This window comes from Fibrobacter sp., from assembly GCF_045131395.1.
GTDB lineage: Bacteria > Fibrobacterota > Fibrobacteria > Fibrobacterales > Fibrobacteraceae > Fibrobacter.
Genome location: NZ_JBGUQY010000040.1, coordinates 1 through 57,671 on the forward strand (window position 1 = coordinate 1; position 57,671 = coordinate 57,671).

44 protein-coding genes (1 of these 44 running past the window's edge) are annotated in these 57,671 nt (G+C 49.4%); 20 read left to right on the forward strand and 24 right to left on the reverse strand.

The features are described 5' to 3' along the window. Window positions 1-331: 331 nt before the first annotated feature. Window positions 332-1,225, reverse strand: a complete 894-nt coding sequence (gene miaA, locus ACJMNB_RS10245; protein WP_405342106.1) for a tRNA (adenosine(37)-N6)-dimethylallyltransferase MiaA — start codon at window positions 1,223-1,225, stop codon at window positions 332-334. Between the two features lie 30 nt (window positions 1,226-1,255). Here miaA and ACJMNB_RS10250 point away from each other — a divergent pair, with 30 nt between their 5' ends. Together ACJMNB_RS10250 and ACJMNB_RS10255 are read left to right on the forward strand one after the other, a co-directional pair. Further along, the gene (locus ACJMNB_RS10250) at window positions 1,256-2,368 is read left to right on the forward strand and encodes a divergent polysaccharide deacetylase family protein (protein WP_405342108.1); all 1,113 of its coding nucleotides are present in this window, start codon (window positions 1,256-1,258) and stop codon (window positions 2,366-2,368) included. Between the two features lie 13 nt (window positions 2,369-2,381). After that, complete coding sequence (locus tag ACJMNB_RS10255) at window positions 2,382-3,110, forward strand: pyridoxine 5'-phosphate synthase (RefSeq protein WP_405342110.1); 729 nt, start codon at window positions 2,382-2,384, stop codon at window positions 3,108-3,110. Here ACJMNB_RS10255 and truA read toward each other — a convergent pair. The 3 genes from truA to ACJMNB_RS10270 form a co-directional block, all read right to left on the reverse strand. Next, window positions 3,107-3,859, reverse strand: a complete 753-nt coding sequence (truA, locus tag ACJMNB_RS10260; RefSeq protein WP_405342112.1) for a tRNA pseudouridine(38-40) synthase TruA — start codon at window positions 3,857-3,859, stop codon at window positions 3,107-3,109. The two genes, ACJMNB_RS10255 and truA, sit on opposite strands and share 4 nt — an antisense overlap. Further along, window positions 3,859-4,821 carry a hypothetical protein gene (locus ACJMNB_RS10265; RefSeq protein ID WP_405342114.1) on the reverse strand — a complete coding sequence of 321 codons (963 nt, stop codon included), beginning with the start codon at window positions 4,819-4,821 and terminating at the stop codon, window positions 3,859-3,861. Before ACJMNB_RS10265 ends, truA begins: the two co-directional genes overlap by 1 nt. Window positions 4,822-5,093: 272 nt before the next feature. Beyond that, window positions 5,094-6,455 (reverse strand): GGDEF domain-containing protein, encoded by a 1,362-nt coding sequence (locus tag ACJMNB_RS10270; RefSeq protein ID WP_405342116.1) that lies wholly within the window; start codon window positions 6,453-6,455, stop codon window positions 5,094-5,096. Window positions 6,456-6,815: 360 nt separating this feature from the next. Between ACJMNB_RS10270 and ACJMNB_RS10275 the strand changes: the two genes are divergently transcribed. Then, a complete protein-coding gene (locus ACJMNB_RS10275) occupies window positions 6,816-9,389 on the forward strand; it encodes a TIGR03960 family B12-binding radical SAM protein (protein ID WP_405342118.1) in 2,574 nt (857 codons plus the stop codon). Between the two features lie 2 nt (window positions 9,390-9,391). Here ACJMNB_RS10275 and ACJMNB_RS10280 read toward each other — a convergent pair whose 3' ends face one another. Then, window positions 9,392-9,604, reverse strand: a complete 213-nt coding sequence (locus ACJMNB_RS10280; protein ID WP_163436563.1) for a hypothetical protein — start codon at window positions 9,602-9,604, stop codon at window positions 9,392-9,394. A gap of 103 nt (window positions 9,605-9,707) precedes the next feature. Here ACJMNB_RS10280 and ACJMNB_RS10285 point away from each other — a divergent pair, with 103 nt between their 5' ends. From ACJMNB_RS10285 to ACJMNB_RS10295, 3 genes are all read left to right on the forward strand, one after another. Continuing rightward, the gene (locus ACJMNB_RS10285) at window positions 9,708-10,502 is read left to right on the forward strand and encodes a TIGR00730 family Rossman fold protein (RefSeq protein WP_405342120.1); all 795 of its coding nucleotides are present in this window, start codon (window positions 9,708-9,710) and stop codon (window positions 10,500-10,502) included. 76 nt (window positions 10,503-10,578) lie between these two features. Further along, window positions 10,579-11,679, forward strand: a complete 1,101-nt coding sequence (locus ACJMNB_RS10290) for a protein kinase domain-containing protein (protein ID WP_405342122.1) — start codon at window positions 10,579-10,581, stop codon at window positions 11,677-11,679. A gap of 47 nt (window positions 11,680-11,726) precedes the next feature. Further along, window positions 11,727-13,196 carry a tetratricopeptide repeat protein gene (locus tag ACJMNB_RS10295; protein WP_405342124.1) on the forward strand — a complete coding sequence of 490 codons (1,470 nt, stop codon included), beginning with the start codon at window positions 11,727-11,729 and terminating at the stop codon, window positions 13,194-13,196. Window positions 13,197-13,213: 17 nt separating this feature from the next. Here ACJMNB_RS10295 and ACJMNB_RS10300 read toward each other — a convergent pair whose 3' ends face one another. Beyond that, window positions 13,214-14,887 carry a hypothetical protein gene (locus ACJMNB_RS10300; RefSeq protein WP_405342126.1) on the reverse strand — a complete coding sequence of 558 codons (1,674 nt, stop codon included), beginning with the start codon at window positions 14,885-14,887 and terminating at the stop codon, window positions 13,214-13,216. Between the two features lie 36 nt (window positions 14,888-14,923). Continuing rightward, window positions 14,924-17,239, reverse strand: a complete 2,316-nt coding sequence (locus ACJMNB_RS10305; protein ID WP_405342128.1) for an Ig-like domain-containing protein — start codon at window positions 17,237-17,239, stop codon at window positions 14,924-14,926. Between the two features lie 172 nt (window positions 17,240-17,411). Here ACJMNB_RS10305 and ACJMNB_RS10310 point away from each other — a divergent pair, with 172 nt between their 5' ends. After that, a complete protein-coding gene (locus ACJMNB_RS10310) occupies window positions 17,412-18,260 on the forward strand; it encodes a TIGR02147 family protein (RefSeq protein ID WP_405342130.1) in 849 nt (282 codons plus the stop codon). Between the two features lie 77 nt (window positions 18,261-18,337). Here ACJMNB_RS10310 and ACJMNB_RS10315 read toward each other — a convergent pair whose 3' ends face one another. The 5 genes from ACJMNB_RS10315 to ACJMNB_RS10335 form a co-directional block, all read right to left on the reverse strand. After that, window positions 18,338-20,275, reverse strand: coding sequence for a hypothetical protein (locus ACJMNB_RS10315; protein WP_405342132.1), 1,938 nt, complete (start codon window positions 20,273-20,275; stop codon window positions 18,338-18,340). Between the two features lie 54 nt (window positions 20,276-20,329). Continuing rightward, window positions 20,330-22,036 carry an Ig-like domain-containing protein gene (locus ACJMNB_RS10320; protein WP_405342134.1) on the reverse strand — a complete coding sequence of 569 codons (1,707 nt, stop codon included), beginning with the start codon at window positions 22,034-22,036 and terminating at the stop codon, window positions 20,330-20,332. Between the two features lie 117 nt (window positions 22,037-22,153). Further along, window positions 22,154-23,152, reverse strand: coding sequence for a histidine phosphatase family protein (locus ACJMNB_RS10325; RefSeq protein WP_405342136.1), 999 nt, complete (start codon window positions 23,150-23,152; stop codon window positions 22,154-22,156). A gap of 5 nt (window positions 23,153-23,157) precedes the next feature. Beyond that, window positions 23,158-25,071: a formylglycine-generating enzyme family protein gene (locus tag ACJMNB_RS10330; protein WP_405342138.1), complete on the reverse strand. Its 1,914-nt coding sequence runs from the start codon at window positions 25,069-25,071 to the stop codon at window positions 23,158-23,160. Between the two features lie 104 nt (window positions 25,072-25,175). Further along, entirely contained in the window at window positions 25,176-26,489 is a 1,314-nt protein-coding gene (locus ACJMNB_RS10335) for an SGNH/GDSL hydrolase family protein (protein WP_405342140.1), read from the reverse strand. Window positions 26,490-26,764: 275 nt separating this feature from the next. On the opposite strand from ACJMNB_RS10335, the gene ACJMNB_RS10340 reads away from it, so the two are divergent. Continuing rightward, window positions 26,765-27,385 (forward strand): GNAT family N-acetyltransferase, encoded by a 621-nt coding sequence (locus ACJMNB_RS10340; protein WP_405342142.1) that lies wholly within the window; start codon window positions 26,765-26,767, stop codon window positions 27,383-27,385. Between the two features lie 154 nt (window positions 27,386-27,539). On the opposite strand, the gene ACJMNB_RS10345 is transcribed toward ACJMNB_RS10340, so the two are convergent. The 6 genes from ACJMNB_RS10345 to ACJMNB_RS10370 are packed head-to-tail and all read right to left on the reverse strand — an operon-like array spanning window position 27,540 to window position 32,516. Beyond that, window positions 27,540-28,982, reverse strand: a complete 1,443-nt coding sequence (locus tag ACJMNB_RS10345; RefSeq protein WP_405342144.1) for a hypothetical protein — start codon at window positions 28,980-28,982, stop codon at window positions 27,540-27,542. Beyond that, window positions 28,979-29,989, reverse strand: coding sequence for a hypothetical protein (locus ACJMNB_RS10350; RefSeq protein ID WP_405342146.1), 1,011 nt, complete (start codon window positions 29,987-29,989; stop codon window positions 28,979-28,981). Before ACJMNB_RS10350 ends, ACJMNB_RS10345 begins: the two co-directional genes overlap by 4 nt. A gap of 41 nt (window positions 29,990-30,030) precedes the next feature. After that, complete coding sequence (locus ACJMNB_RS10355; protein WP_405342148.1) at window positions 30,031-30,777, reverse strand: hypothetical protein; 747 nt, start codon at window positions 30,775-30,777, stop codon at window positions 30,031-30,033. Continuing rightward, complete coding sequence (locus ACJMNB_RS10360) at window positions 30,764-31,696, reverse strand: DNA-methyltransferase (RefSeq protein WP_405342150.1); 933 nt, start codon at window positions 31,694-31,696, stop codon at window positions 30,764-30,766. Before ACJMNB_RS10360 ends, ACJMNB_RS10355 begins: the two co-directional genes overlap by 14 nt. A 50-nt stretch (window positions 31,697-31,746) precedes the next feature. Then, a complete protein-coding gene (locus tag ACJMNB_RS10365; protein ID WP_405342152.1) occupies window positions 31,747-32,358 on the reverse strand; it encodes a hypothetical protein in 612 nt (203 codons plus the stop codon). Between the two features lie 2 nt (window positions 32,359-32,360). Then, window positions 32,361-32,516: a hypothetical protein gene (locus ACJMNB_RS10370; protein ID WP_405342154.1), complete on the reverse strand. Its 156-nt coding sequence runs from the start codon at window positions 32,514-32,516 to the stop codon at window positions 32,361-32,363. Window positions 32,517-32,784: 268 nt separating this feature from the next. Here ACJMNB_RS10370 and ACJMNB_RS10375 point away from each other — a divergent pair, with 268 nt between their 5' ends. The 5 genes from ACJMNB_RS10375 to ACJMNB_RS10395 all read left to right on the forward strand — a co-directional run bounded on the left by ACJMNB_RS10375 (window position 32,785) and on the right by ACJMNB_RS10395 (window position 37,070). Then, window positions 32,785-33,165, forward strand: a complete 381-nt coding sequence (locus tag ACJMNB_RS10375) for a hypothetical protein (protein ID WP_405342156.1) — start codon at window positions 32,785-32,787, stop codon at window positions 33,163-33,165. Window positions 33,166-33,169: 4 nt separating this feature from the next. Further along, on the forward strand, window positions 33,170-33,442 hold the full coding sequence (locus ACJMNB_RS10380; protein ID WP_405342158.1) for a type II toxin-antitoxin system RelB/DinJ family antitoxin: 273 nt from the start codon (window positions 33,170-33,172) through the stop codon (window positions 33,440-33,442). Then, window positions 33,442-33,720, forward strand: coding sequence for a type II toxin-antitoxin system YafQ family toxin (locus ACJMNB_RS10385; protein ID WP_405342225.1), 279 nt, complete (start codon window positions 33,442-33,444; stop codon window positions 33,718-33,720). Before ACJMNB_RS10380 ends, ACJMNB_RS10385 begins: the two co-directional genes overlap by 1 nt. Window positions 33,721-33,784: 64 nt before the next feature. Beyond that, window positions 33,785-35,065, forward strand: coding sequence for a polysaccharide deacetylase family protein (locus ACJMNB_RS10390; RefSeq protein ID WP_405342160.1), 1,281 nt, complete (start codon window positions 33,785-33,787; stop codon window positions 35,063-35,065). Window positions 35,066-35,243: 178 nt separating this feature from the next. Beyond that, on the forward strand, window positions 35,244-37,070 hold the full coding sequence (locus ACJMNB_RS10395; protein ID WP_405342162.1) for a carbohydrate-binding domain-containing protein: 1,827 nt from the start codon (window positions 35,244-35,246) through the stop codon (window positions 37,068-37,070). 79 nt (window positions 37,071-37,149) lie between these two features. On the opposite strand, the gene ACJMNB_RS10400 is transcribed toward ACJMNB_RS10395, so the two are convergent. From ACJMNB_RS10400 to ACJMNB_RS10410, 3 genes are read right to left on the reverse strand one after another with little or no spacing between them, the layout of a single operon-like run. Next, entirely contained in the window at window positions 37,150-39,018 is a 1,869-nt protein-coding gene (locus ACJMNB_RS10400; RefSeq protein WP_405342164.1) for a glycoside hydrolase family 5 protein, read from the reverse strand. 44 nt (window positions 39,019-39,062) lie between these two features. Then, window positions 39,063-40,247: a carboxypeptidase regulatory-like domain-containing protein gene (locus ACJMNB_RS10405; RefSeq protein WP_405342166.1), complete on the reverse strand. Its 1,185-nt coding sequence runs from the start codon at window positions 40,245-40,247 to the stop codon at window positions 39,063-39,065. After that, a complete protein-coding gene (locus ACJMNB_RS10410) occupies window positions 40,247-41,098 on the reverse strand; it encodes a TIGR02147 family protein (protein ID WP_405342168.1) in 852 nt (283 codons plus the stop codon). The genes ACJMNB_RS10405 and ACJMNB_RS10410 overlap by 1 nt, the downstream gene beginning before the upstream one ends. A gap of 221 nt (window positions 41,099-41,319) precedes the next feature. Here ACJMNB_RS10410 and ACJMNB_RS10415 point away from each other — a divergent pair, with 221 nt between their 5' ends. The 3 genes from ACJMNB_RS10415 (at window position 41,320) to ACJMNB_RS10425 (ending at window position 45,011) form a co-directional block, all read left to right on the forward strand. Beyond that, a complete protein-coding gene (locus ACJMNB_RS10415) occupies window positions 41,320-42,165 on the forward strand; it encodes a TIGR02147 family protein (RefSeq protein ID WP_405342170.1) in 846 nt (281 codons plus the stop codon). A gap of 2 nt (window positions 42,166-42,167) precedes the next feature. Further along, entirely contained in the window at window positions 42,168-43,310 is a 1,143-nt protein-coding gene (locus ACJMNB_RS10420) for a hypothetical protein (RefSeq protein WP_405342172.1), read from the forward strand. Window positions 43,311-43,493: 183 nt separating this feature from the next. Next, complete coding sequence (locus ACJMNB_RS10425) at window positions 43,494-45,011, forward strand: hypothetical protein (RefSeq protein ID WP_405342174.1); 1,518 nt, start codon at window positions 43,494-43,496, stop codon at window positions 45,009-45,011. Between the two features lie 34 nt (window positions 45,012-45,045). On the opposite strand, the gene ACJMNB_RS10430 is transcribed toward ACJMNB_RS10425, so the two are convergent. Then, entirely contained in the window at window positions 45,046-46,527 is a 1,482-nt protein-coding gene (locus ACJMNB_RS10430; protein ID WP_405342176.1) for a glycoside hydrolase family 5 protein, read from the reverse strand. 200 nt (window positions 46,528-46,727) lie between these two features. Here ACJMNB_RS10430 and ACJMNB_RS10435 point away from each other — a divergent pair, with 200 nt between their 5' ends. Next, the gene (locus ACJMNB_RS10435) at window positions 46,728-48,305 is read left to right on the forward strand and encodes a sialate O-acetylesterase (RefSeq protein ID WP_405342178.1); all 1,578 of its coding nucleotides are present in this window, start codon (window positions 46,728-46,730) and stop codon (window positions 48,303-48,305) included. Between the two features lie 113 nt (window positions 48,306-48,418). On the opposite strand, the gene ACJMNB_RS10440 is transcribed toward ACJMNB_RS10435, so the two are convergent. After that, the gene (locus ACJMNB_RS10440; RefSeq protein ID WP_405342181.1) at window positions 48,419-50,419 is read right to left on the reverse strand and encodes an immune inhibitor A domain-containing protein; all 2,001 of its coding nucleotides are present in this window, start codon (window positions 50,417-50,419) and stop codon (window positions 48,419-48,421) included. Window positions 50,420-50,653: 234 nt separating this feature from the next. On the opposite strand from ACJMNB_RS10440, the gene ACJMNB_RS10445 reads away from it, so the two are divergent. Both ACJMNB_RS10445 and ACJMNB_RS10450 read left to right on the forward strand, forming a co-directional pair. After that, window positions 50,654-51,478, forward strand: coding sequence for a TIGR02147 family protein (locus ACJMNB_RS10445; RefSeq protein ID WP_405342183.1), 825 nt, complete (start codon window positions 50,654-50,656; stop codon window positions 51,476-51,478). A 22-nt stretch (window positions 51,479-51,500) separates the two neighbouring features. Beyond that, entirely contained in the window at window positions 51,501-53,075 is a 1,575-nt protein-coding gene (locus tag ACJMNB_RS10450) for a LamG-like jellyroll fold domain-containing protein (RefSeq protein ID WP_405342185.1), read from the forward strand. 58 nt (window positions 53,076-53,133) lie between these two features. Here the strand turns inward: ACJMNB_RS10450 and ACJMNB_RS10455 are convergent, their stop codons facing one another. Further along, window positions 53,134-54,027, reverse strand: a complete 894-nt coding sequence (locus ACJMNB_RS10455; protein ID WP_405342187.1) for a prepilin peptidase — start codon at window positions 54,025-54,027, stop codon at window positions 53,134-53,136. Window positions 54,028-54,127: 100 nt separating this feature from the next. Between ACJMNB_RS10455 and ACJMNB_RS10460 the strand changes: the two genes are divergently transcribed. Continuing rightward, on the forward strand, window positions 54,128-57,671 hold the 5' portion of the coding sequence (locus ACJMNB_RS10460) for a hypothetical protein (protein WP_405342189.1). It continues 1,745 nt past the right edge of the window; 3,544 of the gene's 5,289 nt are visible here — the first part of the coding sequence; it begins with the start codon at window positions 54,128-54,130; the stop codon falls past the right edge of the window.

Below are 57,671 nucleotides of genomic sequence, written 5' to 3' on the forward strand. Positions count from 1 at the left end.
TTAATCACGTTCGTATAATTGACTTTCCAAGAAATCTCTTGGACCCGTCACTAAGCACATCTCCGATTCCTTCAATCTACTCAACAACCTCTCGGGTTGCTGTCCCTTGATCGCGGCTTACTTGGTTCTTCGCTTTCAGCGTTTCGTTTTCGGCCGTCCCTCTCAGGAACGACGCCAATTATAGAATTTTCAGGAACATTTGCAAGGGTAATTTCGCAGAAAAATTCGCATTTTTTTCTTATTTTCGCAAAAAACGGGAATGCCACGGCTCTTTCGCAGGGAGTTACCCGAGAATTCACAAACTATTCACAACTTTTTTGAAGCAGCCCGATTAATTTTTCTCAAAAAAGCCCAAAATCGCCTTCAAAGGGGCATTTTCCATGTCGATAGAAGTGCAATTCATCTGGCCACGGAACCATGTTAGCTGCCTTTTAGCATAGTTACGAGTCTTTTTCTTGACTTCCTCGACTACTTTTGCCATTTCAGAGGCATTTTGCGCCAGCAAAAGCTCCCGATAGCCCAAACTCTGCCAAGCCGGAGCCGAGAGCGGAACCGTCTTAGAAAGTTCCCGGGCTTCTTCAAGCCAGCCGTCTTTCATCATCTGGTCGACGCGCTCATTGATTCTTTTGTACAAAGTATCGCGATCACGCTGTAGCCAGAATACGGGCAACTCGCCCATCCCGCCTTCACGTTCTTTCTGGTATTCCGAAAGCTTGCGGCCCGTCGCCTTGAAGACTTCTACCACACGAATCAAGCGCTGTACATTATTCGGCTCAACATTCTGTACAAGTTCAGGATCTATCTCCAGCGCTATTTTGTACAAACTATCTGCACCTTGAGATACCGCGAATTCTTCCAGTTCGCGACGAACTGCTTCGGGCACTGCGGGAATCTTAGGGAGTCCAAGCATCAGGCTTTGCAAATAAAGCCCCGTACCACCGACCAGAATGTAGTTCTTCTGCGGATTCAATTCCAACAATCCTTTAACCGCCGAGCAAAAGGCTCCGGCCGAATAGGACTGCATCGGATCCAGAAAATCAACTAGGTGATGCTTGACCCTTGCAAGGCTAGCCGAGTCTGGCTGTGCCGTACCGATACAAAAGCCCCGGTATACCTGACGAGAATCAACACCGATAATTTCGGCATCGTAATGTTCCGCAAGCGCAAGCGACAAGTTCGATTTACCGATTCCCGTCGCACCGACCAAGGCAAATAAGATAGGCATAGCGCCAATTTAGTTATATTAGCACCTACCATGGGAAAAATGAAACACGTTGTCGCCATAATAATCGTTCTGGCAGTCTTAATCGGAGGCTTCGTCTATCTGCTACCCAAGCTTTCCGAACTGCAGTTACTCAACGGCATCAAAGGCTTCAAACAAACGGCAGCAGACACGACTGCCATCGACGCCTCGACACAAGACACGTTGACCTTCGAAGAAAGAATGCAACGGGCCCTGGACCCACTGGAAGTCAGCTACTCCAAGCGCAAAAAACGCCACATATGGACAATGGGCGGAGGAGAGACCGTCATCACCTATCTCCTGCAGATGCAGCGATTTGTAAAAAAGGCCGGCGGTAAAATCCTCTATATGGAAGAACTCTACAACAACAACGAGGTTTTCCAAGCCGCCAGAGTGGACCTCCTCAAAGACAACGGCGATTCATTAAACATTGAAATACAGGTTTCCCGCAACGAATTCAAACTGGGAGCCTCGTTACTGGCAGTCGCCTTCCAGGTTACCCAATTGACCCCCGAATTGGTGGCCGCTCTCAAGAAACTGGAATACGCCTACGATTTATTGATTCCGCCCTTCGGCTTAAGCGACGAAGAATACCGCAATTTGGATAAAATATACAACAGGAACATCACCCTTTGGCTAACCCTTGAATCCACTAAACTGAACAAGGCCCACAACAAATTGAGGCCCCTGCGCATTCACCATACCGAAGAGCAAATCGAGGCCGTCATTGGTGATGCCAGCTCCAAGTTCCCCGAAGCCCGGGGTATCGTATCGCGCTATGGCGAACAGGCCGTGGAACACCGCCAGCTTTTACAAGCCATTTTAAAGCCCGCCAAAGACCGAGCCCTTTGGTTTATGGATATTTCCGCCAACAAGCGTTCCATTGTACCTCAAATCTGTAAAGAACTGAGCATGACCTGCAAAGAGGCTGTCGCCTACAACCCGGAAAACAGCTCCCTCGACGACTATACCAAAGCCAAAATCAGGGAAGCAAAACGCAACGGGCTTGCCGTCATGATTCTCCCCTTGACAGTAAGTACAGTCGAAAAATTGAGCGATCTACCAACAAAAGTCAAGAGCCAAGGTACCACGCTTATAAATTTATCTACCTTTATGAAGAAATGATAAGGAGTCCCGTATGACCGTAAAACTTGGATTTAACGTTGATCATATCGCCACCATCCGTGAAGCCCGCAAAATTTGCGAACCGGATCCCATTGCAGCTGCAGTAATTGCAGAACTTGCAGGCGCCGCAGGCATTACCATGCACTTGCGCGAAGACAAGCAACATATCCAAGACCGCGACGTACAGCTTTTGCGTAGGACTGTTACCACCAAGATGAACTTGGAAATCAGCCCCTCCCAGGAAATGGTGCAAGTTGCCATCAACAACCAGCCCGACACCGTGACTCTTGTTCCCGAAACCCATACGGAACTTTCTACCGAAGACGGCCTGAACGTAGCCGCCAAGGCCAACGACCTCATCAAGCCGGTGATGACCCTCAAGAACAACGATATTTCGGTAGGCGTTTTCATTGACGCCGAAACCGAACAGGTCAAGGCCGCCAAAAAGATTGGCGCAGACTTCGTGGAATTCAACACGGGCAAGTACGCCACCAGCTGCACCCTTGGCAGCGCCGAAGAAGTGGAACGCGAAATTTCCGCCCTCGAAGACATGACCGTTCTTGCAAGAAAGTATGGACTCAAGGTGAAGGCCGGACGCGGACTGAACTACCGCAACGTAGCAGCCATCGCCGCCATCGAAGGCATTGACGAAATCATCGTCGGCCACAGCATTGTAAGCAAGGCCGTAATGATCGGTATCGACCGTGCCGTACGCGACATGATCGATACGATTAAGGGTTAATAATCCTTATATTCCACGTTTTCTAGGACTAATCCCTGGGGCGGCGCCCATGTGCGTTCGCCCTTAAATTTTTTGTCGAAAATAGTTTGTACGGTTCCAAGAGGAAGCTTGCCACGGCCCACGTCGAACAAGGTTCCGACCATGGCCCGCACCTGGCGGTGCAAGAAGCGGTTTCCCTTGATATGGAACATGCAGCTCCAGTCGTTTAGCCGTTCCAGACGGAATTCCGTCAGAATGCAATCCGTCGGCTTGCCGTCATTACGGGGAATGCAGAAATCGATAAAATCGTGATGACCCAAGAAGGACTGCGCCTCCTTTGCCATAGCGTCCAAATCAAGATTCAAGGAACCGCATTCCCAGCCGAAGTCCCGCAGCAAGGCTACCGGACGCGTATAAATGGTATACTGGTAATACCTGCACAGGGCGTCGTAGCGGGAATGGAAATCGGCGGCACAGGGTTCCAAGTCGCGAATGCGGATAAGCCTTTGGGTTAGGCCATTGATAGAACGGACCAGCTTTCCGCAATCAATTTCACCATCATAATCAAAATGCACGCACTGTCCGCGGGCATGTACACCCGTATCGGTACGACCGGAACCGGTAATACGCACCGGCACACGCAGTGCTATCGCAAAAGCATCTTCAAGAGCGGACTGGACTGTGACGAACTTGGTCTTTCCGCCCTCGTTCTGGGCCTGCCAGCCGTAAAAAGCCGACCCCAGGTATTCGCAGCGGAATCGATAACGCATTAGCCCATGGCTTCCTTGATGACCGCTTCCACCTTTTCCTGGGAAATCTTCAGGCTAGAGGCGATAGCCGAGGCCGGGAAGCCGCGACGGGACATCTGGAGGATCTTCATCTTTTCGTTGGACTCGCGATCGAATCGAGTAACTTCAAGAGGGCTCTGCTTGAGGCTAGGATCACCTGTAAGGTTACGGCTCTGGGCACGCAGCTTCATGGTGCGTTCACGGGAAAGACCGCGGGGAGCACGCAACACATCAGAAAGATTCTGCATGGCAGAAGTAATACGTTCCTTGGCCGTGGGCCTGAGGGTAGGCTTGCTGTCGGAAGCGCTGGTCAAGATCTTGTTTTCGGGAATTCCATTTTCATCTTCGAATTCCACCTTCGGGGCTTCTTCGGGCTTTGATTCCCTTGCAGCCGCTTCTTGAGCCATGGTTTCACGCTTTTGCGCCGCATATTCTTCGGCGTCAGCAATAATGGAACGCTTTTCGCGGCGGGGACGCGGCGGAATCGTCGCATCGTCCAGAACGGCCTTCGGTTCCTTGAAACGTTCGGCCTTGATGGCTTCCATACGGCGGGTAATAATTTCCTGACGCTTCCTGAGAACCAGAATCAGAATAACAACACAGACGCCTACGGCCAACACGCCGCCCACAATCCACTTGACGATGTCTGCGGAGTGTGAACCGGAATCAACGGGGGCCCCTTCCGAAGGTTCCACCGCAGGAGCTGCACGCATCGAAGACAATTCTTCCCAAGCAGAATCCAGCTGCAGACGAATACTCACCTGAAGGTCAGGGTTCGCCTTTGCATTCCAAAGCGCATGTTCCAGAGAATCAATTTTAGAGCGAGCCGTCAGGTAAGCTTCTGCATTAAAGGATCCCCGGGAACCGGAGAAATCCATCAATAAATAAACAGCCAAAGCGGAAGCCAGGACGAGCAACACAATGGGAGCTAAAAATTTTTTCATAGCCTAAAAATAGTAAAAAAATGAAAATGCGCCCAATATGACTCGTTGAGAATGTTGAAAATTTCTCAACGCTTTTCAAGAAAGATTGGCAGACAGACCCTTTTTCACGCACTCTTTTTCTATCTTTGAACTCAAGAACTCTTTGTTCTCCTCCTAACCCCCAAAAAGCTCAGCTAACGCAAGTTAGCTGAGTTTTTTTCTTCCATAAAAAATCTGCAAGGCCCAAAGAACCTTGCAGACAAATTAATAAAATTTGATTAAACAGTTGGGCTTTAGCGCTTTTTCCCAAGTGCCTCGGCAAGAATCACGCGGTTAGCTCCGGACTGGATAGCCATCTGCATGGATTCGCCGGCAGCCTGCAGAAGTCCACGGGCATCGCCTGCATGGGCGGGCATCACTGCAACGCCCATACTGAGGGTCGTTTCAAGCACGGTTTCGCCATAAGCAATCTTGAGCTGGGAGATTTCGTGGCGAATGCGTTCGGCACGGTCACGGGTAATCTTAAGGTCAGCCCCCGGCAAAATCACGCAGAAGACCTCGCCTTCGTAACGGCACGGAATGTCTTCGTTACGAACGTAGCCCGGCAAACGCTGGCCAAGTTCCCACAACAGCTGTTCCACCGCATGGCGACCGCGCTGTTCCTGGATCTGGGCTACCGCGTCCGGATAAATCATGATCAGGCCGATCGGCGAGCGGTGACGGGTTGCAGCAGAGACCTCGCGAACCAGGGATTCTTCCATATAGCGGCGATTGAAGAGACCCGTGAGGCTATCACGGATGCTATGCTGCCTATAACGGGCACCCAGGTTCTGGTTTGCAATATAGAGGCCAAAGGTCGTCGCAACAGCGCTCACCTTGGCATGCCAGTCATCCATGGATTCATTGTCAGGCAAGACATCGGTCTGCAACGAGAAAATACCGAAATGTTCTTCGATACCTTCAATAGGGGCGCAGAACGAAATACCATGCGGATGGTGATGCAAATGGGTACAACCAGCATTGACGCTCGGGTTCGAATAGTCCGTAATAACGATGTCACCGGCATCGAAGCTGGCACATTCCACAGGGCGAATCACATCGTCGCTAAAGACCGTTTCGCCAAAGCCAAGCACCTTGCGCAGGTCCGTTTGAGTACCTGCATACATATACAAGATTCCAGAGGCATTGGGGAAAAGCTGCGGGAGCAATTGTTCCAAGGCCTTGATCACCTCGGGAACGGGGCGATCTTTTAAAAGACAGCGAGCATACTTTTTCCAGGCATCCAGCGGGAACTTGACACAGATTTCGTCGACTTTTTTGGCAAGAGCATCTTTTGAAGAAATGGCACCGGTCGGAAGAGCCATGTCTTCGGGTTCAGGCGGAGCGGCAAGGGGATCCGGTTCCGTCAAGGTAAGACCCGAAGTCATAGACAGCTTCGAATCCTTGATTGAATAAAGAGCCTCGTTAAAGTCTTCTTCGGCAATATCAAGCTTTCGCTTGCAAACATTGTAGAGGACCAGGCCAAGGACTGCACCCCACGCCCCTACAAAGATGAACTTTCCGCCAATAGGAACCGTCGTTTCGGGCACAAAGTACGAAATGACTACTCCTGCGACAAACGCTATCAGCCAAACGAAATAAGTAAACATGCTCATACAATTAAATGTAGTTAAAAGGTCGCCTTTGGCGCAATTATTACTTAATAGTTACCAGTATTTTTTACTACAAGAAGCTTTTTATTTCATCTTTTCTAGTAACTGAAGGCTCAATACCGGAAAATCAACCTATTTAGGGCTCTATTTTCTACATTTTTAACTATGACCATCCTCGAAAAGATTGCCCTTGCCCTCCCTGCCGTCGAATCCCCCGCCCGCTCACATGACCGCGCAGTTTTTTCCTTCTACTATTAATTTCAACTTATAAACTGCGCTCTCGCAACCGCCCTCGGTTAACTCCCGAGGGCTTTGTTGCTCACAGCGGTAACGGGCGGGCTTTATTTAGCTAAATTTCACATTATGACCATTCTCGATAAAATTGCGTTAGCTCTCCCTGCCGTCGAATCGCCCGCCCGTTACATGGGTGGCGAAGCCAACAGTGTCGTAAAGGACCACAGCCAGATGCTTTGCCGCATGGCGTTCGTGTTTCCCGACAAGTACGAAATCGGCATGAGCAATAACGGAATCCGTATTCTGTACCATGTGATTAACCGCGAACCGGACTTGCTGTGCGAAGTATCCTTTGCACCGTGGGAAGACATGGCCAAGGAAATGGAAAAGTACGACATTCCGCTGTACAGCTACGCCAGCTACACGCCGGTACGCGATTTCGAGGTGGTGGGCATGACGCTCCAGACGGAGCTGAACTTTACTAACGTGCCCTACGTACTTGACATCGCCCGCATTCCCGTGTGGCAGAAAGACCGCCGTGAAGAAGACCCGATTCTTGTAGCCGGCGGCCCCGCCATGGCAAACCCCGAGCCGGTCGTAGACTTCTTTGACGCCTTCATGATCGGTGACGGCGAAGATATGATTACCAAGTTCCTGCGATGCGTAGGCGAAGGAAGAAAGGCCAAGCTCCCCCGCGCCCAGATTCTAGAGAATTTGTCTAAAATCGACGGCGTGTACGTTCCGACTCTGCGCCCCACTGTCACCAACGAATTCGGCGACATCGTTCCCGCGGAACCCGCCAAGGGCAGCTACCAGAATACAAACGGTGTACGCCGCCAGTTCATTCCGGTCATGGACCCGAAGAACTACCCCATCAAGAACCTGATTGCCAACATGCAGCTGGTGCATAACCGATTCAGCGTGGAAGTCATGCGCGGTTGCGCCCAGGGCTGCCGTTTCTGTCAGGCAGGCATTTGGTACAGACCTTGCCGCGAGCTGGACCCGGATGACGTGTTGGACATTGCCAAGGCCGGCATCCAAGCTACCGGTGAACGCGAACTGGGCCTACTATCCCTTTCTACCGCCGACTACAAGCCGGTGGAAGGTCTCACCGATTCCATTATCGACGACCCGTTCTTCGATACCGTGGACGTGAGCCTCCCGAGTATCCGCGTAAACGCCTTCGGTGAAACCCTGGCCCAGAAGATTTCAGCCCTGAAGGGCGGCCGCAGCGCCACCTTCGCCCCCGAAACGGGCTCCGAACGCATTCGCAAGATGATCAACAAGACCATCAGCGACCAGGACATGTACAACGCCGCCGAACACGCCTTCTCTAGCGGATTCAACAAGATTAAGTTGTACACAATGATTGGTTTCCCGACTGAAAATGAGCAGGACATGGAAGCGTTCTGCAACCTGATCGAGAACCTGGTGAAGATTGGTCGCAAGTACCTGCGCAGCTGCCAGATTGCCGTGAGCATGGGCATCCTGATTCCGAAGTCCTTCACGGGCCTGCAGTGGGCCCCCTTCATGGACAAAGAAACCGCCCTCAAGCATATCCGCTACGTGCGCGAAAGATTCTTTAGGCATCCGAACGTGAAGGTGAACTGGGCCGCTTGGGAAACAAGCTTCTTGGAAGCCGTCTATAGTCGCGGCGACCGCAGGCTGGGTCCCGTGATTTACGCCGCCTACAAGAAGGGCATCACCTTCGAAAGCGATTCCTACCGTTTCGATTTCGACAAGTGGTTACAGGTCTGGGACGAATGCGGCTACGACACCAGCTGGGTGTACCGCACCCGCGAAAAAGACGAAGTGTTCCCCTGGGACTTTATTCACGCAGGCACGAGCAAGCAGTACCTTCGCGGCGAATGGGAAAAAGCCTTCAAGGAAGACTCCGCCCCCGTGCCCAACTGCAAATGGGGCGACTGCCAGAAGTGCGGCATCCCGGGCTTTGGTGCAGAAATCAAACTCGCCAACGACCCGGTGCGCCACAAGGCCCCGAGCCGCACGCCCGAAGAAATCAAGAAGCTTGTGGCGGAACGCCGCCCCACGCAAAAGAGCTGCCACAGCTACAAGATTACTTTCAAAAAGACTGGTCTCAGTCGATTCTTGCCGCACCAGAACATGCTCAGCTTCTTCGAACGCACCTTCCTTTGCGCAGGCATCCCCATCAAGTTCAGCGAAGGCTTCAGTCCGAAGCCCCGTATTTCGAACATGGGCGCACTGCCCCTGGGTCTTGAAACCTACTGCGAAGTCATCAGTGTGGACTTGTTGCAGCCCCTTGATATTTCTAAAGAGAACTTGCCGAAACTCATGGCGGAACTTTCGAGACCGTTCCCCCGCGGCATGGAAATCGTGAACATCGAACCGCTGAAGGAAAAGCTCAGCAAGCACATGCCGACAGCAATGATCTATTCCTTCACGCCCGAGGCTATCCCCGAAGGCATCATGGAAAAGTTCGAGAACAAGACGCTCCCCGTGGTATTAAACCACCGCGGCCAGGAAATCAACCTGAACGAACACCTGCTCGGAATCCAGATCGCTGGCGACGCCATCATCACCAAGGTAAAATGCAACAACATGGGCACGACCGTGAGCCCGTTCAATATTTACGCAGCCTTGATGGGTGTAGAATTTGACCCGAAAAAACTCGACGAAAGTTCTCGCCGCTATCTGATCAAGAAAATCGCAATGGAATGGTAACTTTATTCAGCCGGCAGAATAATCTCGATGTGGCGAGTGCTCACATTGAGGAAGTGCGTACGGAACAAGTCCTTTTCGCTCTTGTCGCTTACACGCACCTGCGTAACGGCAATGAAATCCTTGTTTTCACGGATATAATCGGTGAGACGCTCGTCGCGGAGCGTGTCGATTTCGCCGGTGATGATAAAGCTGTCTGTCCAAATCTTTACTAGCATACCCTAAATATAAAGATTTTTTTGTTTGCAAGCAGAAAAAAAGCGTTTTTTTGTTGCTTTTTTCAAATTCTGAAGGTATTTTGGTGAAAAAAAGGAGCTTATCATGGCCTCGAAAAAAGTTATTAAAGCGACCCCCGGTAAGATGATTTACCACAATTTGGAATTTATCGACAGCGATGTCGGTCGCCCGATCAGAATCATTGCCGAATTCATGGGCCCTTCCCAGATTTTCGCCCAGGAAGGCGTCAAGAACACCATCGTGTTCTTCGGTTCTGCCCGTACGCTCCCCATGAGCGAAATCGTGAAGCGCCGTAAAAAGTGCAAAAGCGCCAAGGAACTGGAAAGACTGAAAAGGCTCGAATCCGTCGCAGAATACTACGACGCCGCACACCAGCTCGGTGCAAAGCTTGGCCGTTGGGCCAACAAGCAGCACAAGGGTTTCGCCATCATGACCGGTGGCGGTCCGGGCATTATGGAAGCGGGCAACCGTGGTGCCAACGACGTAGGAACTTCTTCGATCGGTCTCAACATCAAGTTGCCCTTCGAACAGCACCCGAACCCCTACATCGACGACGAACTGAACCTGCAGTTCCGCTACTTCTTTATCCGTAAGTACTGGTTCATGAAGATGGCGAGAGCCCTCGTGGTATTCCCGGGCGGTTTCGGCACCCTCGACGAAATGTTCGAACTCTTGACGTTGATCCAGACCAAGAAATACGGAGACCGTATGCCCGTAGTCGTCTACGGATCCAAGTACTGGAACAAGGTCATCAACTGGAAGCACCTGGCCGATACGGGAATGATCGACAAGGACGACCTCAAGTTGTTCCATTTCTGCGATACCGTAGATGATGCTTACAATGTCATTACAACGGCATTGGAAAAAACAATGGAATAAATAAACTCACAATTTATAAGCAAGGTGTCGCTCGGCGGCACCTTGTTTTGTTTTGGGGATTAGCTAAATTTGGGTCATGCTCAGAAACATCTTGGCAGAGACTCTTGACCGCGTGTCCAGGAACATGGCCCTGCGACCGAACTACACCATGGAAGAATACCAGAGGTGGTTTGACCAGAATCCGGAATACCTGCACAACGGAGCCGTTCAACGCATTCAGTTAGTGGAGCCTTTGACTCTCGAAGGCACGAACAACCTGTATCGTGCCCAGTTTTGGCTAGAACACCCGACGGATCCAAGCCGCTACACGGAAACCGAAATCGTCGTCAAGATTTGCAAGTTCTGGGCATCCCCCGGCAAGAACAGGCTGCACCGTCTGAACATGCTGTTGAGCGCCTTCCAAGATGAAATCCGCATCAACAACTTGATTCACGCCACCAATATCGAGGGCGTGGTACAGAGCATGGGTGGCGGTATTGCCGGCAGGCACCCCTACCTGAAAATGGAATTTATCAAGGGATGTTCCCTGGACAGGCTTTTCAAGAAAGACCTGACCGACGACGAGGTGATGCATCGCGTGGCCCAGCTCGCCTACCTTGCAAACACCATTAGCCAGTTGCACTACTACCAGGTGGTTCACAAGGATCTTAAGCCCAAGAACCTTCTGCTGTGCCAAAACCCGCAGCACAAGAACAACCACAAGATTCTGATCTGCGACTTCGGCTACGCCCAGGCAAAACTCCGTGAAACCATCACCGAATACGGTGGACAGATGACGCCCTGCTACAGCGCCCCCGAACAGGCGATTATGGGCGAAAACCTTTCTGCATCGGTAGACTACTTCAGCTTCGGCATTATCGTGCACGAATACCTGACCGGCGAGAAGTTGTTCCCCCATGCCATGGATATTTTTATCGAAGACGGTTACCGCATAACCGACCGTTACCTGGAATACTTGAAGACCGGTCGAGAAAACCGCTTTAGCGACCCGCGATTCCCCGAACTGACGCAATGGATTGACAATCTTACGATTTTCGACAGTTTCGAGCGCATGCAAAACTGCCCGAACCTGTTTGATATAGCTCACAAATTGCGTGAACGGGTGAACGCCCAAGGGTACCGCGACGTGAATACGGATTTCTTGTGGAACCAATTGCGCGAATACAACCGTTTTTAAGAAAAATAAAATTTTCACTTTAACATTCGCGAGTATATATTCAGGATATGAACAAGTCCTCTATCTCGAATATTACTGCCCTTTTGAAGAAAATTAAGCCAATCCATTATTTGGTGGTTTTGGCGATTATAGGTATCGGCATTTTTAACGGCGTCACCGGAATCATGCCGCAAGTCAAGCAAAGCCGTTACGAAAAAGGAATCGTCAAGTCCTTCGACAAATGGTGGGAAGAAGAAGGTGCCAATAATTTCAGAAGAGTCGGCCTTGAACCCAATGAACAAATCAGGCAAGAAGAATTCGAACAATTCCGCAGCAGGGCCTTTGCCCTGAAGCCTTCGTACATTGTCGAAGACCGCATCGAAATCATGAAAAAGGATTTCCGCGAATGGTGGGAAATCAATGGCGGCAAGGAAGCCTTTATCGAAAAGAACAACCGCTACCCGGGCGAAGCGGATTTCCAGCATGAATTGGCCGAATGGATAGACAACTATACCGACAAATTCGTGCGCTACAATATGGCCTTTACCCCGAAAAAGGAACAATACGACAGGCTCCTTACCAGCTGGCTGTTATTCCCCAGCGTGTGGAACTACATTCTTTTTGCAGTTCTCTTCGTCTTTACCGTCATAAAGTTGGAACGCCGTTGGCAATGGTTTATCCTGTGGGGATGCATTGTGGGCTGGACCCTTGCCGGAGGCATTCTGGTCAGCCTCCTTACAAGCACCAGCTTCTTTGACCACTACAGTGGCGAACGCTACATGGGCATGAGCCTCACCCTCGCATTCTTGCTGGGCGCGACCGCATTTGCCCCCCGCAAGGACATGGTTTCGCAACCGGTTTCTGCACTATGCTTTACGGGTCTTCTGCTCGACATGGCCGTAAACTGGTTCGTGAATCCCAACATTTTCGGAGCGGTTACGGTGCTTTCGCCCGTCGCCTTTGGCGTGGGAGCCTTTGCCGGATTGAAGATTGAAACCCGCCGCAAGACCCGTTACGAACTGAAGCAGGAAGCCTTGCTAGAAAGAGCCCAGCGCGTAGCCCACCGAAACCCCATGGCCGAAATGAAGACAAAGACCCGCGCCATGATCGAATCGGGAATAGAAAACGCCAAGGGAGGCCGTTCTGACCAGGCTCTGCGCCTGCTCTCTCAAGCCATGATACAGCTCTTGCAGGAACATCCCATCGACAAGGCTGCGGTGCGTTCACTGGCCGACAGCATGAACAAGCTGTACATCGAAATTTCCAGCAACCAGTGGCTTGAATGGGGCGAAATTGCCAAGGCGAAAAACGCCCCCGAAGCAGCAATCATGTTCCTGAAGAAGGGCCTTATGCTAGAGAAAGACAGGAACTTCGCTAGACGCGCCCTTTACATTTTAGGTGAAACCTGCGTCACCAACAAGATTGAGCAAGAAGACGGAATCAAGCGCTTGCAGAAGGTTATCGAGATGAACGGTACGGACATCCTGGCCAAGCAAGCGCAGAGAATTCTGGATTCCCAGAAGAAAGCGAATTCATAAAAACTGCTTGACGAAATTTACTTGATAAACATGGGCCAGGAACCAGTCGGTTTCTGGTTCAAGTATGTCAGGCGCGTCCAGGAATCATCGCGGTAGCAACCACCGAGGTTCAGTTCATCTATCTTGCCGGTAAAGCCACCAACTTTAAAGTCATGCAAATTTTCGCGAATGCCGTCCCAGCCAGCATATTCAACTTCGGGATCGACCTTAACGTCATTGACAAAGAATGTTACACGCTCGTTTTGATGGCGGTTAAACGCGACAAAAATCCATTCGCCCGCAACAATGTCATTCGTTCCCGAATTCCAGAAATTGATGCGAGTTGCCGAATCAGCTGTATTTTCTATATCATTGGACATATAGTAAAGTTCTACGACAAAGCCCTTTTCTGGAACATAACGCAAAGCATACTCTTCTGACTTTTCAAAAATAGTCTGTTCCTTGTCGAGCGACTCCAGCTGTACCCACACAGAAAAGCAGAAATATCCACTAGAGGCTAGCGTCAAGTTCACTTTTCGGGCTGAATCAAGATCACTTGAATTTTTAGCGACAATAAAGTCTTTCGCCCCAAGCGACACTCCATTGCCGACCACGCTAGCAGAAAGTTCCGCACCAGCTGCAGAATCGACATTCCCGGCGAAATATCCTTTTTCAGCAGCATCTTCGACAGAAGAAAGTCCACTATCAAAATGCCATACCAGCGAATAGCTACGGTTTGTCGGGAACACGTCATTTGCATACGCAGACTCAACCGCACTGTTATAGGAAAGCTCCAAGGAGTCCGCCACATTCAGCGAATCAACATTCACCCAAAACACGGCTTCATTTTCATTCAAAGACGGTTTTGCAATCGGGAGTTTTTTGCTGCGGCCACCATCTGGAGAAATGCGCACAACTTCCCAACGACCATCTGCCCTTGACATTAATTTTGCAAGGGAATCAAAGTCGCTGTTGTCAGGCGTAAGGCGAAGCGCAAGCGGGATATCACTGACGAAAGAAGACAAAGTGTCCGTTCCTTTGGGGAGTGCAAGTGGTGCGACAAAGGTTTTTACGATGGAAGGATCCGGTTCTATTATTTTTGCGACAGCCATGGTATCACCCGACACAACAACAACCCCGCCATATTCCAAACTATCATTTTCAAAATAGAGATGCACAGAAAGCGTTTCTGCCGGAAGGCTATCTACAAGCACTTTTCCATCGTGCACAACCACTTCCCTAAGGACAGTCGTTCCGAGAACCGTCGCTACACCAACAGAACCCTCTTTTAAAGAATTGAATAGATAGAATTGGAGCGCTCCAGGTACCGCCAAAGTATCATTCACGGCAACAGAATCATCTTCTGTCACCTTGACATTCTGCACCAAGAGACGCTCGCCAGATTCTTCGTGGTATGCTTCAAGCGAATAGGTTCCTGTCGGGATAGAATCTAAGCTGAATTGTCCATTAGCATTCGTTTCGGTCATATACTTCGCAGGAAGCGTTTCCGAAGTCGCATCGAAGTCCTGCGGCACGCATTGCACGCGAGCAAGAGCGGCAGGCTTACCGCCATCCAAAAACAAAATGCCAGCGAGTTCCGGAGAACCTGTTTCGGCACTGTTGCCTGCAGTGCTGCTATTGGAGGAACACCCCCAAAAGGTCGCCGAGAGGGCGACTATAGCAGGCAATATGTTTTTGCAGAACTTCATCATTACCAATATAATCAAGTTTTTCTAAAAAAGGTAGTCTTATTCCAAGTAACGACGTTTAACCTTGCCCGCGGTGGTGTATTCCACCACCATGACCCGCGTAGCGGGCATCTTCGCAGGCTTTTGGAAGCCTGCGAACAGCGGGCGCCCTTGCAAGTCAAAAATGCGGTAGAATCCGGTTTCAGCTTCCGTCGCGAGGCTTGCTCGAGAGGCAATTGCGGTGGTGCCGCTGCTAGAGATTGCTTCGGCGCTGGAACTGGATTCCGCAACCTCGCTCGACGAGGATTCGCTTACAGAGCTTGAACTCAGCGTGCCTTCCACCGTAAACGTCACGAAGGGAGACATCCAAGTGAGTCCAGAATTATCTGTCACGACGGCGACTGCGGAATGCGTACCGCCTTCAAGATCCTTAACTTCTACCTGATACGGCGAGGAGGTAGCGGTTCCGACCAGCGTATTGCCCACATAGAATGCCACACTCTTCACGGTACCGTCGTTATCCTTGGCGTCAGCCTTCAAAGTGACCGATTTGCCTGCGTCAAATTTTGCACCAGCGGTCGGCGCGGAGAGCGACACACTTGCAGCCTTATTGCTCTGGCCAAAGCCCTGGTTGTATTCAGGCATTTTGCCGTAGCGGCCACCCACACCCGAGAGGGTCGGAATTTCTTTCGGGAGGTTTGCCACCGTGCGCTTTTCAAAGCTGTAACTCGGCGTGAAAGTTTCTGCCTGCGGAATGCCACTGGTAACGGTACCATTGTAGCGGTGCTGTTGCTTGGTCTTGCCGCCCAGCGTTACTCCGCTAAAGTACACATAGCCATAGTCGCCCCATTCGGCGAGGTAACCGTTGCCGTTATCGATGTAGCTGTTTTCGTAGCGCACATAAGCCTTGGCATTTGCACTATGGCCATTTGCGCCCGCCACAAAGAATCGGTTGTAATCCACATACTGGTTATACAAATGCACCTGCGAGCCGTTGTTTTCACCCGTTACCTTGGGCACACGGCCATAAGTATTATGCCAGTAGTTGTTGGCATAAGTCAAGTGGGCATCTTCCACAAGAGCCATGTAGGGGTCCGTACCCCAGCAGTTGTATTCGTTGGCACCGTCAAAATCCAGATAGCTAATGGTAGCATTGTCCAGGAATTCCATGTCCATGCCATCGCTAATCCACTTGTAGCTGATATGGTCAGCCCAGAACTTATTGACATGCTTTGATGCCGTACCGACGGTTTCAAGGCCATCGCCACCTTCGATCAAATGCGGGTTCACGTCGTAAATAGCGAGGTTGCGGTAAACATGGTTGTAGGAGCCTTCATTGCTGCGAATTGCGATTGAAGCTCCGCGCAAATTGGCGCCACGGCCCATACCGACAAGACTCTTGTTCGGCTTAGTCGTGATCCAGTTTTCCCACTGCTGCAAGTTTTCGCTTTCTTGCACAATCTGCACACCGCTTTCGTTCAAGTCGGCGCAACTATTTGCCTTAAAGGTAATGCGGTAGAACGTATTGGTCTTGCCCGTAACCGCATTCTTTTCGTCGCAAGTCTTTTTACACCAAGTGCGGCTCTTGCTCTTGGCTTCAGTCACGGCGTTTCTGAAACGCCTGAAGTCGTAAGTTCCTTCAGGAACTAGAATCGTCACCGCATCGCCACTCTGCAAATGCTTGCGGATGCTGGCGGAATCACTCGCGATTACAATCTGGCCGGCATCGCCACCCGTTGTCGAAGCGCCGAAACCTTCGGCCTTCACGTAGAAGGTATAAAGCAGCACTGCCGTCGGATCCGTCTCTGCAGAAGTCCAAATCCACTTAGCCTGCGTATTCGCGGCAAAGCCCTTCAACTCGCCACCGCTCGGGAGCTTGTCGCTAGAATAGCTGAGAGCCGTAGCGCCACCCCACTGGCTAAGGTCACGACCCTTGTTTTTCCAAGAGGCGTTGCCTACGCTGGGCTTTGATTTCCAGCCACTGCCGGAATAGTAAGATTTATCGAGATCGTCAATTTGCACCATAACGCCGGGGGCACCCTTGCCGTTCACGCCCACTACCGAAATAGCATTTTCGCCCGGGAGGAATGTCATCGGCACAAAGCGCACGCGGCCCGCCTGATTATCTTCGGCGAGCAAGGCTCCATTGTGGTAAAGTCTGTAACCACCGTCGGCCACAATCCAAATACCCGGACCTTCGCCTGCGTTATATGTCGCAGCAATCAGCTGTGAGCCAATTTTATCGCCACCACCATAAGCGGCATCAGAAGGGAGAGTCACCACTTCTGTCGCAGGGACAGCAGCCTGCACTGCAGAAATTCCCAAAAGCGAGACAACGCTCGCCAACGTTAGTTTACCAAACACTTTTACACCCATATTATCCTCTATTCTATATATCCATTACTGTTCTTCCCCTATCTATAATCTAAATTTCGCGCCCCCAAATTCAAAGCAATTTTTACACAGCACCCAATTTAGCGTTGTTCCAAGACAACGAAAACACAACGTTTGTATACCTTTTTTTAATCTTTTTTCTTAGATTTAGGGTATGAGCGAAAAGAAACCGACAAAAAAAGTCTTCGAATACCTGGATTACCGGGAATTTTTGAAAGACTATTACAATCAGAAAAAAGAGGCTAACCCCGCCTTTTCGCTCCGCGTATTTTCTGACAGAATCGGTTTCAAGGCAAAAGATTTCATTAGCCGCGTCATGAACGGCGAAAAGAACCTTTCGAACCAAAGCATTCCCAAGGTAGCATCTGGACTGCGGCTCGGCAAGCACGAAACCGAATTTTTCATCGAGCTCGTCAAATTCAACCAGGCCGCAACCACCGACGAACGCAATTCCGCTTTCGAAGAAATGCAGGCAGCCCTCAAAGTGGCCCGTTTCGCCGAAAAACAGCATATTTTAGGTCACGCGCAGTACATGGTGTATTCGCATTGGCGTCACCTGACAATCCGCAGTTTAATCGGCATGTTCGGCTTTGACGGCGACTACGAAGCACTCGCCAAACAGGTGCACCCCAAAATCACCGCCGACGAAGCAAAGAAATCGGTTCAGCTGCTTGAAGAATGCAAGCTTATCAAAAAAGACGAAAAAGGCAAATATGTGCTGACCGAAAGTGCGATTACCACGGGTGATCGCACATCGAAGCTTGCTCTGCGCGGGTTCCACCAGCATTGCCTAAAGCTTGCCGCCGATTCTATCGACCGCGACCCGCCCGGCAGCCGCCATATTTCGGGCCTCACGCTCGGAATCAGCCAAGAAGGCTATGAGCGCATCGTAGAACGCATTAACGCATTCCGCAAAGAAATTGCGCTCATTGCCGAAGAAGACAAAGAAAGCGACAAGGTTTTCCAGCTACAGTTCGCACTGTTCCCTGTCGGCGGAAAATAACTTCCCCAAAATTTCATACAAAAAGGCGCCCCGACATTCGCCGGAGCACCTGTTTGGTTTGTGTTTGGTCAAGCCTGTTACTTTAGAATCGAAATTGCCTTTGCCTCGCGATAGCTACCGGTCGACACCTTGACAATGTAGGTCCCCCGAGGCATCCCGTGCATATCAAACGCAAACGAGTGAGCACCCATCCCCTGCTCGCCCACGATCTTCTGACCGACAAGCGCCCCGAATCCGGTAAACAGGCTGACTTTCACCTTATCGTTTTGCGGGAGCATGTACTGGACATCCACAAAACCATTCCCGTACACAAGATTCATATGCGTAGCAGGGCCCTTGAGTCCATCTCTAAGAACAATCATTCCCGTAATATTCTCGCTGCTAGAGCTTGTCGGAATCTGGGAGCTAGAAGATTCAGGCTCCGAGGCACCAATTTCGGGCCAGGCATAATCCAGCTTGAAGTCGTTATAGTACTTGGTGTACGCGTCGCCAGCACCGCTGATTCCTTCTTCAAGTTTCAGCTTGTAGTCGAAATGTTTCTTTCGAATATCCGTGTTGCCTGTATATTGATAGTCAGTATTCACGACAACCGCAAAAACCATCTGCGTCCCGCCTGTCGAAGACGGCGCCTTGTCGAGGCGGAGCGTCACCGAACCCTCGCCGGTAATGGGTTCGCTGTACACCGGCGTACCGTCTGTCGCGCGGTAGCAAATCAAGAAATTCATGTTGGTGTTGTTCGAATTGCTGCCGTTCGGGTAGAAACTGACTGTTACCTGCTTGGCACCGCTCTGCACCTTGAGCGGGATGTAGTTCGCGCCCGACCACCCCGGAGTAATATCCTGGTTCGGCACAAGGTATTCGCCGCTCGCCGTCACGGTCTGGTAAGGCGTCATTTTCCAGGTATAGCTGTACTTGCCGTTATCCCAGTAATCCTGTTCCCAGTAGGTATTGCTCCCAAAATTCTGGTTCAGCAGGCTCTTGATTTCGTTCGACCACTTTTTCATATCGAGCAGGGCAAGCCTTGCGCGGAATTCCGTAATCAGGCGACGCACGCCCGCTACGCCAAGGCCCTTGTCGAGAGCATAGGTTTCAAGCAGGTACTTTGTCTTGCCATACGCATTCCCGTAAATCCAGCGCACAGAGCCCGTACCGAGCCATGTTCCCAGGAATGTGGGGAAAATGTTGCTGTACTGCGCACCGCCCAGAAGCGAGCGCTGGTTCTTGCCTGTAACACCTCCATTGTCCGCGCCGCCGCCCGGACCACCGAACGTGCCGTCAATCAGCCATCCCGAATAAGTTTCAATCGGCATGAAGGGTGCGATGAGCGTTGCCGCATTCAGGAATCCCATACCACTGTAAACGCCATCCCTATGGCTGAACATATCCTGCTGAATCCAAGTATTGCCCGCCTCCTGAAACCAGTGAGCATCCTTTGCGCCAGGGTACCCGTTCGTCATGGAATGGATACCCTCATGAATCATCGCGTCCATTTGCGCCACGCGATCGCGATAAGGGCAACTCGTATTGAAACTGTAGAGCGGATAGAACGACGCCGCAACCGCCGTATAGCCCGCGACCCACGTTTGCCAACCGCCCGTGGTATCGGTTTTATCGCCTCCTGCGCAGGTACCCGAGCCGTAATAGTAAATGGCGCTGTACTGCCCCTCCTGAGCCTGAGCATCAGGAGCCCAGCCCAAGGAATCGTAAAGGTAGCTGAAATCTGTGTCGTACTTTTTAAGGATAGAATCGATGGTGACATCGGTAATGCGGCTGTCACGATCGCCCCCCCAGTAGAACGCCCACCACTTACCGGCCTTTTTGCCGGCCACACCGGGGCAATCATTGTTGAACTTTGTAGGGGGCTTGATTTCACCTAAATTCGATTTGGTGTCGTAATCCAAATCAGACCTGTAACCAGGCCACGTGTAGGCATCCCCGTTTGCTGCAAGGCTATCTACGCCAAGCAACGCCACAAAACCAGCTGCAATAAGCAGTTTTTTATTCCTAAACATCATCCAATCCTTTGCGGTTCCGAACCACCAGAATCCGCGATTATAAATCTATACACGCTATTTCAAATAGGGGAGCCTCACGATAGTTTTGCGTTGTCCGCGGACAACGTGGCGACCATTCAAGTCGAAAATTCCAATCGTTTTCGTCCCTGCGCGAAGGCGAGGCTTTTCAACCAATCGCGTTGTACCCGAAGAATCCTGCTTTGCAGAATCTGCAACAACAGCCTTCTCTACAAGCACTTCGACGCGGCCCGTATATTCCGTATTGTCATTGCCCTTGACAGTGTACTTGAACGAGGCGAGTCCCTTGAAATCAGCCTTCGGCGTGAAGCGGGCCGTGTAGCCATCATTCTGCAAATCGACAGTCCCATTCTCCGCAGCAGTCACGCTATAAGTCGGCTTTACCGTTTGGAAGCCTTGCGTAATAGCGCGCAAGTCAAAATCGCGGGAGGCCTCGTCCGAAATATGCATATGCGAAGCGCCGAGCCAGTTGATGTACTTTTCAATGCGCACATAACCATCGCTTTCCTTGGTCATCGCGTCATCTTTATTGACATCGTAGCCCATGGCCTCTTCAAAGTAATCCGGCATGCCGTCTTTATCGGAGTCCTTCGCGGCAGTTCCTGCAATCACTTCGCCCCAACCGTTATTGGTCTTAATCCCCATTGCGCCCACGCTCTTTACCAGCGCACCCGCCTTTCCAAGCGTATTCACCTGAGACCAAACCAACGAATCAATATCGTCGTAAGGCAACACACCGCTCTGCGACGTCACGTAACGCCAAGCCGAAGCCGCGCTCATCACAGGTCCCGTCGTCGTCAGTTCGTTCCAAGGTTTCGAAAGTTCCTCGCCTGCACCCTGGTAGTAGTAAATGCTAGACGGTTCGCCATTCAAAACGCCATCGCGATTCTTGTCAATCATGTTGCCGCTGGCATAAATGCTCTGGTTTTTGTCCACCTGGAACCATTCATTTTTGCCCGCCGGCCCATAAACGAAATAGTTATTTACGATATCGTGATTAAAATGCGTGCTTGTATGGGTCGTGTAGCCCGCCTCGAAATTGTAGAGGATATTGTTTATAAAGACGTCATTAATCTTGTCCAGCGGATTGCGATTGTGGGTGTTGACAAAAGCATTGTAATACCATGCCCAAGTGCCATCCACCGATTCAATATGCGCACCGAACTGCTGGCCAATGGGATTTGCAATCAGCGAATTCTGCACGGTAATACCCGTCACGCGATAATCTTTGTTGTCGGAACTTCCGCCAAAGTTGTTCCACGGGGCAAGTTCCACCGAGCAGTGGTCCACAATGACATTCTTGGAATCGTAAAGGTTCAGACCGTCATCTTTTTCAGAGGCAGTATTTTCACCCGGTCGAATGCGCAAATAGCGAATGATGATGTTGCTTTGCTTGCCGGTACTGAGTTTGCCGCCATGAATAGCGATACCCTCGCCCGGCGCCGTCCGCCCCGCAATCGTGATATTACTCTTGATAGAAACCGCCGTCTTGATGTTGATAATGCCACCCACATCAAAAACAACAATGCGGTTGCCTTGGCTCACCGCATCGCGGAAGGAGCCCGTTCCTTCATCGTTCAGGTTCGTCACATGGTAAACACTGCCGCCACGGCCACCAGTCACGTTAGCCCCGAAGCCCAGCGCCTCAGGAAAGGCTAACGGTTCGGCACCCGCCCCAATTACTCCAAACACTGTTAGGCAAAGTGCCGATACCGTCCCCTTCTTACTTAAACCAAATCCCATAAGACATCCCTTATTAGATTCCAGCCCAAAGGCCGGAATGACGAATTAGCCATCCCTTTTTCATAAAAATATATCCGAAAAAGCAAAAAGTCCATAGGCAACGGAATTAAACGTTGTCTATGGACTACGCTTCATGTAGATTGCCAGGTAATCAATAATACCGGAATCAGTACCCTTTACGGGAATGTAACGCATGCTGTTGTCCGTGCCGACAATGACGGCTAGGCCCGCGATGTAATTGATCCAGTGATAGTCTTCGTGATACTTGAGCGCAACCTTCTGTTGCGAACCAAAAACAGCCAAGGGCATCACGAAAATGTCGTGAGAAACCATAATGCTCACGCGTTTCCACTTCGGCAGATTCTTCAGGACAACGGTCTGAATGAATTCTTCTGCGCGGGATTCCAGTCCATAGAAAACTTCGGGATAACCGCCTTCGTATGCCCAGCGTGCCATAAGTTCAACAGAACTTCCTTTTAGGCCGAGCGCATCCGCATGCCTTGCAAGGGAATCTGCAGAAATTTTCAGGAACCAGTTCCCCGTGATGTCGTAATTCGTAATGAGTTTGGGAAGAGTTGACTCTCCACGGCCTTTTGAAATATTGTTTGCGGTCTCGTTCGTGCGCACAAATCCCGAAGTAATGTAAGAGAACTCCTCGTCGCTTTTCAGGGTCTTGCCAAGATCCTGCGCCATCTTGACTCCGTTCGAGGTAAGCTCCGTTTCCATCGTCACGGCATCTTCGCGCTCGGAATGGCGTATGATGAATACCGCCTTTTCTTCGGGCAGCAAGCTATTGTACACGTCAGAGACTGTCGCGAAACCGTCCTTGTCAAGAGCAACGCTTTGCACGTTCACCGACGAAGAGGACAGTTCTACCGAAGAGGACGACTCCATCGCAGAAGATTCCGGCAGGTCATGCGCCGAGAGCGAAGAACTTGACTCTGGCGCGGCGGACGATAGCCCGGGCGACTGACGCACACTTGAAGAAACCGGAAGGGCCGACGAGCTCGATTCAATATTAGAGGATTGCGCGCCCGATACAGAATCAGAATCGTCACACGCGATTAACACAGCGGACATCGCAATGCACACTACAGAAAAGGATGTAAACCGCATGCGCATTACGACCCCCACTGGTATTCGCCAGCCTCGTACACCGGATTTTCGCCGTTGAATCCGCGCGGACGCTTGATATTATCGTCAAAAAGAGTCTTGTTGAATATGCGGAAGTCCCCGCGTTCGTAACTTTGGAACGAGATATGACAGAAAATTGGCCCCGCAGGCATATACTCGCTGTAGCTCATGGTGCGTTCGCCTGCAGTGTAGAGGTAGTTGAAGTACTTGCCGTTCAGAACGATGTGAAGCCCGATGTTGCCGACAGTAAACCAACGCCCTTTCGCGAGAATGTTTTCGTGATGCGTATCGTCGTAGTCCATCACAACGAATTCAGCATCGCCGCTCTTGTCCAGATGGAAACGGTACTTGTGGTTGCCGCCACAGCAGCGCCCGTCAAAGAACCAGGTGTATCCGCTAGCCGCCGCAATGCGCGGGTCACGCACGCTCGTATCGGGATGGGCCAGTTGTTCGTCGGTCACGAGCCGCTCCGGCTCCACCGCGGCAATCAGTTGCTCCAGCGTTTTCGGGTTCGTTACCGAAGAGAGTGTCACCTTGTTCTTCGCCTCGCTTGCGGCGCGACGGTATAGGCGGTACGGAATTCCGTCATCGCTTATCATGGTGAGTTCATCCTGACTGAAAACGTAGTAGGCATACGTCTTGGTACCGCTCTTGGTGACCACATTGAAACTGCGGTTATTGAGGGTGTACCACTGTCCCGAAACATTCGGGAATCCCGAAACTGCAGCGACACCGTCTTCACCAATAACAACCGTATAGTCATCGCTTATCCAAGCCTCGTCGGCCGCAGTAATCAGGCGGCAATCACGGTTTTTATCGCCTTGGCATGCAGCAGCAGAAGGATTCGCCGCTTCACAGGGACTTACCATTCCCGGCGGGAGTTCGGTTGACATCCCGATACGGAATCCCATGTCGGCAGCACCGTCACGACTGCGAATAGCCCTGCGGCTGACGCGCGCGAATTCTGCGGGCTCGCCATAACTGCCACCGCGCCTGGTTTTATTGCCCGAACCAGTAAGCTGCACCGGATTCACCTTGTCACCCGAAGTATAACCCACAAGCCAGTCATACACCCATTCCCACGAGTTGCCGCTCATGTCGTAAAGTCCGAGCTTGTTCGGCTTCTTGGTCGCCACATCGTGCGCCTTGCCACCGCTATTCTCGGAATACCAAGCCACTTCATCGACCGTATTGCCGCCCGAGAACTTAAATTTGTCGGCAACACCATCTTTACCGCCCCGCGCAGCGAATTCCCATTCGGCATCGGTGAGCAGGCGGTACTGATGTCCGGTCAATTGCCCGAGTTTGCAGGCAAATCCGTTCGCATCGAACCAACTGACACCGATTTTCGGAGCCTTGTCCGATTCCCATGCATTTTTCTTGCCGTTCATCACAGCGTTCCACTGCCCGACAGTAACCTCGGTGGATGCAATATGGTACGCATCAACAGTCACCTTGTGCGAAGGAGTCTCGTAAATCTTGTCCTGTTCGGCACAGTCATCACAGCCGCGCGTGTACGTGCCTCCCGGAACATGAATCATGTCGAATAAGACGCCGTTTACAGTGTCGGAAAAATTTGCAGGTGCAATATATGAAAATCCGGTTCCACTTGATGAAACTGGGGGGACTGCAAGTTCACCAGACGAGGAGGAGCTAACGAAAAAGACGTCCGATGAACTTGTTGCAGTGTGTCCGCTCGAAGAATGGGTGTCGCCTGCGCTGAAAGCGGTTTCGGAACTGATTTCTTGAAGAGAATCAGCGTTTGACGAATCCGGAAAATTCGTTGCTGAGGAATCACCCTCGGTGGGGGGAGTTAACCCACTTTCGGGCGATTCCGAGCAACCTCCAAACATCCCGGCGATAAAAGTAACCGCTATAACACCCGGGAAATGCTTATACATAGGCACCTCCGTCAAGCAAAACCATAACCCGTTCTAAATATATGTTCTAACGCTTTGAGGCTGACCGTATATTTTCTTTTGCTGTGGACAACCATGTCCACAGGTTATTTTTTCAAAAGAACTTTGTTCACAATCCGGCCTTGCACCTTTTGGCGCACGATGTAGCGACCCTGCGGGAGATTTTGCCAAGAAATGCCCAGATAATGACCGTTCAAATCAAACACGCCCACGGTGACTGATTCTCCGCGCGGGGCATCAATGCGAACAAGGCGCACCGAGCTCGAATCCGTCGCAGTACTATCCCCAGGCAAAACAGGTTCCGCAGTATCGCCCACTGCGTAAAGGGGTGAAAGCGCCTCGGCCCACAAGTGATGCATTGCCTGGCCGCCGCCATCTGCATTCGGGTGCACGCCATCGCTGCCGAGCAATTCCGGATGTTCCTTGAAGTATCCGTAAAAATCCGGGCCCTGCGGCAATCCGTTATCGGCGACGAGCTTGTCTACCGCCTCCAAGAACGCCGGGTTAATTTGCCAGCCCGCCTTCGAAGAATCCGTCGCGATAATGCGGGCAATCACCGGAGTAATCCCGTGGGCTTTAGCAGAATCGATAATCGTCTGCAAGTTGTCTACGTAGGTTTGCAGATTCCAATCGCCACCGCCCCAGGCATCGTTCGTGCCCATTTCGATGGCCCAGAATTTCACGTTGCCCGCGTATTCCAGATATTCGCTCAAATGCTCCACAACCTCGGTGCTGTTAATGCACCCGATACCGCCGCGGAGCATGGCCGGCGTATACGCCGGGAATCGGGCATGAATCAGCTGCGCCGTCGTCGAGTCCGTATCTTGCTGCTTGATACCCATCTGGCTAATGCTTGTGCCCATAAAGAACCAAGTGTCGGTTCCGCCCGCGCTCATGTCGAAGGCCTCGATTTCGAGAATCTGCCCGACCTCGCCCTCGCTCACGAACTTGAACCAGGATTTTCCGGCAAAGTCAATTTCTACGCCGCGGGCCATCACGGGGTTATTCACGATGCTCGCCGCCTCGATCCAGTCGCCGTCAGAGCCATCCGTCGAATTCGCCGAAGTCAAAATCTTGAAATTCGAAAGTGCCACACCGGTATGCCCGCAACCGCTCGTAAAATCGGTCGCCCAGGCACAATCGCCAAAAGATTCCCAGTTGATCAAGAGCTTTTTCGGGCCCTCGCCCACATTCAAGGCGATCTCCTTGGCGTTGCTACTTTTCCAGTTGGTCAAGTAACCATCCGTCAGGTAATCCGTCGTGGTAGCCCCCGTATACGCAGGGAGTCCACCCGAAACCAACTTGTTCGGGGTAATCGCAAAAGCCGAAGTCCCGGCAAGCGCCACCGCTCCACAAACCACAGCGGCAGCACCAACATTCTTAAAAGTGAAACATCCCATATACACTCCAATTTTCAAACAACGCTTTAAAAATATATTCCGAACAAATCGCGCGCCCTAATTTTCTCGCCCAAAGCGCAAAAACGTTGCACCCGGTTCAACAAAACGCCTTTCCATTTCGGCCAAAACATTGTATATTTGGATTGTACTTTTAACGGAGACTGGATGTTATCTAGTAAATCTTGGTTCATTGTTTAAGGCCTTGGGAGACTTTTCCTAGGCTGTCTTCCAAGGTAATTTTTGCCAAACCGTAAAAATTAAACTGGAGATAAACAATGAAAAATTACACCATCCGCACGGAACAGCCGTGCGATTTTAAAGCAATCGAAAACCTCACCCGCGAAGCATTCTGGAACGTCTACCGTCCCGGCTGCACTGAGCATTATGTGCTTCACTGCTACAGGAACAATCCCGATTTCATCCCGGAACTTTCGCTCATCCTGGAAGTCGACGGAGAAATCGTCGGGCACGTGATGTACGCATGGTCGCACATCGACGCCGATGACGGTCGCAAAATCAAGATGATGACCTTCGGGCCCATCAGCATTCGCCCCGACTTCAAGCGGAAAGGCTACGGGAAAATCCTCCTGGACCATTCCATGGAACTCGCGAAAAAGATGGGAGCCGGCTGCCTGCTCATCGTGGGCAACATCGATTTCTACGGCAAGAGCGGTTTTGTGCCCGCCCTCACCAAGGGAATCCGCTACGCCGACGACCCGGAAGCCACCTACTTCTTGTGCAAGGAACTGGACATCGATTTCTTGGACGGAATCACCGGTTCGTACCACGACCCAGAAGGCTACTTTGTCGCAGACCAGAACCCCGAAGCATTCGAGCAATTCGACGCGGAATTCCCGCCTAAAGAAAAACTCAAGCTGCCTGGGCAATTGTTCTAGAACATAGAGCGTTCCCCGGCACAAAATGCGCCGGGTCGGGCTATATTTTAACGAAATGCGGCCGATTTAACCAAACCGACCGCATTTCTGTTAAAACCGAGCCTCGCTACGCTAGTCTCGTCCCCAAGGGGTCACTATCCCTAACGCAAAATAATTATTCGATAAGTCTATTTCTTATTTCAATAACATTAGCGTTGTCAAAACCGCTATAGTTATAAATCGACGCGACAATTATTTGATGATCCGAAAAATCTCGTTTTAAAACATTTATCATCAATTGAATATTGTCTCTATCGACTTCTTTTCCACTCGGCGAATCTAACATTATTGGCAATTTTATATTTAGGTATTTTTTCACAGCAGCTATATACGCCAATTTAAATGCAAAAACAGTTTTATGCAACACAGCTCCAGAGAGTTCTTTTAAATTTGAAGTAAATATATAAGAACTTGAAATTTTCTTATCGCCACCCAAATTTAATTCTGTTGCATATTTAATCATCTCTGCGGAAATTTCAAGCGGAACACGATTGCTATTTTTCGTCCTTTCGGAAATAGATTTCCTAACATCTGTCAATTCTTTATGAAGTTGATCAATTTTATTTTTTATAACAACTGGGTTCAGAGGTAATTTTGAAATTCTATTATCAAATTCCCTTAATATGCTAGTGTCATCAAAAAAAGTATTTCCTTCTTTTCCAAACTTCTGTTTCCTATATTCCTCTATTTTTTTTGATATTTTTTTAAACTCGGTTGAAATAATCTTTCTTTTGGCAACAAGATAATCTACGGAATCATTTAAGCCAACAATTTTGTCCTCAGTCACCTCTATTTCTTCTTTGCCAACTAAAACTCTTAGCCTAATATTTGAAATAAACTTCTTAAATCTTTTATTTTCACCTAAGACCTTATCAACTTGTTGAAGTTCCCTCTTTTTTTGTTCTAATTGAGCCAGAAGAATATTAAGTGAGCTATCAACAGATTCATCATAGTTATCGGGAACTACGCTTCCACTATCTTTTTGTATTTTTTCTTTATAATCAGCGACATTATACATCTGTCTATATTTACTTAACTGCCCAGAAAGGATTTTCGCTTTACTAAGCAGCGAAGAGCAATCAACACCTGATATTCCACGAATAAAACTCTCTATATTGAACCTGACATTTCCAACAACAACGCCACGATTTAACAAGGTCCAACCTTTTTCTTGGTCTACATAAAATGTTCCCAACAAATTTTCAAGGACTTCAGCATTTTGAATTCCAAATATAATCTGGTGAAGTTCTGCTTGCTGTTCCGGCAAAACAAAAGTTATCTCTTCATTTGGCTTAACAACTTGAATTGATTGTTGAGAATGTCTTGACAGAGTTATTTCTTCTCCATCATCTTTCTTGATAGTCAACAAGGACTCATTTTTCGAAAAATTTATTCCCTTTGTATTCGGAATATTAAATCCCAACGCAAACAACAACCATCTCATCAAGGTTGTTTTACCTTTAGTATTTTTTTGACTATATATTAAATTTTCTTGTGTAGAAAAATCAATTGTCCGAGAAAAAAGACCTTCTTGTATGGCAAGTTTTAGAAAAATCATAAGTTTGCCACCTCCTTTATACGGTCAACATCATATCGATTAACCACAATCAAATACAAAATGATTTTCGTTACAGTATTATTTTCTTCATTGTCTTCAAGGCTTAAGACGCAGCGATATTGTGAACAATAGTTATTGGCAAAATCTCTACACACCGTGGTTTCATGATTATTTTTTTTAAAATCTATAAAATCAGATAAAACCTTTGTTGTGAACTCATATTTTTCACAAGAATAATCTATTAAATCTTTATATTTACGAATAACATCATTTACTTGACCGTCATCTAATTCAAACACCTCAATAATTTTACTTATTGATTTTTGAACATCTGTAGCCAAAACTATTAAAGGCCACACGATTGCTTTTTTCGACAAAACTATAGAGGAATCCTTTTTACTTCCATTGTCAAAAATACTTTCAAACCATATGTTTAAAAGTTCTTTTCCTTGCCCATTTAAAATTGGATTTACAAATTCATTTACTTTTTGATAAACAACTTTATATCGTTCATTCTCATCATCTGTCTCAAAAGGTAAAACTTGTATAAGGAAATCATCTTTATTGAGTGGATTTGTTATTTTGGAAAGATAATCATCAATTATTTTCTTTGCAGAATCCGGCAAGGATGAGTACGAACGATGAGCCTCGCCATAAAATACACTTCTAGAATCCTCATCATTTAAAGGATTCGGAGAATTTGTTATCAAAATAAGTTTTTCAACATTTCCCTTATGGGCACCTTCTGACAAAGATTCCAATGCTTTTTTCAAATTTGCTCGAACATTTGTAAAATCAGAGCTACTTTTTTCTACTGCTTTTGCTTGAGCCAAAATACTTTTACCATTTGACAAAAAGATTTCTACGTCCTCCAAGTCGCTTTCCAACCGCAAGGAATTCATCTCTTTCATATTTTCAAGCATTAAAACAATAGCAGCATTGACCTGGAAATCAAAGCCAAATAAGACGGAATTTGCACGGCGACTTTTAGCCATTATATTATCCATTCCTCAAATGCTTATGAAACGTCTACACAACCAAATCAATTTTACAAAATAATAGTTTGCATCGATTGCCATTCTATCACCTGATTATATTGTCTTTCCAAATCACGATAATTTAGGAATGACACCCTTTTCTCTTTTTTCAGCACCGAAAAAGAAGTGTATTCCATCTTTTTCTCGTACTCGGCAAAGCGATTTTCATCTGCAACGATATACATCTTTGCATAAAAATCTCGCAAGTCATTGAATTTTTCCAAAGAGTTTTGAATATCTGTAGAATGTTCTATCTCAAAAAACGAGTCCGGCATTTCACGTTCATTAAACCATATCACATCTATGGTGGAACTTCTCGCAACAAAATGTTTGTAGGAATATTCAGGCAAACGACTTAACGTTCGTAAATCGCCTAGTTTTTCATTTACAAACAGCTTATTCTTATCTTGGTTTGGAGCAAATGTTTTAAAATCCTTTAGATTGCCAATAGTTAGTAAAAGACCTTGATAATAAGAATGGTTAAATTCTTTGATTTCCTGTGAGTTTTTGTTCTTTTCTGTTTCTACAAGAATTCCTTTTTCTTCTAGTTCCTTTTTAAAAGCTTTTAAAGCCCACAAACCAGGTTTGACTCGGTATATTCTATCATCTGTTTGAACAATTCGGCGAATAGAAGCAAATGGCGTTTTAGTTTTCCACTCACAGTCCTTTATTTTTAGAACTTCTTGATTCAACTGTCCAAGGGTCGCAACGCCACCAAGACTTTCCAGCGTCTGCTCCACCGCTTCATATTGCTTCATTCCAATAAACCTCTTTAAAATACAGATTATTAGCAAATCTGTCTCTAATTTTAATAACATTTTTATGATCAAGTTCTATCAAAATACAATTTCGCTTCAAATTTAAGGCAGCTTCACCAACGACACCACTTCCAGCAAAAGAGTCCAAAACAATTTCCCCCTGCAATGTTACAAATTTCAGGATTTGTTCGCATAAAGATAGGGGAAGTTCACTTTGGTGAATTTTGTCTTTTGAAGAAACAGGAGGTACGTCAAACATTGTCGGCAACATTCTCGTGGTTCCGCTCATAAATTGCTCAACACCTGTTTCTCTAGTCTTTTTCACATCAAATCTTAAGGGTCTAGCCTTCCCTTTTGAAAAAATCATGACGTCTTGACTATTTTTTGATTTACGCCCAGTATTGCTAACGAAACCACCTTTTTTCCAGGTGACCTTTGAATAATAAAGCAATCCGCACTCTTCGGCATATTTTTTTATTTGATAAAGATAATCAAAGTTATTTTCATTCTCTGCAGGAAGTATTTCAACAAGGAAACAACCGTCTTTTAAAACACGAGTTTTTTCCTTAAAATCATCTAACGTATATTTAAAACAATCATAGGTTGCAAAATTTCTATCGCCACCACGGTTTGATTTTTTGTCTAACCAAGGATGATCCGTCAAAATACAGTCTATTGATGAATCCTCTAGCATTGACAAATCACGACCATCACCTTCTATCAAAACACAGCTTTCATCCCCATCAATGGTTTTGTATAGACCTTTCCCAACACGTTCAAACTTTATTCCAAGATTGTCATATATTCTCGCACGAACAGTTTCTTTTGGTTTATCAAAATATTCTGAATAAGCATCCTTAAGCGAGAATTCGCCTTTCCTTTTGAAACAAGAATAGATATTATTTGCAAGAGATTTCATGATATAAAAATAGATATTTCAAATGTCATTATATGACATTTTATTTTATTTTATTTAATATCAATCAGATCAAAATACATCAGCCGAGTGTGTAATGGTTTTTCGCCAAGCAGTTTTATATTGACTCCAAGTGCCCGGGCTTCGTTATTTTCGGAACTATACAGAAATTTGAAGTAATTCTTCTGATAATAACGAACGACATCTGGTTTGTTGACCGCATCAACAATAATAAACCGGCAGCCGGTCTTGTTCTCATCGCTACGGAACCAAGCTTTAATAAAGTCCATTACTGCGGAGCCAAAACCCTGTTTTGCAAATTCAATATTCGTCCCCAAGCGACCAACCAAAACACCGGGATAACGACGAAGGTTTTTCTCGCCATTTTCGGTAACATACTCTATCTTCACCTTGTCTTCGGGAGCAAGTTGTTTAATACGAATCGAATCATTCGATATCGTAAATGCAGCAACAATAATTTCAGGATTATCCCTTAGCCGAAAGACATAAGTTTTGCCTAGAAGTTTTTCGCCATATAAACGGAAATCTTCTCTGAAAAATTCGTCAAGGTCTTCATTCCCGCATCTAAAGGGTTTGCAATTTTGCAACAATTCCGGAGAAAGCCGAGCAAAAGAGCATCGGTTCAAGAATTCGACAAGAGTCATGTCTAGAAACCCTGTTCGCGGAGGAAATTCCTAACGAGCAGGATTTTATCGCCAAAATCCTGTTTACGCTCGTTCTTTTCGGCATAATCGGCTTCCTTGAGAAAACGCTCTGCGTCTTCCCCCTGAAGTGTAGGTATGGATCTTATTGCCACTGCCATAATTTTAGTCCTCTTCTTAAAAATAAGTTTTGAAAGCTCAATTGTCAACATGGCGCTTTTGTTCACACCACAAAATAGCAATTGAAAATGGCAAAAAATGACAAAAATGAAGAAAAATCAACTTGAAAGGATTCCTTACAAATTTAGGAGTACAGCTGAATTACCGATATCTCCAAAGTCGCAAAATGCGACTTTGGACACAAAAATCTTGTAAAATCGGGAACCGGTCACAAATTGTGACTTGCTCACACATGCAACTTTTGCACATATGATTACGGGGACCTTCCAGTTGTCGTATATTTTGCGACAACTGGGATGGGCAGGCGGGGTAAATGGGGATCTTAAGAGCATTCCCCCTTCACACGAAAAAGCGGTCGTCAAGGAAAATTTGACAGTCATAATTTTTGTATATTACCACCAACAGGCAACGGTAGCGGAAATCCGACTACAAGCCATCAACGACTTAAAAAGCCGACTTTTTGTTATATCCCCAGTAAATTGGGCGTTTTTATATAGCAAAGGTCGGCTTTTTTGTTTTCTAGGAGTAAAAAATGAGGAAAAATATGCTATCAAGAGCACAATTTGTAAAGCAATCGCAAGAAATCGCAATCAAACACTTGCACATACCATCAACAAAATATATATTTAGGGGCATGAGCACCATTGCCAAAAACTTTCGCATAGACGCCGAACTGAACAACAAGGCAACCAAACTCCTTGAGGGTTTGGGGCTTTCCATGTCTCAGGCATTTTCTATGTTCTTACGACAAGTGGTGCTTCAACAAGGCCTCCCCTTTGAAGTGAAGTATCCAAAGCACTCTAGCGAACTTCTCGAAGCTATTGAAGAAGCGAAAAAGCTTGAAGCCGACCCGAAGGCAAAACGCTATAAGGATATGAACGAAATGTGGGCGGATCTTGACAAATGATTTACGAAGTTATCTGGACCAATCGTTTTAAAAAGAGCTACAAGCTTTGCAAAAAGCGCGGACTCCCGTTAGAAGAACTCAAATCCATTGTCGAGATACTCAGAACAGATCAAATTCTTGACGAGAAATATCACGACCACGAACTCTCTGGCGTTTTCGCAGGAACAAGAGAACTTCACATCCGTCCCAACTGGCTCTTGTGCTACAGAAAGAACCAAGGAATCCTGACACTCACCCTTGTGGATACAGGAACCCATTCCGATCTGTTTGGAAAATAGCCGTACACATTGACATCCCCCCAAATTTGACTATCTTTCCACATAGTTGTTTAGGGTATTGAGTATGAAAAACAGAAAGTCTTTATTTTCTGCAAAGGCGGCTGTTACCGCATGGAGTTTAGCAATGAGCCTCACCGGATTTGTCGCAGCAGAAACACCTATCGAAACGGTTCCCTGGAACGGTCACGTCGGGGCCGTGAGTTTCACTTTTGACGATGCGCTTGAAAATCAGGTACAGAACCTGAAGCCCATTCTTGACGAAATGCCTGACGTCCATGTCACGTTTTTCCTCACGAACATGGGGAACGGGCTCCAGAAAAATGCGGCTGGTTTTGCGGCACTTGCAAAGGCGGGGCACGAGATCGGGAACCACACCGATACACACGCCCACTTGAGCGGCATCAGCAGCAATAGCGAACTGGAAAAAGAAATCGTCACCTTCGCCGACAAAATCGAAAGTGTCATGGCCGAGAACGGCGCAACGGTCCGCGTTACATCGCTTGCCACGCCTTTCTGCGAAAACAACGACCAGGTCAGCGCCGTCATTGACACGCGCCACTTTATTAACCGCGACTGCGGCTGGCACGGGCGAAACGAGTGGGATGTAGAAGCGAAATGGATGAGCATTCAGGCCAAGGTTTGGACTCGCTCCGGCGCAACCGTAACCGAAATGCTCTCGTCGCTGGACACGGCTGCATTCATCGGCGACTTCGGCAACGCCAACCCTTGGGACGTCTCGGTAAAAGGCGGTTCTTGGCTGGTGGTATTGAACCACGGCGTAACCGACGATACCGGCGACGACTACTCCATCAACCCAGCGGACATCAAGAAGCTTTTCCAGCACGCCCTTGAAAACGACTTGTGGACAGCCCCCTTCGGCACCATTGGCGCTTACCACCGCGCACACTTCATTGTGGACAAGGCCGAGAAAACAGCAACTGAAAACGGCTACACGGTCAAGTGGGATGTTCCCAACGAACACATGCCCGAAAGCGTTCCGCTCCGCGTCAAAATCGACACCAAGTCCGTGGACGAAAAAGCGATCGTCGAGCAGGACGGCAAAATCCTAAAGCCTGAAAGCGACGGCACCTACATCATCGAATTTATGGCAAAGGTCCTCACCGTGCGCAAGCCCAAGGACGGCGAAGACAATCCCATCGCAATTCGAGCAACCTCGCAAATCAATCGCGATTATACGAAGTTCACGCTATTCGACATGAACGGCAACAACCTCGGTTCTGTGAACGGATTCGCAGTCCCCGAAAGATTCCCCAAAGGAGCCTATATCATTCGTGCCGAAGCAAAGGGACTCTCGCCGAAGATCGTGAAGGTTCAGTCTAAGTAACAACAGCTTCAGTATTCCAAATTGGACTAATTTCAAGAAAAGTCCACTAATGGAACAATTCGCCCCATACGGGAATTTTCGTTCCAAATTAAAGTTCATCAAAATGCAGTGACAACTTTTTGTCACTTTTTTCTTGTTGTTGACAGAGGTAATTTTATGAAAAACAAAGGGGTGTTTTATGAAATTACTGAAATCGACATTATTCGTTTGCGGCACCGCGCTTGCACTTTGCGCCTGTGGCGATTCCAGCAGCAACGCAACTACGGCAACCGAAGCTGAAAGCACCGTGGTAACTGACTCTACTACTGAAGGCAGCGAATCTACGCCTGTTTCGACTCCATCCACTCCGAGCACCCCGACAATTCCCCAAGAAGATTCTGAGCCCGAAGTTTCGGAACCTGTTGACGTTTCCGAAATTTCTGGCGACCCGGTCATCACTTTTGACAATAGCACGACCACCATCGAAAACGACAACGGCTGCGTTTCCGAAAAAGAAAAAGTGGTGACCATTTATTGCGCGGGCAACTACCAGCTTACCGGCAAATCAAGCGACAACCAGGTAATCGTAAACGCAGGCAGTACAGACAAAGTCTACCTGTACTTGAACGAGTTGCAACTCGCCAGCGCAACGGACGCTCCCCTTTACGTGCAAAACGCCGAAAAGGTTTTCTTGATGCTTGTTGACGGCACCAAGAATTCCCTTGAAGACGCCGCAACCCGCACACAGTCTTACGCCAAGGCAAACGGCACAAACGATACCACCAACGCAACCGTATACGCCAAAGACGACCTCACCATCAAAGGCAGCGGCGACTTGACCGTCATCGGAAACTACAACAACGGAATCCAGTGCAGCAATGACTTGCGCATCCGCGACCTGCCGGGAATCACCGTCACAGCAAAGAACCACGCCATCAAGGGCAAGGGCTCCGTCACCATCAAAGGCGGCTACTTCACCCTCACCGCCACAAACGGCGACGGCATCAAGAGCGACGAAGGCGAAGACGAAAACACCATCACCGAAAACAAGGGAATCGTTGTCATTACGGGTGGCGAATTCGAAATTAACGCCGGCGACGACGGCATCCAGGCTTTCAACTATATCTTTATCGCCGACTCGACATCGATTCCGCTCATCAACGTTACCAGCAAGGGCAAAGGCATCGTCACCGATAACCGCATTTACATCAACGGCGGCATTACCAACATCACCTCGGCTGACGACGGCTTACATTCCAACTTGAACATCTACATTAACGGCGGCCTCACCACGATTTCTGCTGGCGACGACGGCATTCACGCCGATTCCACCTTACGCATTGCTGATGGTTCCGTGAACATTACCAAGGCAGTCGAAGGCATCGAAGCATTCTACATTCGGGCCGAAGGCGGCATGACCGCAACGGTCGCAAGCGATGACGCATGGAATGCGGCCGGAGGCTCCGCAGACGCAAACTCTCAAAGCGGTTCCCAGTGGGGCGGCAGAGGCGGCCCCGGCGGCATGGCTAGCAGCTCCAAGGGCTACATTATCATCAGCGGTGGTTACCACTACCTTTACGCAGCAGGCAATGATATCGATGTACTTGACGCAAACGGTACAGCGACCATGAGCGGTGGCGTATTGCTCCTGGAAATTGGCACTAGCAACGGCGGCGGAATGATGTTTGCACCGGGCCAAGGCGGCAATCAGAGCAGCCAGGGCGGCAACAGCTCGGGATCTTGCTCCACCAACATGGCTGGCGGGCTCATCGACACCGATAGCGGATTCAGCATTACCGGCGGCGTACTGCTCGGATTCGGCAGCCGCACCGAAGAATACCCCAAGTGCAGCGCCACAAGCTACACGGCAGGCACCGCCTACGGCACAAGCAATGCAGCATTCAAGCCCAGCACAAGCGGCAGCATGATTGTCTACGGCGGAGATGTCGGCTCTGTTGCTCAGGTTGACGTGAGCGACATGACCGAAATTACGCTCCCCAACGGCATGACTTACTACGAGAAATAAACAAGGACCTCCTAATCCCATCCAAAAAACACCCCGGCCATAATTCTTATGGCCGGGGCTTTTTCAATTCTGTAAAAGATTACTTGACGTTAATCACGCGGTTCATGTTACCAATGCGCAGCACGTAGCGGCCGGCTCTCGGAGCGACCATGTTCAGCTGACCGTTAGCAGTTCCGCTTGCGATAATTTGGCCAAGCATGTTGCCCAGAGCATAACGAGTGTTCTTGGAAATTCCCGTTACAGAGATGTTCTTACCCCGCACCAGGACGCCGTAGCTAGACTTTGCAACCACAGGCGTAATGGACTGGGGACCAGGAATCACGACCGGAGTGTAACCGCTAACTTCTTCGACGCACTTCAAATCTTCGATCCAGAGGGAGGTATCGAACATGTCGTTCGTCACTACGAAACGGAATGCCGTTGCAGCGTCAAACACCGGCGTCGTGGGGATTCCCGCTTGCCACGAGTTGCTCACCATCCAGCCCAAGTCAATATTCACGGTTTCCCATTCCGGAGCATACGGCATTTCTACGAAGGGATAATCCCAAACGCCTTCACCGAAATAGTCTACGCTTGCGTTCCAGTCGTAGTAAAGGGTAAACTGGTGGTTAGCGCCCTTGTACTTGTAGCTCACCATCTTGCACTTGGTCAGATCAACGCTTGCATCGAAGGTGTATTCAGCGCGGATGTAGGGGGCATAATCAAAGCCCGTTCCCACGGTATCGAGCTTCATGTTATCCATCTTGACGGTAGTTTCGGTAGAATTGTCGGTAAAGGTGGAATTGCCCTTATCGCCCTGTTCGTCACCATAGTCGTCAATATCGCTTGTGGAGCTCCACTTGCCAGAGATTTCACTGGACTTGCCGTAAGTCACCAAGTTAGGAAGTTTGTCCGTAATTTCGGTTTCCCAGTTCAGTTTCTTTTCGTAAGTTGTCTTTGCAGGCAGAATGTTTGCCTTGATGTAATTGTCAACGTCGTTGTCTTCGAGGAAGGGCTTTTCTACATCCCACTTGGCGCAAGAAATTTTCTTTTCGGCGGTCCAAGCGAGGAACTTTTCAAGTTCCGCCTTGTAGCTTTCCTTGGTGAAGATTTCGTCGATGCCACCCCATTCAGTCACAAACACGCTGAGGCCTGCGGCCATTGCATCGTTGGAACTCTTCAGGTGACTTTCTGTCTTATGAAGGTTGGCATAGAAATGGTACGTGTAGGCCACGTTCTCGTCTGCAAGCGGGGCCTTTACTGCATCCCCCGCCATAGAAGACCACATGGGAGTACCGACCACCACCAAGTTTTTGGAATGCGGGCGGATTGCGGCAATCACCGTATCGGCATAGGACTTCAGGTCATTCCAAGATTCGCTGACAGGTTCATTGTAGATTTCAAAAATCACATGAGGATACTTGCCGTAACGTTCTGCCATGCGGCCAAAGAAATCGGCGGCGTCTTTTGCAGTAAAGCAAGTCTTGTTGTCGTTAAATTCATAGGCGGGCTTGACACCCTTATGAATACAATTGTAGTAGCCACCTTCACTGTGCCAGTCAATGAGCACATAGACGTCGTTTTCGATTGCGGACTGCACCACGGAATCCATCTGCGACTCAAAATATTCGGGGCGAGTCATATAACCACCATGTCCCCAAGGCGGGACAACGCCCATTGCAGAACGGACGAGCTCAACATTCCAGGAACCTACCAGCGTATCGATAAAGGTGCTGCCGTAAAAGCTGCTGCCATAGGGCCAATACTGGCTCCAAGTGAGGCTCATACCGCGCACTTGAACTTCTTTGCCGTCGGTCACGCCATCCACACTACCGTAAATGCGGCCTTCGCCTGCGGCATTTTTACCAGCCTGCAAAGCACCGTATTGGCTTACCGGGCCCACGCGCTTCGGCTGAATGGTCGCAAAGGCATTGGCGGCAAAAGTCACTGCACACAAAGCAGTCGCCATTGTAACTTTTAAAATATTCATTAAACATCCCTTTTATTTGTTGGTTAAAATTCCATGCCAAGGCTAGGCCAGGTACTTGGGGATATCCCGTCTAGTCTGATATTGTCAAGGAAAAGTTCACAGTCTGTATTGACCATAAAGTTCAAGGTGTTTACAGCAACGAGTTCCGTTCCAAAGTCATCGGCGGTAATGGTAAAGTGTTGCCAATCCTCGGACAGTTCGAGCGAAGCCGTTTCGTGATATTCACGCTCGCCTTCGGGGCTGCGCTTGGTAATTTGCAAGTAAATTCTACCACTGCCCTTGGCATCAAAAGAAATCGCCTTAGTCGCACGAAGATCGTAGAACGAGGGCATATCCTTTTCGTCAAAATCGTCACCGATGGCAAAGCCTGCCACGCCATAGTGGCCTTCTGTTTCTTCGTCAATGTCAAAAATCAAATGCAAACTGTGGCCATCCTTGGCGCTATCGCCGACAACAAGAATTCGGTCGTCGTCAAGGCCTCCGCTGACGCGGCTTCCGCCCCCTTGCAAGGAATCGGTGCATATAAACCACCAGCCTTGACCAAAGCTTTTCCCGATAAGGGTCCGGCGGCTCTCCCAGTTTTCAAAGTCTTCAATGACGGTAAACACGCTATCGCCAATATCGATGTTATTCGTGGCAGGTGTTTCTTCGGAACCCGTTTGCAGCTGGTAGGCAAATTTGCCAAAGTCACCATCTACAAAAGCATAATGCACGCCTTCAGGCACATTCTCGATGACAAAAACGCCATTTTCGTCGGTATGGGTCAACTTATCCAAAACGCGAACCGAAGCGCCCTGGACAAACCTGCCGCGGCTTGCGATGGACCCCTTAAGGGTTGCCGTCATCCCCGTTTTTACCACTTGGGTCTTGATGTTTTTCGCCGGAATCCAGCGCATGGCCGACAGAGAATCACCGAGACTAGCCTCTACAAGGAAGACGCGCTCGTCGATTTTTTCGACCCCGATTACGCCATCTTCGTTCAAGGTGTCGGCATCCACAATAGTCATTCCGTCATCATGCATTGTCCAGAATCGAGCGATGCCACGCGACAAAGGTTCGCCATTGGGCTTTGTGAAGGTGATTGCCACAACTTCTGTTTCGCCCGCTTCGCTCCCTGTTCCATTAGCGACTTCCGCATTATCGGAACAGCCTGCAAGAGCAGCAAATGCGGCTGCAAAAATGGGGAGAAATTTTCTGATGCAATTCATTACTTGGCCCCCTTGGTGCGAGGAACCAACTGGAAGCCCACATGACACACACGGTCGGGCTCACGATCTTCACGAGCAATCGCGAGAATCTTTTCGCGAAAAGAAGCGATTTCTGCACGAACCTTTTCAAAGCCCTCTTTAGAAAGACTGCACGTAACGCTGGTAATGCTCCGGTCATCGCTGGTAAAGTCGTCATAGACCTGGGCATTGATTTCCAGATTTTTCAAATGATACTTGCGAAGAATAGTCGACCGCACTCGGGGAGGGGTTGCCACAATAGGGTCTGCAACGCAATAAGTTCCGTCTTTCTGGATTACCACAAAACCAGCTTCGGTCAGGTAATCAATACCGCTCTGGACCTGCGGCGCACGCAAAACAGGCGTAAACATGCGGCCAATTTTCTCGGCCGAGACACCCGCAGGGAGCAACGGCAGCAAGTCACGCAGCACAGGATAGTACCATTTGGAGAAAAACTTGAGGGCACCATCTTGCAAGGCCAATTCCTTGTTGCGGCTTCTAGCCGAGAGCAATTTTTTCAGGAGAACTTCGCGGTGGTCAATATCCCGTTCATTGCCAAAATTCACCAAATCCACAAAATATTGGGATTCTTCGTCATTCATGGACCAGGCATTTGCAATGAGCTTGGCATTGGCAAGCGACAAGGGGCGACTTCTATCCAGAATTCTACTAAAGAACGCCGAGCCCGACACGCCTGCAGCCTCTTGCACAGAGCGTATCGAAAGACCCTTTTTCTGCAGCATTTCCAAAACGTCCTTGATGTATTCCCGATAATCGAAATACATAAAAACGCTTAATTCTATTTTTACAGACTTTTTGGAAACACCACTCATACCCGTAAATATACAATATTTAGCATAAAAGTCAATACACGTACAAATATAATTACACAGATATTGGAAACGCTCTTTTTTGCTAAAAAACGGTAAAATCCGCCCATTTTCACCCAGGTGTGGACAAAAATGTCAACAGATTCGTAAAAATTGAGCTTTCAACAGGTCAAACCGATATTTATTTATAAAGAAGAAATGTATTTTTGAATGCAGGTTTGCCCATGTTTGCAAGGAACAAGATAAACATCTACGACTATTCCGACTATCGCAAGTTCCTGTCGGATTTTTACGAATTGGAGAAGTCGCTAGACCCGACTTTCAGTTATCGCGTGTTCGCCGCTGCGATTAACATGGATGCAAGTCTTCTCCTCAAAATCTTGCAAGGCAAGCGGCACATCTCTTCAAAGGGAATAGAGCCCTTTATTCAATTCTTTCGGTTTAAAGAGGGAAAGTCTGAATACTTCCGCGAGATGATCGCCTACGCAAAGGCGAAAAACAACGCAGAAGTCCGCATGCATTTTGAATCGCTGCAAAGAATGCGCCCGTCAAATTGCCGCGAACTGGACGAGGCCCGCTATCGCTATTTTCAGCAATGGTATTACCCGATGATTCGTTCTGCGCTGGATGTGTTTGACTACCGCAGTCCAGAGCATGCCGCAGCACTCGGGGAATGTTGCATTCCGAAACTTACCGCAAGCCAAGTTGAAAACGCCGTAGAATCCCTATTACAACTCGGGCTCGCCCACCAGAGAAAGGACGGGCGTATTGTCCCGACGGATGCACATCTAAAAACACAGGAACATTGGCTGAGCGCCTCCATTAGCGAATACCAGAGGAGCATCGCCGAGCTGGCACACCGTTCGATTGCCGAAACCCCGAAGGAAAACCGTGACATCAGCACCCTCACCATGGCCCTAGATTCCTCGCAAATTCAAAAAATTCGCGATATTATCGCCGAAGCGCGAAAATCTATCGTAAACGTGGCAAACTCGATGCCCTCCCAGATTTGCGACAGCGTTTATCAACTAAATTTCCAGTTGTTCCCGATGATGAAGAAAAGAGATTGACGATGGTTCGTTTTTTTGCATTGATGATTTTCGCCGCCTTTTTCTGGGCATGTTCCGAATCGCATCCGGACAGCGCCGGGGCTACGAGCGAAACCACGAACGGGATTGCTATTACCGTGGTGGACGCTGACCGCATGCCGGTACCCCGTGCGCGCGTCACGCTTTACGCCAAGGGAACGCTTGCCGTGTTGGGGAGCGCTGAAGCGGATACAGCAGGCATCGCCCAGTTCGAATTGCACGCTGACACCCTCGCAAACGATGCGTTTGTCGAAGCCATCGCAGGCGAAGACTCCTCGCTAATGGCATGGACATCGTTTGACACGGCCCAGAGCGAAATTCCGCTCTACGCTTCGGCGAGCCTTACTGTGCGCACGGGTGCTGCGGAGGCTGACTACGCCGCTCTATTTGACTCGCTCGCACTCGATTCCACCCCCTACACCGCCTCACGCAGCGGGGGCGAATACACATTCGCCCATGTACCGGCAGGCATGTTCAACATTGTCGCAGGTGATTCCCTGTTTGCGACGGTCACGCTCAATACAGGCGCCACCGCAGACACATTGATCCACATCCCCGATGTCACACGCGAATTCGTATTCGAAGACTTCAACGACGGCGACAGCCTGAACAACCTTGCAAAAATCTATCCGAATTCCGGATGGAACTACACCCCCGTAGGCAACGCAAAGTTCATCGTCCCGGATTCCACCACCGGCTTTACCGGCGCGCTTGAAAAAGACAATCGCTTTGGCGGAAAATTCCTTTCCCTCAAATTCGATATATCCGACACCGGCTTCGTAATGATCAGCACTCACCTTGGGCTCGACACAGGTTACTACGACATGTCCCGCCTTACAGCAATCCGCATGAAGGTTCGCAGCGACTGCAATTTCTATGTGACGCTAGAACATTACAAGGAAGTAGAAAACAATGTGCATAGCAGGGCTCTATGGAAAGGGTTTGCTGACGAGAACTGGCACGAAATCGTATTCCGTCCTGGCGAAGAAACCTTACGAGATGACAGTTACCAGGTCCATTTCAGCGATATCGCGACCGAAATAGGAATCTTCTCCCTATACATCAAGAGCGGCACATTCCTTCAAATCGACGACATCGTATTTGAAGGTGTGGACAAAATTCAATAAAAAAATCCTCAAAAATTTGACGAAAATCCCGTATTTTATGCGGGGTGTAGACACATTTGTCCACAGTAAAAGAATTTATACAATTCAACTCATATTGTACAAACGTATATTTAAATCATCACATATAAATGGTGTTACTTAACACAGTGGGATTGGTGTGTGTTTGGTGAAAGGAGTGAAAAGATGAAAAAGAGCCTCTATTCGGTGCTTCTTTTTGGCTTATGTTCTGCGGTAGCTGCAGAGGTACCGCTCAACTTTGACACCGAGAACCGCGGCAAGGACTTAGGTGCCACCGCAGGCGAACTCAAGACAAACCAAAAACTTCCGAATCCGTTTGAATTTCACGATGGTTCGAAAGTCACCAAGTATGGCGACTGGAGCAAGCGTCGTAACGAAATCAAGGCGGATATCGAAAAATATGAAATCGGCGAAAAACCGATTCCCGCGGATGTGAGCGCAACGTATAGCGGAGGAACTCTTACTGTCACCGTCAAAGAAAACGGAAAGACTGCAACGATTACGTCCAAGTTCAGCATTCCTTCGGGTAACGGCCCGCACCCCATTATCATCGGCATGAACAGTGGCACGGGTTCGCTCTCTTCGAGCCTGTTCAGCGGCTTCGTGCAGGTTCCTTTCAGCCATGACCAAGTAGCCAAATACTCCATGAACGGTCAGAAGGACACGAACGTGGGTTTCTACAAGTTCTACGGCGACAAGAACCAAAACGGCGACTATTCCGCATGGTCATGGGGCGTTAGCCGCCTTATTGACGGTCTTGCCCAGATTGCCGACGAATACCACCTGGACATGAGCAAGATTGCGGTCACGGGTTGCTCCTACGCGGGCAAGATGGCCCTGTTTGCGGGGGCCTTCGACGAACGCGTGACGCTTACCATCGCCCAGGAATCGGGTGGCGGTGGCATCAACTCTTGGCGCACTTCCGCGGACTTCGCAAGCCGCGGCACGAACATCGAAAAGATTGACAACACGAACTACAGCTGGTTCATGCAGAGTCTGCAGCGTCAGGATCCGTACAAGCTCCCCCACGACCACCACGAACTCATCGCAATGATTGCCCCGCGCGCAGTAATCGCGCTCGGCAACCCCGGCTACGAATGGCTTGGCGATGAATCGGGCTACAAGTCCCTCATGGCCGCTACCGAAGTGTGGAAGGCCATGGGCATCGAGGACCGCATCGGTTTCGACTTTACCGGCAACCACGAGCACTGCCAGGCAGCCAGCAGCCAGAATCAGTCGGTCACGGCATTTGTCGACAAGTTCCTGCGCAACAAGGATGCCAATACGGACATCCACGTAAAGCCCTCGAACGGCAAGGGATTCAAGATTGACAACTATGGCGACTGGATCAATTGGGAAACTCCCACGCTCCCGTATGAAGAAACCAAGCCGGATTCCATAAAGCCAGACTCTTCCAAGGGAGATTCCTCAACAATCGCCTTGAAGATGGATCGTCTCGCCCCATCGATGAACATGTTTGTATCAAATGGTTTCTTGTATGTACAAGGTGCTCCCGAGGGTACGAAGGTTCGCTTATTCGACCTGCAAGGCAACCTCGTCCGTGAATTTGGCGAAAGAGGCGGAAATCTTGCGGGTATCCGCGCCGGCAAATTGACCGCGGTATTTGTCAGCAGTTGCGGGCAAAAGCTCAGTCACAAATCGTTCAGCTACACCGGACTCTAGAAATAGAATCGGAATAGCAAAGCAGCAAACCGCCTTAGCGCATATTCACTTTCAGCAGTTTGCTGCCGCTTTTAGCAATGTAAACGCCCTGGTGCAAACCTTGCAGCGAAAGTTCGGTCGAACCGCTACGGAGCATGTTGCCGTTTGTATCGAACAACTTGATGTTTCCGGTTGCGTAAAGCATAGTTCCTTCGCGGCGGAGATTGACGCTGCCAAAGGAACTTGTAGCGCCACCGTTTCGCACGGCTATCACTTCGGTTCCACCATCTACAAAATTTTCGATATGGGTAATTCCCGTATTCACGTAGTCGCCCAACCCGTAGGCTTTGCGCATAATGTTCAGCACTTCCATATCGAAAATGGAGCCATCGGGTTCTGATTGCCTGCGGATAATGGTCATGTTGTTTTCGCCTTCGTGACCCGTATCCCAAGCAATGGGCACCACCTTATTCTTCTTTGCGGAATTCATCAGGTAGTCATAATACTCAAGACGTCCCTTGCGGTGTTTTGTATACTTGTCACCCGTCAAGACGCCTACGCGGTCGTTGGCACCGAATTCACCGATAATCACCGGCACGCCCTTGTCCACAAAAGTCGTCTTCATTTTGCCAAACTGGTCATCCATACGGTCGCCGGTGCAGGGGTCACCCATGGCATTCGCCCAAGCGTTGTATCCGCAGTTGTACACCACATCGTCACCAGTCGCGAGATTGTCGCCCGTGCCCCAGTAATACTGCGGTTGCACAATGGCGCCCCAATCGGCAGGCTCGTTCATAAGCGTGTAAGTGTAGGGATCGTAGTAATGCACCTCCACCATCAAGCGGTTTTCAATCTTATCTTTCGGAAGCTTATCCACCGGCATGACTTCGCAGCTGCGGTCCACGCTGGTTGAAGGCCCTTGAATAATCAGCGTACGGCTTTCGTTATTGCCGCCCGTGGCACGCACCGCATCCACAAAAGTCTGGTGGTACGTCATCAGGATTTCAGTTTCGTGCTTGTAATTTTCGTCAGTAGTAGCGGGTTCATTCGCACTCGCAAAAAGTAAGTTCTCATTGTAATTCTTGAAGTGCGTCGCAATCTGCGTCCAGTACGATTTCTGCTTGGCATTCACCTCGTCTTTTTTGTCGTCACTGAGGTTCCCTTCGAGCCAACCGCCATCCCAGTGGATATTGAGAATCGTGACCAGCCCCGCGCGCATGCACATATCCACCACCGTCTGCACCGAGTCCATCCAACTCTGGTTTATGGCGCCGTCTTTTGCGTGGCTATCCCAAGCGCAGGGAATGCGAATGGTGCTGAACCCGGCCGCCTTCACCGAATCGATGTAAGCCTCCGTCGGGAACTTGTTGCCCCAACCGGTCGGATTGCCCGGAACCTCCATCGTGTTACCGATGTTGATGCCAAAGCCCATTTGATTGAACATTTCGGTAGCAGTCGGAAGCGTTTTAGCCCACGACGGCGAAACCAAAGACACGGAAGCGACCATTGCCGCAGTCCACAGGATGCGTCTTTTCATAACAACCCTTTAGCGCCTCTAACCTCAGAGGCACTTATTTAAACAACCTTGCCCTAAATATAATTCAAAAAGTTCGGCCCTCGGCCCGCAACAAAGGCATCAATTTTGACAAAAAATCCATAATCATCGCCTAAACAGCCGATTTTTGACCCAATCCCGAGTATAAATTCATATAGGGTTGTGAACAACAAAGGATTGGTATGTTTGGCAAGTTTCCTAAAGTTATTGCCGGGGCAGCATTTGCCCTCGGCTTTTCCACGTTCGGGCAACTCCACGCGGCTCCGGACCCGAATTTTCACATTTACATCGCCTACGGGCAGTCCAATATGGGCGGCACCGCCGACGCACAAAGCGCCGACAAGGCTGAGCACCCGCGCTTCAAAATTTTTGCCACGCAAAAGTGTAGCGGCAAGGGGCGCAACACCCTAGGCGAAGTCTACCCCGCCGTGCCCTCGCTCTTTAACTGCGGCAATACCATTTCTATTGCAGACTGGTTCGGCCGCACCATGGCAGACAGCATGCCCGATGTCACCATTGGCATTATTCCGGTTGCTATTGGCGGCGCAAGCATCAAGGCATTCGACAAAGATCAATACGCAAGCTACCTCGCCTCGGCAGAATCCTGGCTGCAAAATTACGCCAAGGAATACGCAAGCGACGGCAACGTCTACAAGACTATCGTAGACATCGCCAAGAAGGCCCAAGAAGTGGGCGTCATCAAGGGGTTCATTTTCCACCAGGGTGAAACCGACGGCGGATATTCCGACTGGCCGAAAATCGTGAAGAAGACCCGCGACGATATTCTCACCGCACTCAACATGAGTTCCGACACGGTACCCTTCGTGGCAGGCGAACTCCTGCGCGAAGGCTGCTGCTATTCAGACCGCGTTTCAAAGCTCCCAAACACCATGGACAACACCTACTACGCTTCCTCCGAAGGCCTCGGCGGCAACGGCGTGGACCGGTACCACTTTAATCACGATGCCTACGTGACCTTCGGCAAGCGCTATGCCGAACAGATGCTCAAAGCCGTGAACCGCGCCCCCGTAGAACCGGTACCGCAACAGCCCTTCAAGGGAACAGCATTTGAAATCCCCGGCAAAATCGAGGCCGAAGATTTCGACATTCCAGGCGTGGGTTCCGGCAATGACTCCTACAAAGAAAACGATTCCGAAGACCACGGCAAATCCAACTACCGCGAAGGCACGGGCGTCGACATCTACGAGAAAGCAACCGGCTATGTTGTGGGCTACAACCAAGAAGGCGAATGGCTCGAATATAGTGTGAATGTGAAGGAAGCGGGCGAATACCATTTATATGCGTCAGTCGCTTCTGCAAACGAGACTTCTAGTTTCCAGATGTCTTTAGACGGCAAGAACATCACCGAAGTGATTTCTGTACCCAAGAACGAAGGTGAAGACAACTACAATGATTACAGTAACGTGATAGCAACAGTGGAACTCCCTACAGGTGAGCACATCTTGCGATTCACGGTGACCGGCTCCTGGATGGACGTAGACTTCTTTAATTTTGTCTTACGGGAAGACGATATTGATTGCTTCGTCAACTGTACAGAATTCGTCAAGCCCGCGGCATCGCTTGCGACCAAAGCAGAAAACTACCGCATCTTCGACATGAACGGCGGCTACTTGGGCATAGTCCAAGCAACAGGACTGCAAGAGCTCCGCTCTAACGCTAAAGCCCTCGTAAAACACGGCGGCATGTTCATCGCAAAAACAACCGCCGGAAAAACCTTGCGGCTCAAAATCGCGAAATAAAATCTTATTCAAATAAAACCTAAGCCCATTCGGATTTATCCGGACGGGCTTATTTTTTTGCGACACGTGTTATGCCTCTCTGGGCACTTGCATCGCGACGTTATTTACAACATTTACTGCAGACGCTTTACGGCAAGAGTCTTATTGCCGGCAGTCAGACGCATCACGAATGCGCCGCGGCTCATGCCACCGAGATCAAGCGTCACGGCACTGCCGGAGAACTTTTCCGAATAGAGCAAGTGACCCTGCATATCGAACAGACGCACATCCTTAACGCCCGGCACATCGGCCTGCACATGGAGCAAGCGACCTTCAAACGTGTACTGCACCTGCGGCGCAACGACACCCGCAATAACGGCGCTAACAGATTCAGAAGAACTGGACTCCGGCGGCACCTGTTCACTGGATGAAGATTCCAATACAACCTCGCTACTAGAGCTCTGCACGCTGCTGGAACTTTCGACAGAAGAACTGGACACCTCCTCCGGGCATTCCGAAAGGGACTTGTCTTTTGCCGTCGTAAAGCAGACCCTATCGGTTCCGTCGAGCACAATGTTATAAATGCCCGGGACCGAAGCTTTTCCGTTCCTATTCACATAAGAGAAGTCCGCATAGTAACCACTTGCCGCAAGGACCCCTTTAATAGCCACGCGTTGGTGATTCACATCGCCATTGGCATTATTCTGGTTCACAAAAATCGTCTTGTCGTAGTCAATGTACCACACATAGACACCATTCTGGCGACCGCCACCCCTAATCAGCGGCACATAGGCATCATAGCTTTCGGCGGGGCGGTATTCTACAATGTAGTATTCATCGGCCTGCATCGGATTCGTGACCGAATAGGCCTGCATTTGGCTCAATTTTCTCAAAGAATAAACGGAGTCCGCCTGCAGCTCTTCAAGAGTCAACCAGCCCATGGATTCCTTTTCAAAGGCGGAATACCCCATAGGAGCATTACCCTCGTCGATAGAACTCCCATTGTACATTCCTACCGACATGATATCGTAGATACTGGGGCCGTCAATCTGTTGATTGTTCTGATCTCTACCATAATGGTCGCCCAGTCCCATCACATGGCTAAATTCATGGGCAAAAATTCCCATCTTATTGATTTTCGAATTCCGGGATCTATCGGCATACTGGGCTATAAAAACGTAAGCATCGAAAGTGTAGCCGCCAGCCTTGTAAGCAGACGGGAACCACCTATTTTTAGAAGACCCGTTGCTTTGCATCCAGAACTGGTGTCCCCAGAAAAGATCGCTTTGCTTAAGGGCGTCTTCTTCCATGCCGGGAAACAAGAAAAAGAATCCATCAATGTTGGAACCGCTGGAGCAATACTTTTTGGCGTTAGCTAAAAAGTCTGCACGCTTTGCCAGTTCATCTATCCCCATGGCAATAAACTTGCCTTCCTGGAAACTGGAGTCGTAACCAAAATCCGTAAGGGCCGCATTGATATCAATCGGATACACGTCGAAATGCGGGTCGAACAGGCTGTCAGATACGAACAAGAAATAATCGCGAAGGCTTCCGATATTGCGGTTTTCGCTATAGCCAGGCTTATTCAAGAAGTCGGCAAATTTTGCGGAATCCCCATGGGCCTTGTCGGTCGTGCCGATCAACAGCACCGGGAAACTTCGTTCTCCCTTGGTCCACTTTGAAGGGGTCGGTCGATTCAGCGCCACAGGAACACCATCCTGGTTGTACGCCATTACGGCGGTTTGCGCCACAGAAGATTTCTGCGTTAACGAACTGTCCTCGGGAAATCGACCTCCACGCAATTCTTCGTGTTTCTGGTGGGCCGCCTCCTGGTTCAACCCGTTCAAAAAGGCCTTTTCCTTGTCGGTACGGTCTTCTACATTCTTGGCAACTATGCCGGAAGACTTGCCATCTTCACCGACATACACGCAGTTGCCTGCGGAATCCAACATGACAAGGTATCCATCAGAGGTTTCCGCATAATGGTAATGTTCATCGCCAAAATAGCGAATCGAGACGGAACTGCCGTCCTTGTTCGAAACAGTCTGAAAACTTGGCGCAGCCGGACGAGCAAAAGCCTGAGTTACCAGGGCACCAACCGCCGCAACCAAATAAATCGATACAACCTTGTTCATGACCCAAAATCCTTTTCTCTAAAAATAATCCTTTTTCATATAAAAAGCATGTTCTCGGCAGGAAAAATCGTGTTAGCATTGTGCAAAAAGGTCTCTTCAATGCCATTTTTCATGAATCCGATTCAAAAAGTCCCGTTTTTTCTCATTTTTGGCCATTTTGCAGGTTTTTCGGCAGGTTTTCCCTAAGTTAAATTTTTATTGACATTGTTCTCAAAAATTATATATATTTAAATTGTGAACCGTTTTCTAGACATCTACCAATTTACGCACTTCCGTAAATTTCTGGAAGAATACCAGGTAGTCCGCGCCAAGGCGGAACCCCATTTTACGCGCACCGAAATTTGCAACCTGCTGGGCCTCGAAAAAAGCCGCAGCTATTTCGCCGACGTTCTCAGAGGGAAAAAGGTCAGCCCCCGCATGGTGGCCAAGTTTATCGAAATCCTGGAACTCGACAAGAAAGAAGCCAAATACTTCGAAACCCTGGTGGAACTGGACCAGGCCAAAAGCGACGCCGCACGCAACGCCGCCATGCAAGAAGTCCTGAAACAGCACCCCAACCCGCAACACATTTTAAACGAAGACGCCTACGAATATTACAGCCACTGGTACAACAGCGCCCTTTTTGCCATATTGGACGCCATGGACGTGGACGACGACATGACACCGGTGCAAAAGCGCATCTTCCCCAAGGTTCCGCTTGGCAAGCTGAAAGATTCCCTCGCCCTCCTCGAAAGGCTGGGACTGGCCCGTAAAAACGAGGACGGATTCTGGAAGCCCACTAAGGAAAGCATCAGCAGCGGCCCTTACAACAACGCGGAACTTGTCAAACAGTATCAGTTACAGTGCTTTGAACTTTCGAAACAGGCCCTCATGACGCCCCCCAAGAAACCGACCGTCATGAGCACCCTCACTTTCAGCATTTCCAGCGATGCCTACAAGAAACTGGAAGCGGAGCTGCAGGAATTCAAGGCCAAGGCAAGGCGCATTATCGGCGAAGACAAGGAAAAAGCCGACGGCGTGTACCAAATGAACATCCACCTGTTCTCAAATTTGGACTAGCCACTAACGATAGGGATGTCAAATGAATAAAGAACAAATTAAAACGAATTTGTCCCTTGGCGTAGCGGCGATTCTTTCGCTTATTGCATCGCTGTTTTTGCTGACATCGTGTAGCCCGCCCAGCGACGCCAACGAATCGGATCACGCGGGCGTGCTCACCGAGACCGAATCGGGCCACACGGTCGCATTCGCAGCCGAAAAATGGGACGACACCTTTAGCGTCACCCCGTCTGCCAAGAAATCGGGCACCGTCCAATTCGCCCTCACTAAAATTGTAGACGGCAAGACAGAACTGTTCGATTCCGCCACCGTTAAATACGGCGATTTTGCCGTATTCGATGATGTACACGGGGCCTACAGCGTCGTCGCCACGGCAATAGGGCTAAACGGCGAGAAAGACACGCTTTACGGCGTAGATGTTCTAAAATGGAACGATGTCGATACCGTCGTGATCGGAGTTCAAAAGCCCGCTACATTACAGATTTCGAGCGATTACAAGATTTGGGAAAATTCCGATTCTGTCAGTGTATTTGCCAAAGGCGACACGCTCTGCATTACAGGCACACTCGCTTGCAAGCAAGTCACCAAAGAAGACATTAAACAAGGCTATATCACCCTCGAAAACATTCCGCTTTTCAACAATGGCGATGTTGCAAAGCAAATTGAGATTTCTAACGGCGAAGATTTCCGCGCTGTCGGAGTCACGCTGAACCTGAACGCCGGCGACACTCTGTTCGTTGACAACGTCTTGAGCATCAAACATCTCTACGACATCGAGCTTACCTTGCCGAAGTCAGACCTGTTCGATTCCCTGGGTGAATACTCGCTAGATTCGCTTATAGTGCCGATCCATTTCTGGTACAACAGCAAATCTTACATAAGAAGCGCCAGTTACTACACAGATAAATTTATTGACGCTCAGAAAAACATTCTTCTTGGACCAAGATACAGCAGAGTGTTCGCAGAAGACTCCTTTTACGCCTGGTATGTGATTCCCAAGATGGATTCCACAACCACTTTGACCGCATTTGACGGGGATATCAACTGGGGCAACGTTCCTAGTTCGTACGAACGCATTCGCGAGTTCATTTCTGAACCCGTAACCGATTCTCTCCTTACGACCCGCAAAGTATTTACGGACAACAACAGCTTTGCGCTTTCGTTCTGGTTTGAACTGGATAGCCTCGAAAAAGACGGTCGTCTGTTCTATTCGGGCACCGACAGTTTGGGCTTTGAAATCCGCCGCTGCGAAAAGGATTCTACCGCACTATGCGCCAAGATTTATAACGGAATCGACTCCATTTCGACCGACTCCATAGAATACGGCAAGGCAAACGTCATTGACGGCAAGCTCCACCACTATTCATTCGTCATCCACAACAAGCACCTGACAATCGCCATCGACGGAGAAACCATCCGCGACACCGACATCAAGCTTTCGACAGAATTCTTCGATCTCGAGGAAATTTACACCGGTAGCGCCCCAGTAGAAGACGTAATGCTCTATTCCTTCGGAGATTACATCAAGCAAAACGGCGAAAAGAACTGGACCCGCCTAAAGGCCTGGCTCTACGCCTTCTACGAAATGCAGAAATAGATTTAAACGAAATGCTCGCGAATCCGCGAGCATTTTTCAATTAAACCAGCGTTAACTTTTACTCGCCCACGACGAACTTTAAATAAAGCTCCTTCAGCGCATCGCCCCACAGGTACATAATGGGGGCGGCCACTGCAAGGAAGGGGCCAAAAGGAATCTGGCCGGCGCCCTCGTCTTCTTCGGGGGTATCCTTGTTTTGCGAAGCCTTATTTTGAGCCGCCTTTTTAGCGGCACGTTTTTCAGCAATCTTTGCATACGGTACCATAATCAAGATGCCAAGAATGGAGGCCACCACCAAGACTTCGACCGCACGGGAAACGCCCATGAGCGCGCCGAAACCGGCCAGCAACTTTACATCGCCAAAGCCCATGGCGGCCTTGTTCAAGACTTTCGTAGCAACCCAGCCCAGCAGGTAGAGGCCACCACCGGCAGCAACGGCACCCACAATGCTCTCTACCGGGGTCATTCCCCCCGGAATAAAGGAGATAATGAGACCAGCCACAATGCCGCCCACCGAAATGGAATCAGGAATTAATTTGTACTTAAAGTCAACCGCACTTACCGGATAAATGCCCAACAGCAACCAGAAAAGAGCCAAGGCGTCGGCCCAGACTTCAAGGCTCTGTACCGGGGCAGTAAAATTCGTGGTGAAGCCGGTAGCCGCATACAGGGCAAGAGCCCCCAGAAGGCCGCAAAGGGATTCCCCGATGGGGTAAATGATGCTGATGGGCTGCTTGCAGCAAGCGCTTTTCCCTCTTAGAATAATCCAACCTATAATAGGTAGATTGTAATATAGCGGAATATGCTTCTTGCAAAGAGGACAGTGCGAAGGCGGGTTCACCAGCGAAATTCCGCGAGGCATACGGTATACAATCACGTTGTAAAAACTGCCTACACAGGCTCCCAGCACGAAAAATACGGCCAGACTGTACCAAAGAGGGATTTCTTCCATAAAACTAGCTCCATCGGTGCAAATTATCACACACGCTTTTCGAATAAAAAAGATAGATTTAAAGTGTAAATTTTGTTTAGTATTTAATTGAGGATGTGCTATGCGTGTACCCCATTTTTTATTGTTCACCCTCGGCCTTAGCGCTTCGCTAGCCCTTTTCGGATGTTCCAGGGAATCTTCCGTCAAGGAAAACGTCAACCTGAAGAACAACCACTCCCGGGTTTTTGTCTTCGACAGCCCCATCGCGGACCCGACCGCCTTCGCCGATTCCATGGCCAACGTCGCCGTTGCCGAAGCGGATACCATCCCGGACACCCTAACCGTTACCGTTAACGACACCGTGTACATGATCGGCCTCTTGCCCTACAACGTGGACAAGATTTACCGTTTCCAGTGGACACTGACCAAAAAGGACGGCAAGGACACAACCATCATCGGTGGTAACGCCAAGCCCCAGGCCTGGGCATACGCAAAGCCCGGCCTCTACGAACCCAAATTCGTGGCCTTCGACGGAAACAATGCAACCGACACCGCCGGAACAGCTACCCGCAAGGCCTGGGTCAAGGTCATCGACACGAAGCCCACACTGATTGTCCCCAAGGATACCCTTTGGACCAAGCATGACGGAGACATCACCTTCCCCATTCTTGCAAGCGATTCCTTCGGAACCATTACAAGCATCATGGTCGACCTGGACGCCAGCGGCAAGAAAGAATCCGCCAAGACCTGGAAGTACGAGAAATTTGACGACAACGACTCCCTCTACTTGACCATCAAGAACAAAGAGGCAAAGATTGACTCCCTTGGTAACCAGAAAATTTACGTGATCGTCACCGACGACGACGGCAACGAAACCAAGGACAGCGTGAACCTGCACTTCAACCGTATTCCGAGGCTCAAAGTCATTTACCCCCAAGACGGCGCACGTCACAACATCAACGACCGTTTCTATTTCTACTACGAAGGTGAAGACGACGACAACCCGCAGAACCTCCAGTACTTCATTTACGCCCAGGTTTCAAAGAATGGACAGCCCCCGCAGAAGGCCTTTACCGAAGAAGACCTTATCGCCAAGGCATTCACCTCCAACATTTTCGAACCCATCGACAAGAAGGGCAAGAACGTCATCACCCTGGTTAGCGACCCGAGCAAGCAGTTGACCGGCCGCATCTACTGGGATATGTACGCAACTGACGGCTACGACATTGTAAGGCTTACCCGAATTTCTACAGGAGACAACTCCAGCCGCCCGTGGAACTTCTATATCGGCGATCTGAGCTCGACCCAGGGTACGTTCACCGGTACCGCCAAGTACCAGGGCCGCGACAGCCATTCCGGCATCCGCATGGAATTCAACAACGGCAACAAGACCTTCGACGTGACCACCGACGAAAAGGGTAACTACACAGTCAAGGTGGATGCCGGCATCTACACCGCCACTGCCATTTCTGATTCCCTCAAGGAATACGCCGACTCCACCATCAAGAACTTGTTCGCCGAATCGGGAAGCGTGATTCGCATGGACGAAATCGTATTGAAGGATACGGCGAAGCCTTACCTGATTGTAAAGAACATCGACACCCTTACAAATCGTGAACTGAGCCAGACCATTTACGCCCGAGACCTGGGTTCGCGCCTGGATTCAGTCACGGCGGCAATTGACGGCAAGTCTCAAAAGCTCACCTGCACCAAGAGCGACAACGACGCCATATTCAATTGCCCCCTGGCCATGAACAACCTTACCGACGGCAAGCACACATTCGAGTATTCTGCCAAGGACAAGGTGGGTAACAAATCCACCCTCAAGCAGACGATTGTCGTCATGGCCACGCAGTTGAACCTGACTGTCAACGGAGCCCAGAACGCCCGTATCGGCACCGACGGAAAACTTGACTTCGTCGTAAAGGTCATCGGAGCCTACCCGGCCGCCGAGAACGTTACCTGGAGCTGGAATATCGGCAATGGCGAGAAGACAAAGAAGACTGCCGTCGGCGAAGATGGTTCGGCAACAATTTCGCTCACCTACGATGAAATTGCTTCGGCCGGTCCCGACAAGGACTTCTTCATGAAGGTCAAGTATTCGGAAAACGGTGCCGACGTTAGCGCACAAGTCAAGTTCGGTACCTTAGGCGACAACCCCGCCGTCGTGTTTACCGAACCGAGTTTTGAAAACACCGTAAGTATCAACGACCCGTTGCATTTCAAGGTCCAGACGTACAAGGGAAACAAGAGTGAAACCCTCACCCTGGCATGGAACTGCGGCAGCAACCTTTCTGCCGGTTACACATGCCCCACAACGGCAGAAGAAACTGACCTGGCCTTCAGCAAGGTCGGCACCTACAAGGTTGCAGCCAAGGTAACCGATAACCTCGGAAATATCGGTTCTGACACCGTCGTGGTCAACGTGGTCGCCGACCCGCCCAGCATTAATGTCTCGACAAAGAACAAGAACAACGAATACAAGATCGGATCTTCCGTAGATGTCGATTACAACGCCAAGGACAAGTTCGGCACCATTAACCAGATCAAGTGGGGTTGCAACAACGGCAATGTAATATTCGACCACAACAAGACCTTCGATTCCCCCGCCGCCAGCGTTTCGGGTTCGATCAAGGTTGAGTTCCCCGGTGGCCTCGATGTCAAGGACAGAACTGAACACACCTGTATCTTCAAGGCTGTTGACGATGATAACGAAGAAGCCTCCGATACGATTTCGTTCATCCTGTTGAGAGACCCGCCCACCGTCCGTCTCGCAACCAAGAAAGACACCGTAAAGATCAATAGCGAACAGACGATTAAGGCCATTGCAACCGACAAACTGGGTTACATTGCCGAATACGCCTACGCCTGTAGCGAAAGCATGTCCGACCTCAAGAGCCCCAGCTGGAGCCTCATGAACGGATCCGAAACCAAGGTGCGCATGCCTTCTTCGGCAACCAAGGCTTACTACTGCGTGGTTCAGGTCACCGACGACGACGGCAATACTGCCAGGGATACGGCCCAGTACACCATTCTCCTGGGTCTCCCCACTGTAACCGCCTACGTGAACTACAACAGGGTAACCATCAATGACGAAGTCGAACTGAACGCCCACGCCCAGGATTCCCTGGGACAGCTCGTGAAGTATGAATGGGGCTGCGGTTCCGCCTCGGCCGACAACATCGGATTCACTTATTCTTCTACGTCTACACCCCGCAAGATCATGAAAATGCCGTCGGTTGCTCAAAACGGCTACAAGTGCATTGTCCGCGTCACCGACGATGACGGCAACACCGCCAGGGATACGGTCTCCATCGACATTATCCAGGCGCCGCCTACGGTAAAGGTCGCCAACAAGGAACTGACGGTCCGCGCAAACTTCAACATTGCACTGAAGGCAACCGCCAGCGACGACAACAAGCTGCCCTCTGACCCGGGTGAAATCGTGAAGCGTGAATGGAGTTGCGGATCCAACAGCCAAGTCGAAAACAACTGGAAAAAGGTCAGCTCTCTCGACACCGTATGGAAGGCTCCGGCAGTCCAGCAGCTCATCTGTATTGCCCAGGTGACCGACAATGACGGCAACATCGCCAGAGACACCATCACCATCAAGTACACGACCGAAATTCCCATGCTTTGGGCTGACGCGGATTCCATTTACGTGA

What these genes read in the sequence shown, in the direction of transcription:
- miaA (WP_405342106.1), bottom strand. Translation starts at nt 1,225, where the DNA reads ATGCCTATCTTATTTGCCTTGGTCGGTGCGACGGGAATCGGTAAATCG.
- ACJMNB_RS10250 (WP_405342108.1), top strand. Translation starts at nt 1,256, where the DNA reads ATGGGAAAAATGAAACACGTTGTCGCCATAATAATCGTTCTGGCAGTC.
- ACJMNB_RS10255 (WP_405342110.1), top strand. Translation starts at nt 2,382, where the DNA reads ATGACCGTAAAACTTGGATTTAACGTTGATCATATCGCCACCATCCGT.
- truA (WP_405342112.1), bottom strand. Translation starts at nt 3,859, where the DNA reads ATGCGTTATCGATTCCGCTGCGAATACCTGGGGTCGGCTTTTTACGGC.
- ACJMNB_RS10265 (WP_405342114.1), bottom strand. Translation starts at nt 4,821, where the DNA reads ATGAAAAAATTTTTAGCTCCCATTGTGTTGCTCGTCCTGGCTTCCGCT.
- ACJMNB_RS10270 (WP_405342116.1), bottom strand. Translation starts at nt 6,455, where the DNA reads ATGAGCATGTTTACTTATTTCGTTTGGCTGATAGCGTTTGTCGCAGGA.
- ACJMNB_RS10275 (WP_405342118.1), top strand. Translation starts at nt 6,816, where the DNA reads ATGACCATTCTCGATAAAATTGCGTTAGCTCTCCCTGCCGTCGAATCG.
- ACJMNB_RS10280 (WP_163436563.1), bottom strand. Translation starts at nt 9,604, where the DNA reads ATGCTAGTAAAGATTTGGACAGACAGCTTTATCATCACCGGCGAAATC.
- ACJMNB_RS10285 (WP_405342120.1), top strand. Translation starts at nt 9,708, where the DNA reads ATGGCCTCGAAAAAAGTTATTAAAGCGACCCCCGGTAAGATGATTTAC.
- ACJMNB_RS10290 (WP_405342122.1), top strand. Translation starts at nt 10,579, where the DNA reads ATGCTCAGAAACATCTTGGCAGAGACTCTTGACCGCGTGTCCAGGAAC.
- ACJMNB_RS10295 (WP_405342124.1), top strand. Translation starts at nt 11,727, where the DNA reads ATGAACAAGTCCTCTATCTCGAATATTACTGCCCTTTTGAAGAAAATT.
- ACJMNB_RS10300 (WP_405342126.1), bottom strand. Translation starts at nt 14,887, where the DNA reads ATGATGAAGTTCTGCAAAAACATATTGCCTGCTATAGTCGCCCTCTCG.
- ACJMNB_RS10305 (WP_405342128.1), bottom strand. Translation starts at nt 17,239, where the DNA reads ATGGGTGTAAAAGTGTTTGGTAAACTAACGTTGGCGAGCGTTGTCTCG.
- ACJMNB_RS10310 (WP_405342130.1), top strand. Translation starts at nt 17,412, where the DNA reads ATGAGCGAAAAGAAACCGACAAAAAAAGTCTTCGAATACCTGGATTAC.
- ACJMNB_RS10315 (WP_405342132.1), bottom strand. Translation starts at nt 20,275, where the DNA reads ATGATGTTTAGGAATAAAAAACTGCTTATTGCAGCTGGTTTTGTGGCG.
- ACJMNB_RS10320 (WP_405342134.1), bottom strand. Translation starts at nt 22,036, where the DNA reads ATGGGATTTGGTTTAAGTAAGAAGGGGACGGTATCGGCACTTTGCCTA.
- ACJMNB_RS10325 (WP_405342136.1), bottom strand. Translation starts at nt 23,152, where the DNA reads ATGCGGTTTACATCCTTTTCTGTAGTGTGCATTGCGATGTCCGCTGTG.
- ACJMNB_RS10330 (WP_405342138.1), bottom strand. Translation starts at nt 25,071, where the DNA reads ATGTATAAGCATTTCCCGGGTGTTATAGCGGTTACTTTTATCGCCGGG.
- ACJMNB_RS10335 (WP_405342140.1), bottom strand. Translation starts at nt 26,489, where the DNA reads ATGGGATGTTTCACTTTTAAGAATGTTGGTGCTGCCGCTGTGGTTTGT.
- ACJMNB_RS10340 (WP_405342142.1), top strand. Translation starts at nt 26,765, where the DNA reads ATGAAAAATTACACCATCCGCACGGAACAGCCGTGCGATTTTAAAGCA.
- ACJMNB_RS10345 (WP_405342144.1), bottom strand. Translation starts at nt 28,982, where the DNA reads ATGATTTTTCTAAAACTTGCCATACAAGAAGGTCTTTTTTCTCGGACA.
- ACJMNB_RS10350 (WP_405342146.1), bottom strand. Translation starts at nt 29,989, where the DNA reads ATGGATAATATAATGGCTAAAAGTCGCCGTGCAAATTCCGTCTTATTT.
- ACJMNB_RS10355 (WP_405342148.1), bottom strand. Translation starts at nt 30,777, where the DNA reads ATGAAGCAATATGAAGCGGTGGAGCAGACGCTGGAAAGTCTTGGTGGC.
- ACJMNB_RS10360 (WP_405342150.1), bottom strand. Translation starts at nt 31,696, where the DNA reads ATGAAATCTCTTGCAAATAATATCTATTCTTGTTTCAAAAGGAAAGGC.
- ACJMNB_RS10365 (WP_405342152.1), bottom strand. Translation starts at nt 32,358, where the DNA reads ATGACTCTTGTCGAATTCTTGAACCGATGCTCTTTTGCTCGGCTTTCT.
- ACJMNB_RS10370 (WP_405342154.1), bottom strand. Translation starts at nt 32,516, where the DNA reads ATGGCAGTGGCAATAAGATCCATACCTACACTTCAGGGGGAAGACGCA.
- ACJMNB_RS10375 (WP_405342156.1), top strand. Translation starts at nt 32,785, where the DNA reads ATGATTACGGGGACCTTCCAGTTGTCGTATATTTTGCGACAACTGGGA.
- ACJMNB_RS10380 (WP_405342158.1), top strand. Translation starts at nt 33,170, where the DNA reads ATGAGCACCATTGCCAAAAACTTTCGCATAGACGCCGAACTGAACAAC.
- ACJMNB_RS10390 (WP_405342160.1), top strand. Translation starts at nt 33,785, where the DNA reads ATGAAAAACAGAAAGTCTTTATTTTCTGCAAAGGCGGCTGTTACCGCA.
- ACJMNB_RS10395 (WP_405342162.1), top strand. Translation starts at nt 35,244, where the DNA reads ATGAAATTACTGAAATCGACATTATTCGTTTGCGGCACCGCGCTTGCA.
- ACJMNB_RS10400 (WP_405342164.1), bottom strand. Translation starts at nt 39,018, where the DNA reads ATGGCGACTGCTTTGTGTGCAGTGACTTTTGCCGCCAATGCCTTTGCG.
- ACJMNB_RS10405 (WP_405342166.1), bottom strand. Translation starts at nt 40,247, where the DNA reads ATGAATTGCATCAGAAAATTTCTCCCCATTTTTGCAGCCGCATTTGCT.
- ACJMNB_RS10410 (WP_405342168.1), bottom strand. Translation starts at nt 41,098, where the DNA reads ATGAGTGGTGTTTCCAAAAAGTCTGTAAAAATAGAATTAAGCGTTTTT.
- ACJMNB_RS10415 (WP_405342170.1), top strand. Translation starts at nt 41,320, where the DNA reads ATGTTTGCAAGGAACAAGATAAACATCTACGACTATTCCGACTATCGC.
- ACJMNB_RS10420 (WP_405342172.1), top strand. Translation starts at nt 42,168, where the DNA reads ATGGTTCGTTTTTTTGCATTGATGATTTTCGCCGCCTTTTTCTGGGCA.
- ACJMNB_RS10425 (WP_405342174.1), top strand. Translation starts at nt 43,494, where the DNA reads ATGAAAAAGAGCCTCTATTCGGTGCTTCTTTTTGGCTTATGTTCTGCG.
- ACJMNB_RS10430 (WP_405342176.1), bottom strand. Translation starts at nt 46,527, where the DNA reads ATGAAAAGACGCATCCTGTGGACTGCGGCAATGGTCGCTTCCGTGTCT.
- ACJMNB_RS10435 (WP_405342178.1), top strand. Translation starts at nt 46,728, where the DNA reads ATGTTTGGCAAGTTTCCTAAAGTTATTGCCGGGGCAGCATTTGCCCTC.
- ACJMNB_RS10440 (WP_405342181.1), bottom strand. Translation starts at nt 50,419, where the DNA reads ATGAACAAGGTTGTATCGATTTATTTGGTTGCGGCGGTTGGTGCCCTG.
- ACJMNB_RS10450 (WP_405342185.1), top strand. Translation starts at nt 51,501, where the DNA reads ATGAATAAAGAACAAATTAAAACGAATTTGTCCCTTGGCGTAGCGGCG.
- ACJMNB_RS10455 (WP_405342187.1), bottom strand. Translation starts at nt 54,027, where the DNA reads ATGGAAGAAATCCCTCTTTGGTACAGTCTGGCCGTATTTTTCGTGCTG.